Below are 57,671 nucleotides of genomic sequence, written 5' to 3'. Positions count from 1 at the left end.
TCTTTAAAATAACACCAGAATTAAGAGCTGGATTGACTTACGACTCTCCAACTTGGTATGTTATTGAAGAAGAAACTACTCAATCTATTAACTCTAATAATGCGGATACAGACATCGCTTTTATATCAGATATTATAAATATATACCCAGAATATAAGCTACAAACACCTGGGAAAATTACAGGAAGTTTAGCTTATGTATTTGGAAAACAAGGTTTATTAAGCTTTGATTATTCAAGAAAAAATTATGGTAGTATAAAATTCAACCCAGAATCTGATTTTACCGATTTAAATAGAGATATTGATGGCATACTTACCACTGCTTCAACCTATAAAGTAGGTGGAGAATACAAACACAAACAATTTAGTTTTAGAGGTGGTTATCGTTTTGAAGAAAGCCCTTATGTAAACGGTATTACCGTAGGTGATTTAAAGGGTTATTCTTTAGGTATTGGTTATAATTTTGGAAACACAAAATTAGACCTTACTTACGATCAATCTGAGCGTTCGTTTGCTACTCCCCTATACAATATTGGTCTAATAGATACAGTCTCTATAGACAGAACAAATTCTAACGTAACACTATCAATAAGTTTTAATATTTAAAACAGTTCAATTCATAATTTTTAAAGCTTGAACTATAAAGGTTCAAGCTTTTTTATTCATATAGTTTTTTAAATAAATCGAACATAGAATAAGACTTTTTAATACTTAAAACAGGTTAAATGTAATTTATTTAATAAAACGCAGACAAAGCAGTTATAATTATTTGTTAGCTAATACAAAACATAACAAAAGTGTTTTGTTTATCTTTGCAAACTCAAAATAAGATTCCTTTTGAATAATGAAAATTGAAAATAACTTAGAAGAATTTGAATCATTAGGAGATGACCATATTGGAACTTCTTCAAATACACCATTAAGAAGTGATGCTTTTAAACTCTCTAATGAAGAGAAAATTGACATCATAAAAGACGATGTTCGTCACATTTTGGAAACCTTAGGTTTAGATTTAACAGATGATAGTTTAAGTGGTACTCCTAATAGAGTCGCTAAAATGTTTGTTAAAGAAATTTTTGGAGGATTAAATCCAAAAAAGAAACCTAGCGCATCTACTTTCGACAACAAATATAAGTATGGTGAAATGCTAGTTGAAAAGAATATTACGGTATATTCAACTTGCGAACATCACTTACTACCTATCGTTGGTAGAGCACACATTGCATATATTTCTAATGGCACTGTAGTTGGTTTATCTAAAATGAATCGTATTGTTGATTATTTCGCTAAGCGACCACAAGTACAAGAACGATTAACAATTCAAATAGTTAAAGAACTTCAAGAAGTTTTAAATACAGAAGATGTCGCTTGTGTTATTGACGCTAAACATTTATGCGTAAATTCAAGAGGTATTAGAGATATTGAAAGCAGTACAGTGACTTCGGAATTTGGTGGAAAATTTAAAAAAGAAGCTACTCGTAGAGAGTTTTTAGATTATATCAAATTAGATACTACATTTTAAACGCATTTGTTTTAATAAAAAGCTATAAAATATTAGATTTGAAGTTGAATCCATAACTAACAAAATTTAAGAGCCGCAATTATTTTGTAGCCACTTAACACCCATCGCCTACACAATTATGCAACTTTTTAAAGAAAACCAAATAAAAATATATAACTCACTTACTGGTCAAAAAGAAATATTTAAACCTATAAATGATAGTCACGTAGGTATGTATGTTTGTGGACCTACAGTTTATAGTAATGTACACTTAGGGAACGTAAGAACATTTATGTCTTTCGATATGGTATTTCGTTACCTAAAACACTTAGGTTATAAAGTCCGTTATGTGAGAAATATAACTGATGCTGGTCACTTAGAAAACGATGCAGATGCAGGAGAAGATAAAATTACTAAAAAAGCACGTTTAGAGCAAATTGAACCCATGGAAGTTGTTCAACGTTATACTGTTGACTTTCATAACATACTTAATACTTTCAATTTTTTACCTCCAAGTATTGAGCCTACTGCTACTGGACATATCATTGAACAAATAGAGTTAATTAATACTATTATAAATAACGGATTTGCTTACGAAGTTAATGGCTCTGTATATTTCGATGTTCACAAATTTGATGAGACTAACGAGTACGGAAAATTAAGCAAACGTAAATTAGAAGATTTAATTCATAACACACGTGAGTTAGACGGACAAAGTGATAAAAAAAATCCACAGGATTTTGCGCTTTGGAAAAAAGCCGAACCTCAACACATCATGCGTTGGCCATCACCTTGGAGTGACGGTTTTCCTGGTTGGCATTTAGAGTGTACTGCAATGAGTACAAAATATTTAGGCGAACAGTTTGACATACATGGAGGTGGTATGGATTTAAAATTTCCCCACCACGAATGTGAAATAGCTCAAAATGAAGCTGCCAAAGGAAAGTCTCCTGTAAATTATTGGATGCATGCCAATATGCTTGAGTTAAATGGACAACGTATGTCTAAAACAACAGGAAACACAATTAATCCTGGTGAGTTACTTTCTGGAGATAATGATAAAATGAGTAAAGCTTATGCGCCTGGTGTTATTCGTTTCTTTATGGCTCAATCTTCATATAGAAGTGTTTTAGACCTTACTGATGATGGATTACTTGCTAGTGAAAAAGGCTTTAACAGATTAATGGATGCTATTCATGTTTTAGATAGTTTAAAAGCTTCAAAAACATCTTCAATAGATATTAATGCATGGAAACAATCTTGTTACAATGCCATGAATGACGATTTTAATTCACCTATTTTAATTGCTAATTTATTTGAAGGTGTTAAATATATCAACCAAATAAAAGAAGGAACAGAAACTTTAAACACAGAAGACTTGTCTCTTTTAAAACAGACTATAAATGCTTTTGTTTTTGATGTTCTAGGTCTTGAAAATGCTACTAAAACAGAAGCTGGAACCGATAAACTTTCTAGTGCTGTAGATATACTAATTAAACTAAGGCAAGACGCTAGAGCCAATAAAGATTTTGCCCTTTCTGATAAAATTAGAGATGAATTAGCTGAAGCTGGTATTCAGTTAAAGGATGGTAAAGACGGGACGACGTTTAGCCTCTCCTAATAAATCCTCTCCAAAGGAGAGGACTTTAAATATAGATGTTTAAAAAACTACTTATAGCACCGTTTTTGTTTTTGATAAAAGTATATCAAACACTTATATCACCATTAACGCCTGCAAGTTGTAGATTTCAACCTACTTGTTCTCATTATTCTAAAGAAGCTTTAAAAAAGCATGGCCTATTTAAAGGTGGATGGTTAGCTATAAAACGTATTTTTAGCTGTCACCCATGGGGAGGTTCTGGGTATGATCCTGTGCCTTAATATTTACTATGATTATCAATCACGAATATTACACTTAATTTTTAAATAATTATAGATTGCTAGTTTGACTTTATAAAAAAATCAACTAACTTCGTTTAACACAGAATATAAAAACACCTTGTGCTAAATTTATTTTCAGTATTAAACGATTCCATATTCGTTAAAGCTGTGTACAATTAAAACTAACCATTTGAAAAAATCATTTGAAATAGAATTTAAATGGGAACAATACTTTATAGTTTCCGAAAACTTTATTAGACAAAAAGAAAATTCAGAAATTGAGTTTAAAGAAAGTTTCCACAGCCCTAAACATAAAGATAAAAAGCTACATAAATGGATTGCTAGTTTTGCCAATTCAAATGGAGGATTGATTTTATATGGAATTAAAGATAACGGCGAATTAATAGGCTTAAAAAACAATAAACTCAAAGAATTTGATAATAAAGATTTATCTCAAGAATTATTAGATTATTTTGCCCCTGAAATCAAATTTGAATTATTTATAAAAATTATAAATGGTTTAGAAATTGGTTTTCTTTATATCTATAAATCAGAAAACAAACCTGTAATTACCATTAAAACGGCTAATAATAACATCCAAGAAGGTGATATTTTTTATAGATATCCAGGACAAAGTAGAAAAATATCGTACGGAGATTTAAGAGATATTATTGAAGAAAAACAAACCCAACTTAATGAAAAATGGTTAAAACTAATTAATAATGTTGCCACAATTGGAGTTGAAAATATCGGATTGCTTAATATTGAAAATGGTGAACTTATAGGTTCAAAAAATAAATTACTAATACCAGAAGAACTATTGAAAAAACTCACTTTTATTAATGAAGGTAAATTTGTAGAAAAAGATGGTGCTCCAACTTTAAAACTGATTGGAGATGTACAACCTATTGATAGTAATAAAATCATACAACTAATTGAAAACAAATACCATATTATTACTCATTTTGAGCTATTCAATTCTTTTTTTGAGCAACAATTAGACACTAATAGTTCGAAAGAGTTCTTCAGAAGAGTTCTACATGAAAATAGTGTTTATTATCCTATATATTTTTATTTAGTAAATTCGAAGCTTAAAAAATCAGAAATTTCAGAAATCTTAAAAACCGAAAAAGGAAATAAAGTAAAAGACGTTAAAAAAAGATTCATTTTAGAAAAAGATAATCCTTCCAAATTTAAAATTGGAAATATTTCAACAGGAACGGATGCTGCTAAGAAAATTTCAGAAGCGTATGAATCACTTAAAACTAAACAGCATATTGACTTTTCTAAAATATCAGCAACTGAATTAAGATATTATATTCAAGCAATTACTCATTTAAAAGAAAGTGAAATTGACCTATCATACATAGTTCTAATTTTAAAAAATATCTATAACAATTATTTCAATCAATCTTCTACTACAAAATCTTTTATTAGAAAAGCTGTTTGTCATATCGATTTAATTATTTATGGAAAAAAATATTATAATGAAAAATAATAACGACACGAAAATCACAACATATAAACATAAAATGATTCGTCTTATTTTTACCTGAAACGAAACTGCCTTTTTTACAACACCTCGTTTCTTATACCAATCACTAAAGGAAACAAAAAAATTCTTAACCTATTATTTCGCAGGAATCTCCTTTAAAATCTCTAAAACAAATTTCCAATATTTTTGAACAGATGAAATTTGAGCTCGCTCGTCTGGAGAATGCGCTCCTTTTATATTGGGGCCAAAACTAATCATATCCATATCTGGATAATTAGTTCCAAGAATACCACATTCTAATCCAGCATGACATGCGGCAACATGTGGTTTTTCATTATTTAAATCTTCATAAATCTTTTCCATCACTTTTAAAATAGGTGAATCCATATTAGGTGTCCATCCTGGATAATCTCCAGACAGCTCTACATAACATCCTGTTAGCTCAAAAGTTGCTTGTAATGTCTTTGCTAAATCAACTTTAGCACTTTCTACAGAAGAGCGTGTTAAACACCCTATCATTACTTCTCCATCTTTAACTACTACCCTAGCAATATTGTTAGACGTTTCAACTAAGTTTGGGATATCTGCACTCATTCTATACACACCATTACACGCCGCATAAATAGCTCTAGTAAGCCCTTCTTGAACGCCTAAATCCATTATTTTTTCTGGCGAATCAGATTTAGAAATACTAACTTCTAAATCGGGTTCCTTAGTTTTCAATTCTGCTTTAATAATTTGTTCTTGCAATTTCATTTCAGACAAGAAAGCCTCTTCATGAATAGCATCTATAGCTACTATAGCTTTACTTTCACGAGGAATAGCATTACGTAAGCTTCCTCCATCTATTTCAGAAATTCGTAGTCCAAAGTTTTCAAAACCATCAAATAATAAACGATTCATTATTTTATTAGCATTTCCTAAACCTTCATGAATTTGCATTCCAGAATGTCCGCCTTGTAAACCTTTTACCGTAATGGTATAACCTATTTTAAACTCTGGTGTTTCTTCTTCATTATAAACTCTTGTTGCTGTAACATCTATACCTCCCGCGCAACCTACACCAATTTCATCATCTTCCTCGGTATCTAGATTTAAAAGAATGCTTCCAGAAAGCAAGCCGCCTTTTAATCCCATGGCACCTGTCATGCCTGTTTCTTCATCTATAGTAAATAAAGCTTCTATAGCTGGATGAGCAATATCTGTACTTTCCAAAATAGCCATTATAGTGGCAACTCCTAAACCATTGTCTGCCCCTAGTGTCGTTCCTTTTGCTTTTACCCAGTCGCCATCTACAAACATATCAATACCTTGAGTATCAAAATCGAAAACAGTATCGTTATTTTTTTGATGTACCATATCTAAATGCGATTGCATAACGATAGTCGTTCTGTTTTCCATTCCCGGAGTTGCTGGCTTTTTTATAATGACATTACCAACAACATCTTCAATAGTTTCTAAACCTAATTTTTCACCAAAATCTTTCATAAACGTAATAACACGCTCTTCTTTTTTTGATGCTCTAGGCACTGCATTTAAATCGGCAAATTTATTCCAAAGTAATTGTGGTTGTAGCTTTCTTATTTCTGAACTCATAATATGTTTTATAAAGTTTCACAAATGTAGTAAAAATGATCTGACATTGACAGCTACTCCTAATTGAAGTGCGTCCTTTTTTAAGCTAGGAGAAAAAGATATAATGAAAATATTCATATTCATTAACTCCTTGATTAAAGTAGATTCTACAAATAAAACAGGAAGAAACCTTAATAAGTTAACAACTACAATAGGATACAATTTTTTATTACTTTTGAAATATGCTAAAAAATAAAAAAACAATTATAGCACTGTTACTCATTCCGCAGTATTTGCTAGTAAAATTATTATCCAACTTTCCCGAATTTGTTGAGCAATATTACAGTAATGGTTTATATCCTTTTATTTCAAAAACATTTAGATTTATATTGGGTTGGATGCCTTTTTCTTTTGGCGATTTAGTCTACACACTTACCATTATTTATGTTGTTCGCTGGGTTTTAAAAAACAGAAAACGCTTGCGACAAGATACATTGCATTGGTTTATTGATGTGTTTTCTGCTGTTTCTATTTTTTACTGTGTATTTCACTTATTTTGGGGGTTAAATTATTACAGGTTACCATTATACAAAAGTTTGTATCTTGAAAGCGATTACACTTCCGAACAATTGGTACAAGTAACTAAGGAATTGATTAAAAAATCAAACGAATTACATTATTCTATTACAAAAAATGATACTATTAAAGTAGATTTACCTTTTAGTAAAAGTGAAATTCTTAAAATGACACCTGTTGGTTATAAAAATTTAAAACAAGTGTTTTCTCATTTAGAATACAGTCCCATAAGTATAAAAAAATCACTGTATAGCTACCCATTAACCTATATGGGTTTTAGTGGTTATTTAAATCCATTTACAAACGAAGCACAGATAGATGCTTTAATTCCTTCATATAAATTCCCTACCACGTCTTCTCATGAAATTGCACACCAGTTAGGTTATGCAGCAGAAAATGAAGCTAATTTTATTGGCTGTATGGCAGCTATTAATCATGATAATATCTATTTTAAATATACTGGCTATACCTTTGGATTGCGTTTTTGTTTAAACGAAATCTATAGGCGAGACGCATGTTTATACGAAGATATAGTTAGTGAAGTGAATAAAGGGATTTTAAAAAACTACAAGGAGATTCGTGATTTTTGGGATGCTCACCAAAACCCTACTGAACCTGTATTTAAATTATTCTACGGTAATTTTTTAAAAGCAAATAAACAAGATAAAGGCATAGAGAGTTATAGTTACGTAGTTGCTTTATTTGTTAATTATTTTAGGAGGTCATTTTAAATAACCTACAAAACTCATTACCTGAGTCTTGCAGGTTTATATATTGTTAGTTATTCTATAATTCTTGAACCTTCTGGAGCTTCAAAAATTGTAGTGTTTGGTTGTTCTTTTGATAATTTAATATCTGTAAACTTTAAATCATTACGCTTTGTTGTTGGTATATTATTTTCATAATTATACCATGTTAAAGTTTCTGGGAGTATTAACCCATCTACAGTTTGCCAATTACTATATTTTATAAAGTGAAACTCTTTACCTTTCTTTTTAGAGAAATAGGTTACGGTATAACCTAACCATTCCATTTTATTTGTTTCAGCATCATAATATAAAATGTATTCATCTTCTGGAGATTCTCCTACACCAGCATTGTATGAGATTTTAATTCCTGGGTATGATTTACCTTCAAACTCTAATGGTTTAACATCCTCATATACAATTCCATCATCTGACAATATAAAAGGCATAGCATAAAAATAGAACATTAAATTGTAGTAAAACTTAGGTTTACCTTTATATACTGCGGTATCTTTATCTTTTAACCAAACATCTTTACCATTATAACCAATAGTATGATTTGGCATTTGTATTAATGATTTTCTATTTCTTAAATTAGTAGTTGTTACCTCATCTCCTTTAGGTTTTTTCATTGTAAATTCAAGTAACTGTAAACTATTCCAAGCATCTAAACCTCCATGCGCTTTAAATATTTTTGAAATATTTTCTGGATATGTTTTTGAAACTACAATAGTTTTTTCTATTTGTTTAGTTTCTTTTTTCGTTTCGGTAGTTTGTTTACAAGCTACTAATGATACCAAGGCTAAAGCCAAAAGTATTTTTTTCATTTTTATATTTGGGTTTGATTTATAATATATCTTATGTCGATAATAACTTATCAAAATTACATTAAAATAAATTACTTTTGTTCCCGTACTTATGAAAGAAATTACAAGCATTCAAAATAGCTTTATAAAACAGCTAACTCAATTAAAAGACAAGTCTCGTGAACGCAGAAAAACTGGGCTCTTTTTAATTGAAGGTGTTCGTGAAACCACATTAGCTTTAAAGGGTGGGTATGAGATCGAAACACTTTTATTTTACTCTGGTTTAATTTCAGAAAAACAAATTAGTGACTTGATTACTAGCCAAACAAACCTTATTGAAGTTTCTAAAGAGGTTTATGAAAAACTAGCATATCGAGATACTACAGAAGGGCTTCTTGCTATTGTTAAAAATAAGACACATGCTATAAATGATCTAAAATTCAATACAAAAACACCTTTAATTTTAGTTGCCGAAGCTCCTGAAAAACCAGGAAATATTGGTGCTATTTTAAGAACTGCCGATGCTGCAAATGCTGATGCTGTTATTATAGCAAACCCTAAGACAGATTTATATAACCCAAATATTATTCGTTCTAGTGTGGGGTGTTTATTTACCAATCAAATTGCTAGTGGAAGTACTACCGAAATTATAAAATTTTTAAAAGCTAAAAGTATTAATATTTATTGCGCAGCCTTACAAGCATCTGTAGCATATCACACCCAAGACTTCATAAAATCTACAGCTATTATTGTAGGCACGGAGGCCACAGGTTTAAGTCATGAATGGTTAAAAAATTCCAACCAAAACATTATTATACCTATGCAAGGAGAAATAGACTCTATGAATGTATCTGTTGCAGCTGGAATCCTTATTTTTGAAGCTAAAAGACAACGTAATTTTCTTTAAAAATTATGTTGTAATCAAAACACAAATATCAAATTCTAATTGAGTACTTTTGAAATTTAAAAGCTTAAATACCCCCAATTTAAATACTTTATGACCTCGACAACACTTTTTTACATCATCATCGCCATAATTATTATAGACTTTATAGTTGATAAGGTTCTAGATGCTCTAAATGCAAAACATTTTAACGATGTACTTCCTAAAGAACTACAAGATGTTTATGATGACAAGGAATATAAAAAATCACAAACTTATAAAGCCACAAATTACAAGTTTGGTATTATAACTTCTACATTTTCTATTGCATTAACCCTAGGTTTCTTGCTTCTTGATGGTTTTGAATTTATTGACAATGTAGCTAGAACTTATAGTGAAAACCCTATTGTTATTGCGCTTATTTTCTTTGGAATTATTATGATTGGTAGCGATATATTAACAACACCTTTTTCATACTACAGCACCTTTGTTATTGAAGAAAAATTTGGATTTAATAAAACAAGTGTTAAAACATTCTTTTTTGATAAAATTAAAGGTTGGCTCATGATGTCTATCCTTGGTGGTGGTATATTGGCTTTAATTATATGGTTTTATCAAGTTACTGGAGCTTATTTTTGGTTATATGCTTGGGGATTAGTCGCTTTTTTCTCTTTGTTTATGAATATGTTTTACTCTAAGCTTATTGTACCGTTATTTAATAAGCAAACACCTTTGGAGTCTGGAAGTTTACGTGATAAAATATCTGAGTATGCTAATACTGTTGGTTTTAAATTAGACAAGATTTTTGTTATTGATGGTTCTAAGCGTAGCACTAAAGCCAATGCTTATTTTTCTGGATTTGGTAGTGAAAAGCGTGTAACACTTTACGATACACTTATTAATGATTTAGATGAAGACGAAATAGTAGCCGTTTTAGCTCATGAAGTTGGTCATTATAAAAAGAAACATATTATTTTTAATTTGTCTGCTTCTATTCTATTAACAGGCTTAACCCTTTTTATTTTGTCTCTTTTTATATCAAATCCATTACTTTCTAATGCACTAGGTGTTGAGGTACCAAGTTTTCATATTGGATTAATTGCTTTTGGATTACTGTATTCTCCTATTTCTGAAATTACTGGTTTAATTATGAATATATTTTCCAGAAAATTTGAATATCAAGCGGATAATTATGCTAAAAACACATATGAAGCAGAGCCTTTAATCTCTTCTCTTAAAAAATTATCAAAAAATAGTTTGAGTAATTTAACGCCACACAAAACTTATGTGTTTATGCATTACTCACACCCTACATTATTAGAGCGTATTACTAATTTAAGGAAATAGTAGTTACAAAAAAAAGAGGTGCTCTAAAAATAGTATTGAACAGCATTGTGAAACACTTTTTATTTAACCTGAACTGAGCACTGTCAAAATGAAACAACCTATCTCATTATTGTTTCAAACGGACAGATTACTTCAGCCGTACCTCCTTCGCAATGACAGATACGTTTCATGTTTTTACGTCATTGCGAAGCACTCTTTCTAAGTTTTGTAATCTGTTTATTGCCTAATAATAGTGATTTATTTTTAATCTTCAACAATAACTTTTAACCTTTCGAATGCAGATCCCCATCCATTATAGAATCCCATTTCTTCTTGTTGCTTACAATATTCCTCTGTAGCATGAATTACACTAAATGTAAATTTAGTTTGTTCTCCATCTGCTTTAAATAAAGCAATTAATTCAACATTTTCTGTCATGGGTTTAAAATCTGCTGAAGTAATAATCTTTTCTAGTTCAATAATTTCTTTATAAACACCTTCAGAAATAAATTCACCCCATCTGGTATTAGCATTGAATACTTCCATTTTCCTCCAATTGTAAAATCATGTTCGAGCACTTTAACATCCATTCCATTTGGAGCCCACCATTTAACAATATGTTCTGGTTTAGTCCATGTTTCCCATACTAACTTTAAAGGCGCATTAAATGTTTTTTCAATAGTTAATGTTCTGTTTTTTAAATCACTCATCTTTATTGTTTTTTTCTGTTTGCACTTTATTAAGATAATTTTCAAAAGAGTCTATTCTATCTTCCCATAGTTTATTGTATTGTTTTATCCATAGAAAGGCTGGTATTAATTTTTTTGGCTGAATTAAGCATAAGCGCTCTCGACCTACTTTATTAAAATCTATTATTCCACATTCGTTTAATATTTTTAAATGCTTTGAAATTGCTGGTCTACTAATTTCAAATTTTTCAACTACCTTATTAACACTTAATGTTTCAATAGCTAATAATTCTATAATATCCCTCCTTATAGGATCCGCAATAGCTTGAAAAACATCTCTTCTCATATTTATTAAGTAACTGATTGGTTATAAATATAACTATTTGGTTACGTAAATAAATTTTAAAAATTATTGTTTTTATCTCTTTATAAAATAAGACTAATAGTTCTTGAGTATTATATATAATCAACTCCATTCTAAAACAAACTCATCTTTTGTCTACATGAAGTCATATTAAAACCGTATTTTGAGTTTCTTTTAGAGAAAAGATATCTCGAAAAGATTAGTATTAATACATGAAAGCGCAATAAATAGGCTAAACATAAGTATTAATTAAATGTTTAAAAACCTAAAAACAGATAAGTATCTTTAAATTTTAACACCATTTATAAATACGCTTTCTATTTGATTTGTTCCAAAAGAATAAGGTATAACACCATAAGAATTAATTGGTTTTGTAAGCATTAAATTAGCCCGTTTCCCTTTAGATATACTTCCTACTTTATTTTCTAATCCCATAGCGTAAGCCCCATTTATTGTGGCTGCATTTATGGCTTCTTCTGGGGTCATTTTCATTTTTATGCAAGCTGTAGAGACTACAAAATTCATATTACCAGATGGTGTCGAACCTGGATTATAATCTGTTGCTAATGCTAAAGGCAAACCGGCATCAATCATTTTTCTAGCTGGTGCGTATGGAATACTTAAAAAATAGGAACAACTTGGTAATGCTACTGGCATTGTTTTAGTATTTTTTAAAGTATTAATATCTTCATCACTCATTTCTTCTAAATGATCTACAGAAAGTGCATGATGCTTTACTCCTACTTGCACACCTCCAATAGTTGTAAATTGATTGACATGAATTTTTGGGATTAACCCATACTGTTTTCCTGCTTCTAACATTAATTGGGTGTCTTCAACAGAAAAATAGCCTGTTTCACAAAAAATATCGATGTATTCTGCTAGGTTTTCGTTTTTAATTTTTGGTAAGGCTTCATTTATTAATAATTGTAAGTAATCATTTTTTAACTCTTTATATGCTTCTGGAATTGCATGAGCTCCTAGAAAAGTTGCTTTAATCTCAATTGGATAATTTTCTTTTAGACGTTTAATAACTCTGAGCATTTTTAATTCGGCATCTACAGTTAACCCATAACCGGATTTTATTTCAACAGCTCCTGTACCTAGTTGCATGACTTCTTCTAAACGTACTTTACTTTGTTCGTATAGGTTTTCTTCGCTTGTTTCTTGTAACTTTTTAGCTGAATTTAAAATACCTCCTCCTCTATTTGCTATTTCCTCGTAGGTTAACCCTTTAATGCGGTCTATAAATTCACCTTCTCTATTTCCTGCATAAACGATATGTGTATGCGAATCGCACCAAGTCGGTAATATCATTTTTCCTGTAGCATCAATGACTTCTGAAAAATCGTTTTTTGGGCAATCATTCATAGCTCCATAATCTGCAATCAATCCATTTTCTACAACTAAAAAAGCATTTTTAATAGTTGGCAATTGGTTCATATCTTTACCTGAAACAAATGAAATAGACTCCTTGCGAACTTGAATTAATTCTTTAATATTTTTAAATAGTGTAGCCATTAAAATAAATTGTTTAAAATATCATCTTCAACTAAATTTGGTATAGTCACTTTTAAATTAGGTGTTCTTTTCATTTCACGTTTAATAGCAAATATAGCCTCTTTATTTCTTGCCCAACTTCTGCGAGCTATTCCATTATTTACATCATAAAACAGCATGTTTTTTAAACGTTCTCCTGCTTCTTTTGTCCCATCCAAAAGCATTCCAAAACCTCCGTTTATTACTTCTCCCCAACCAACGCCACCGCCATTGTGTATAGAAACCCAAGTGGCTCCTCTAAAACTATCGCCAATAACGTTATGAATAGCCATATCTGCTGTAAATTTACTTCCATCATATATGTTTGATGTTTCTCTGTACGGCGAATCGGTTCCACTTACATCATGATGATCTCTCCCTAAAACAATAGAGCCTATCTTACCAGATGCTATAGCATTATTAAATGCTTCTGCTATTTTAGCACGTCCTTCTGCATCGGCATATAAAATTCGAGCTTGAGAGCCTACAACCATTTTATTTTGCTTGGCTTCTTTAATCCACATGATATTGTCTTGCATTTGCAACTGGATTTCTTCTGGAGCATCTTCCATAATCTCTTGCAAAACAGATGCTGCTATTGTATCGGTAATGTCTAAATCTTCAGGTTTTCCTGATGCACAAACCCAACGGAAAGGTCCAAAACCATAATCAAAACACATAGGGCCTAATATATCTTGTACGTAAGATGGGTATTTAAAATCAATTTCGTTTTTTGCCATAACTTGAGCTCCTGCTCTAGAGGCTTCTAATAAAAAGGCATTTCCATAATCGAAAAAATAGGTGCCTTTTGCTGTATGTTTATTAATAGCTTCTGCATGCCTCCTAAGCGTTTCTTGTACCTTTTCTTTAAATTTTTTTGGTTCTTCTCGTATTAACCTGTTTGATTCTTCATAAGAGACATCAACGGGATAGTAACCACCTGTCCAAGGAATATGTAACGATGTTTGGTCTGATCCTACATGTATAAAGATATTTTCTTCATAAAAACGTTCCCAAACTTCTACAACATTCCCTATATAAGCTATGGCTATTACTTTGTTATTGTCTTGAGCTTCTTTTACAATTACAATTAAAGTTTCTATATTATCAATTAAAATATCTACCCAACCTTGTTCATGCCTTTTGGTTGCTGCTTTGGGATTTACTTCTGCACAAATGGTTATACAGCCAACAATATTTCCTGCTTTTGGTTGTGCGCCGCTCATACCTCCTAGTCCTGAGGTTAAAAATATTTTTCCTTTTGGTGTATCTTCTTTTTGTAAAATCTTTCTAAAAGCATTCATAACGGTTATCGTGGTTCCATGAACGATACCTTGTGGCCCTATGTACATAAACGATCCCGCTGTCATTTGTCCATATTGTGTGACTCCTAAAGCATTAAATTTTTCCCAATCGTCTGGTTTTGAATAGTTGGGTATCATCATACCATTAGAAACAACAACTCTTGGAGCATTTTTTGAAGAAGGAAACAATCCCATAGGGTGACCAGAATAGATGTGCAAAGTTTGTTCGTCTGTCATGGTTGCCAAATACTGCATAACTAATAAATACTGAGCCCAATTTTGAAAAACGGCACCATTCCCACCATAAGTAATTAATTCTTCTGGGTGTTGAGCTACTTCTGGGTTTAAATTATTTTGGATCATCAACATAATTGCTGCTGCTTGCGAGGATTTTGCTGGGTATGCTTCTATATTTCTGGCATAAATAGCATAATTTGGTTTGAATCTATACATATAGATTCTTCCAAACACTTTTAATTCTTGAGCAAACTCTATAGATAATTCTTCGTGCCATGTTTTAGGGAAATACCTTAGCGCATTTTTTATTGCCAATCGCTTTTTATCTTTCGACAAAATATCTTTTCGTTTTGGTGCTCTATTCGCATCTGCTGGATATGCTTTTGTAGCTGGTATTTTATTTGGAATACCTTGTAATATTTGTTCTTGAAATGTCATACCTATCTTAAGCTAAAAACTTGGTTTTTCACTAATTCAATCATATTATTAATATCATCTTTTAAGATTCTATCCTCTTCTAGTTTAGGGACTTTTTCTCTTATTATTTTGAAATTTTTCTCAATAATATCGGAGAATGTATTTGGTCTTCTAAATTCTAATGCTTGAGCGCCGTACATTAACTCAATGGCTAATATTTTTTCGATATTTCCTAAAATTTGATTAAATTTTCGAGATGAAATACTTCCCATAGATACATGATCTTCTTGTCCTAAAGATGTAGGCACACTGTCTGCTGAAGGCGGAAAGCATAACGATTTGTTTTCTGTTACTAATGCTGCTGTTGTGTATTGCGGAATCATGAATCCTGAATTTAAGCCACCTCCTGTGGTTAATAATCTTGGTAACCCAAACTTACCTTCTAAAAGCAAGTAGCATCTTCTATCTGATATATTTCCTAATTCTGATGCTGCCAATGCGCAATAATCTATTGCCATAGCTAAGGGTTGTCCATGAAAGTTTCCTCCAGAAATAGCTTCGGTTTCACTTAACACTATGGGATTGTCTGTAACAGCATTCATTTCTATTTCTGCCAATTCGTTTAAATGATAATAAGCATTACGTGATGCGCCATGTACTTGAGGTATGCATCGCATAGAATATGGGTCTTGAACACGTACGCAGCCTTCATGAGCATCGACATTTTGAGACTTATAAAGTAGCATGAACATACGTTCTGCTACTTTTATACATCCTTTAAAGGGTCGAATTTTATGTAACTCATCTCTAAATGGTGCTGCGCTTCCTTGATAGCCCTCTATACTCATAGCGCCACTAACATCGGCTAAATCAAGTAAATATTCCATTTTTTGCAAACCTATTATGGTATGAGCTAATATAAATTGAGTTCCGTTTATTAAACCTAAGCCTTCTTTTGCTTTTAATTTTAAAGGTTTTAATTTATGTTTTTCTAATATGCTTTTTGCTGATATTATTTTATTGTTTACCCAAAATTCGCCTTCTCCTATAAGCGGTAAGAATAAATGAGATAACGGTGCTAAATCTCCAGATGCTCCTACAGATCCTTGCTCTGGAACTACAGGTAATAAATCATTATTAATAAAATATATAATACGTTCAATCAATTCTAATCTAACACCAGAGAACCCTTGACATAATGCATGTACTTTACATATCATCATAATTTTAGATATCTGCTTATCAATTGCCTCGCCAACGCCTACGGCATGTGTTATTAATAGATTCTCTTGCAACTTATCAGTCTCTTCTGCGGTTATTTGAACATCGCAAAGCGGGCCAAAACCTGTATTGATACCATATACTGCTTTATTACCTCTAGCCATGACTTCTACTTTTAACCTACAATCGTTGACTTTTTGTTTGGCTTCTGGCGTAATTTCGGCTTTAAGACTACCTTTTAAAATATGAAACACCTTGTTTACTGTTAAGTTATCTATTCCGTATTTAAATATCATGATTCAAAAAAGTTAGTTTTCACAAAGTTATCCTTATTTTTGATTCACAATAAGACCATTTTTTACACAAATTGATAACTATGGGTAATCAAATAGAATTAAGGCATATTAAAAATTTTTTAGTTGTTGCTAAGGATTTGCACTTTAGAAAAGCAGCTGAACGCTTGTTTATATCGCAACCTGGTTTAAGTAGACAAATAAAACAGATGGAGGAAGAATTAGGTCTTAAGCTTTTTGTAAGACATAATCGTAAAGTAGTACTTACTCAGGCTGGTATTTATCTTAAAAAAGAACTTGCAAGAAATTTAAAGGATTTGAGAACTATTTTTAATCATGCAAAACTTTTAAATGATGGTGTTGAGGGACTTTTAAAATTTGGATATGTTGGTTCTGCTATGCAAAAAATAATTCCTGACTTACTTATTAAGCTAAACAAGGAAACACCTAACATCCATTTTAGTTTAAAGGAAATGGATAACCAGAAACAAATTGACAGTTTAATTTCTAATAATATTGACTTGGGTTTTGTTAGATTAAATAGAGTACCTAGGTCTTTAAATATTAAACCTGTTTTAAAGGAATCTTTTTGTTTGGTTCTTCCTTACGACCATCCTATAAATGAAAGTAATTTTAAAAGCTTAAAACAGTTTAAGGATGCGTCTTTTATTTTATTTGATCCTAAATATAGTGCGTCTTATTTTGAAAAAGTGATGCAAATATTTGATGATAATCATTTTACTCCTATTGTTTCTCATAATACAATTCATGCGAGTTCTATTTACAAATTAATTGAAAACAAATTGGGTATTTCTATTGTGCCAAAATCGTTGCTTATAACGAGTAATAGCAAAATAAAATTTATTGAGTTAAATAAAATTTCGCAAAAAACAACTTTGTCTTTAATATGGCATAAAGATAACCGCAACCCAATATTAAATAAAGTTGTAAAATTGATTTGATTAAAACATAAGGATAAGATTGATGTTATAATCATTAAAGATGTTTGCGGATAATTGCGTTAACGATTGAAGTGGCATCCTTTTTTGAGGTACGAAAAAAAGATATAACGTAAAGCGTGCTAAAACGCCCAAATAATTAAAAAATAACTCTTTTACTAGGGTAAAAAATAAAAGCTTATCTTTGCCGCTTGAAACTCGTAAAAAATGAGTTTAAATTCCTCAGAGTGAGGATGTGTTACTAGAAGTTTAAGGTTAAGTATGTCGATTCGCTTCTTTATGTAACACTACGTAATATAATCGAATACTTATACAAGAATGAGCACATTCCAAGAATTAGGTCTTAATGATGACCTATTACAAGCAATTACAGATTTAGGATTTATTAAACCAAGTGAGGTACAAGAAAAGGCTATCCCTATTTTATTAGAGTCTGAAACCGATTTAGTTGCTTTAGCACAAACGGGAACTGGTAAAACAGCTGCGTTTGGTTTTCCTATGTTAGAGAAAATTGACATAAACAGTAGAACAACTCAAGGTCTTATTTTATCGCCTACTCGAGAGCTTTGTTTGCAAATTACAAACGAAATGAAACAGTATGGTAAGTATTGTAAAGGTTTAAATGTTGTTGCTATTTATGGTGGGTCTAGTATTTCGGACCAAGCTAGAGACGTAAAGCGTGGGGCACAAATTGTTGTAGCTACACCTGGACGTATGAAAGATATGATTAGCAGACGTATGGTTGATATCTCTAAAATTCAATATGCTGTTTTAGATGAGGCCGATGAGATGCTAAACATGGGGTTTAAAGAGGATATTTCTGATATTTTATCGCATACTCCTGAAGAGAAAAATACTTGGTTATTTTCTGCAACTATGCCTCGTGAGGTTGCTGCAATTGCCAAAAATTATATGCATAACCCACAAGAAATTACTGTGGGACATAAAAATGAAGGTAGTAAAAATGTATCTCATGAGTATTACTTAGTTAACTCTAGAGATCGTTACCAGGCTTTAAAACGTTTGGCTGATGCGAATCCTGATATTTTTTCTGTGATTTTTTGTAGAACAAAACGTGATACACAAAAGGTTGCTGAACAACTTATTGAAGATGGTTATAGCGCTGGTGCTTTGCATGGTGACTTAAGCCAGAATCAACGTGATTTGGTAATGAAATCGTTTAGAAATAAACAAATACAAATGCTTGTTGCTACAGATGTTGCGGCTCGTGGTATTGATGTTGACGATATTACTCATGTTATAAATTACCAATTGCCTGACGAAATTGAAACGTATAACCACCGTTCTGGTAGAACTGGACGTGCTGGTAAAACAGGTGTTTCTATGGTAATTGTTTCTAAAAGTGAGGTGCGAAAAATAAAAAGCATTGAGCGTATTATTAAAAAGCAATTCGAGAAAAAAGAAATTCCTGATGGAATGGAAATTTGTGAAGTGCAATTAATGTCGCTTGCTAATAAAATTCATAATACTGAGGTTAATCATGAAATTGATAAATACCTAACAAGTATTAATGAGTTGTTTGAAGATACTAGTAAGGATGAATTAATTAAAAAATTCTTCTCTGTTGAATTTACACGTTTCTATAACTATTATCAAAAATCTAAGAACTTAAATGTTTATGAAAGTTCTAAAGGTCGAGAAGAGAGTTCCCGTAGTTTTAATAATAATTCTACTCGCTACTTTATTAACGTAGGTAGTAAGGATGGATTTGACTGGATGAAACTTAAAGATTTCTTAAAAGAATCTCTTGAACTTGGTAGAGATGATGTTTTTAAAGTTGAAGTGAAAGATAGTTTTTCATTTTTTAATACTGAAAACGAAACAAAAGAGAAAGTATTAGCTTTCTTTACCGACTTTAAACATGAAGGTCGTTTTGTAAATGTTGAAGTTTCTGAAAACCGTGGAGGTGGTAGAAAACGTAATGATAGACGCGGTGGTGGAGGACGAAGAGATGGTAGACGCAGTAGTGGAAAACGTGATGATAGAAAAGGTGGTTCTGGAAACAGAAGTGAAAGACGTGGCGGCGGAGATTCGTACTCTAAATCAAGACGTTCTGGAAGTGATTCAAATTCGGATAGATCTCAACGATCGGATTCTGGATCTGTAGCTTCAAGACCTCGCCGATCAAGACGCTAAGATTTAAGTCTTTTTGTTAATTTTAAGTCAAAAAGAAAATAGAAGCCCCATTATTTCTATTTTCTTTAGTACTTTTATAACTAAAATTAGTTTTAACTAACATTATAATATGAAGAATTACCTACTACTCTTTACTTTACTTTTTGCTTCTGCTTTTTCTGTGGCTCAAGAGGCTGATAAGGTATCTGGTGTTGTAATTAATTCTTCTGATAATTCTGTTCTTGAAAGTGTAAATATTGTTAACCTAAATCAAGTTATTGGTACAACTACTAATAAAAAAGGAGCGTTTAAAATTTCTGCTAAGGTTAATGATACGCTTCACTTTTCTTATTTAGGTTTTAAATCTATTAAGGTTAGAGTTACTAATGACTGGTTAAAATTCGGTGGTTCTAAAATTGAATTGACTGAATTAGCTTTAGCTCTTGAAGAAGTTGTTGTTAATCAATTAAAACTAACAGGCTTCTTAGAGGTAGATATTAAACAAGTACCAGAGATAAACAATAACTATAGGTATAGTATTTCTGGTTTGCAAGGCACAGGTTACGAAGCGGGTAAGAAATCTGGTTTAACCAAGGTTATAGGTTCCATTTTTAACCCTGCAGACTTTTTACACCGTATGTTTGGTAAAAAACCAAATGAAATGCGTAAGTTAAAACAAATGAAAAAGGATGATGAAATTAGAAACTTATTAGCTTCTCGTTTTGATAGGGAAATGCTTACTGTTTTACTTCAGGTAGATCGTGTAGATTTAGATGAAATTGTTAACCAGTGTAATTACTCTAAAGGATTTATTAAGACGGCAAATGATCTTCAAATACTAGATGCTATTAGTGAGTGTTATGAAGAATATAAGGTACTTAGTAGAGGTAGAAAAAAAAGATTATAGAGGTTTGGTTTAATTGCTAATTACTTCGTTTAATATATTATAAAAAAGAGGAATCAATTGATTCCTCTTTTTTATGTTTTAGAGTTTATGGATATTGGGAGTATTTTATTGTTTGTAGATAACCTTTTGTTCTAAAAAATATAAATGTCTTAAACAAAAGATCGTTTTAACATTTTTTATTTTCTGTTATATATTTTTCATTTTAATTATCTTTTTTTGAAAGAGTTACTTCAATTGATTTGTCGTAGCTAATTTTTTTTAGTTGTATAATGTATTCTTTCCAAATTATAGAATCGTAACGTTCCATTTCAGAAAGTCCATCTTTAGTTCGAGGGATCCCTGAAATTCCGTGTTCAGAAAGCATTATTTCATAATAATTATTATCTTGAAAAAGAGAAAGGTGTGCTGTACCTCTTTCAGCCTGTCCTATTTCGGGTGATGGTTTATGTGAGAATCTTGTTAATAATAACGATAATGAGTCATTAACGTATTCTTTTTTGTTGAGATCTAATTTTAGAACTTTCATTTTCCCTGTTCCTATTTTGCTTGTTGATTTACTTTAAGAATAAGCTAAATCATTTATTAAAAGTAAAATAATAATTAAAATCGACTACCTTTTCTTTGATATATTATCTACTTATTATATGTTCTGTTAAGGTACATCGCTTACATAAGTTAAAGATTAGAGTTTACATTAAATTACTTCCGATTTTTACATAGTAAAATATAAATATTTCACCTTTATCTTACTTTTAAATGCCTAATTTTATATTTAGCAAACGTTTATTTTCAGACCAAGCCATTTCGAGTAATGTCTTGGTTTTTTCTCAAACAAATTCTCTTATCTGCTTATCAAGATTATCACAACAATATTCAAAATTGATATTTTCTCCTTGATATTCCGTTTTAGAAGTCCGCATTAACTATGTTACATAGTCAGTTATTATTTAATTTACAACTTAAAAGCTTACAGGTATTTTAAAACTTATCTTTTTTCCTACCTCTTCTCCATCACCTGAACCAGGATCATTATTGATAATTAACATTCCTTTTGTATTGTTTTTAGAATCAAATATTAATTCAGTAGAAAACATAACAGGTTCTTTTGTCATCCAATTTTCTTTTGTTGTTAAAATACCGCTTGCTAGTTCAGTACCTTTTTCATCAATAAGTTGAACAAAACCCAGTGTTCCTTCACTAGCTAACCATACTCCTTGAGAATTTATCTCAATTTTTGTTGGAGAAATCAATTTGTCATTTTCTTGAATATTTACAGTAGGAAGTTTTAGTTTCTCTATTTCCATTTCAGTAACAACTTTTTCTTTAGTAGGCAGCTTTAAACTGTCCGTTGATTTACTATTTGAATTGTCTTTGCATGATATAAATATAAGCCCTAAACTAAAAACTGTTAGAGTCGTTTTTAAATTAATCTTTTTCATTATTTTATTATTATGGGGTTATTTGTCTACAACGTTAGTATAAGAGGTCTAAGGTAGTTACTATCCTTCGATTTATTACTTAGTTAAATAGTAAATATTCTACTTTTATTTTTTCTTAAACGTTAAATTTTATATTTAGCAGGTTTTGTTAATATGCGTAAATTTTTGGATTTAGCATAAATGTCTTTTTTTCAGTTTGTTATTCATTATCAGGATATTCAATATTAGTCACTTTAAACTCTTCATAATTTGTAAATCATCCCAGTAATTCAGCACTCTTATTTATCTCAAGCTCTTCCTCTTTTTCTTTTTCTTAAATATTCCAAGAAATCTGGAATTACATCCAATTTATTTCTGGCAGAACAATTTAGATGAAATTATTAACCAATGTAACTACTACTCTAAAAGGTTTATTAAGACAGCTTGCAATTTTAATGTTATGAAGAGCACAGAAGTTTAATTAACTTCCTTTAAACATATTATAAAAAGAGTTTAGATATGCCTAATTATTGACATTAGCTTATATGGTACAAGAAAAAATTAACAATCTATTACAATAACGTTTCGTTTATTTCGTTTATATCTGTTTTTTTAATAAAACTAAATCAAGATGGAATTTAATAACGATATAAAAAAGCCCTCTAAAAAAGAGCAGATTGCAGCTATGGAATCTTATAATGCTTTAACTGCAACACTGGAGAAGCTTCATTCGGAAAATCCAGAAATTGAAATAGAGGAAACTGCTGAAAAAATAAAAATACCATTAAAAGCTCTTAAATTATTAGTAAAAATATTAAAAGCAACAAGTCAAGGAACCCCTATTTCTGTAGTTCCCATCGCTACAGAAATGACTACTCAGGCAGCTGCCGAGTTGCTAGGTTGTTCAAGACCACATTTAGTTAAATTACTTGAGGATGGACTTATTCCATTTACTTTAGTAGGTCGACATCGTCGTATTAAATTTGAAGATGTTATGAATTATAAAAAAGAAATAAAATTGAAGCAGGAGCAATTTCTTATTGATATGATGAAATCGGATGAAGAATTAGGGTTATATGATTCATAGTGTACGATTTACTTGTGTTCTTGATACAAACATTATTTATCCAATAGAAATAGAGATTTATTATTTTGGTTTGCTCATTATGATCTTTTTACCCCTAAATGGAGTAGTCATATTTTTTATGAATGGGAAGATGTAATGACAAGAAAAGGTGTAATTAGAGAAGAAATCGAAAAAAGAACTAATTTCGCTAATTTAGCATTTCCAGATGCGCTCGTTATTAATTACGAGCCTTTAATTGAAGGCTTAAACTTACCTGATGAAAAAGACCGACACGTACTTGCGGCTGCAATAAAAACTAATGCTAATGTTATTGTAACAAATAACTTAAAAGATTTTCCAACAGAATATTTGGCTTCATTTGGCTTAGTTGCTAAATCTGCTGATGATTTTATAGCAGATATAATCGACTTAAATCATGAAAAAGCAATAGAAGCGTTTAGAAAATTGGTTTTGAATAGAAGAAATCCCGATTTGGATGAGTTTGAAGTTTTAGATAATTTAAGAAAAAATGGATTGACAAATTCAGCTAATTATATACATTCATTAATTTAAGGAATGTTCGTTAAAGAAACATTATTATCATTCATTTGCACCTTAAGGTATATTATTAGATACAATGCTATTCTTGATCTCTATTTATTTTGTACGTACAATTAAGTTAAAACTTAATACTATACTCACAAATTATCATGAAACCGCTCTATAATCTCATCATAACTTTTTATAGTTTTTTTACACCAATCTAAACGTTTTTCAAGTATTTCATCTGGTGTTAATTGCCAATCAATAGTCGTTTGTTTAAGTTTTGTGGTAACATGTTGTAATATAATAGCAGCAGATACCGAGATATTTAAACTCTCTGTAAAACCAACCATAGGGATTTTTAAAAAACAATCTGCTTCTTTTAAAACAGTTTCAGAAAGTCCTTCGGTTTCTCTTCCAAAGAAAAAACAAGATTTTTTAGTCACATCAAACTCATGTAATTCGCAATCGTTTGTATGTGGCGTTGTGGCTATAACTTGGTAACCTTTTTGCTTAACCGCATTAATGCATTCTTTAATAGTATTATAGCGGTTTAAATCAACCCATTTTTGAGCTCCCATAGCAATTTCTCTATCAATACTTTTAGAATTTTGTTCCTCAACTATATTTACTTCCTGTATACCAAACACATCACAACTTCTCATAACGGCACTGGTATTATGAAGCTGATAAACGTCTTCGGTAGCTACTGTAAAATGTTTTGTACGTTGTGGTAATACCATATCAAAACGCTTTTTGCGATTCTCTGTAAGGTAAGTTTCTAAATGTTCTAATAGTTTTAAATCAATCATAATTCAAAATTAATAAAGTTTACCATATAAAATATTAATAACGATTTCTATATCCAAGAGTTCTTTATGTATAGAGTTTTACGAAAAACATTATAATTAAAATAAAAAGATTATCGCTTTCGCGGAAATGAAAAAAAACTATCTTTATTTCATGAAACATATTGTTGTACTTACTGGAGCAGGCATTAGTGCCGAAAGTGGTATAAAAACCTTTAGAGATGCAGATGGTTTATGGGAAGGACATGATGTTATGGAGGTAGCCACACCTGAAGGTTACACTAAAAATCCAGAACTAGTTTTAAACTTTTATAATCAACGAAGGCGACAACTTATTGAGGTAAAACCAAATCAAGCTCATTATGATTTAGCTGCTCTAGAAAATAATTTTAAAGTTTCTATAATTACCCAAAATGTAGATGATTTACATGAACGTGCAGGAAGTAACAACGTAACACATTTACACGGCGAACTCCTTAAAGTAAGAAGTACAGTATATGAAAATGATATACAAGAATGGAAAACCGATTTAATATTAGGAGATACCTGTAAAAAAGGACATCAATTGCGCCCGCATATTGTGTGGTTTGGTGAAGATGTCCCTATGATTGAAAAAGCAGTTAATATTTGTGAAACAGCCAATATTTTAATGATTATTGGTACATCTATGCAAGTGTATCCTGCTGCTGGTTTAATGAATTATGTTCCACAAAATACACCTACCTATTTTATAGATCCTAATCCAAATATTGACAGCAACAAAAATTTAACAGTTGTTCCTAAAAAAGCTACAATTGGGGTTAAGAAAGTTATTGAATTAATTAAGTTAACTCTTTAAAAATTTAACCGCCTTTACACCATCTATTACCAAAAGATAAATGCCTTTTGGTAAAAACTGAATTGAAATATCTTCTTCCTTATTTCCTGAAGCCATTTGGGTTCCATATATGCCATATATTTTCCAATTAGAAAAAGGGGATTTTATATAAATTTTATCTTCTAAAATTTCAACGTTAACAGCTTTTTTTTTGGCTTCAAAAGAATTATTAATATCTAAAGCTGTTTTACAATTATTAGAAAACTGCTGGTTTGTTTGTATGTCTTCATTTAAATTAATAGAAACATTGGTAAATACTAATTCTTCTCCTAAAACAGAAGTTGCTCTAAGATTCATTGGCGATGCTATTCCACTTGGTTCTATAAAAAAATTAAACAATACCCTATCTATAGTTTTCCAATTTCCACTTGCTTGTTTGTATTCAAGTTTTTTAATGGCGTATTTTATATTTCTAAATTGAATGGCTGTCCAATATTGAGAAGATCCACTCTTAAAATTGATTAGAATAGACTTATCATTATTCTTTAAAGGACAAGGCACAAATTTCCACGAAATAGGAATTCGTCCTTTAATAGGGTCTTCTATTAATTTAAAAGCATCTTGATGTATATCTACATCGCCTTCATCACACTCTGGACAACGATCTACTACTTTTAAAATAACAGATTTATTTATACTGCTTGTTACTTCAATACAAGCACCACATGCTTGGCTACCATCGTAATCAAAAGTATTTAATGCACAATTTAAAAAATCATCTGCAGCAACTGGTAATCCGCAATTACCTCCAGAGCTACCAGAAACTCCTCCATAAAAAGTGCCTTCTCCTAAGTGAATTTCATCATTACATTCCTGAGCATAAAGACCAGAAAATATTACAGAAAATACAAGAATCACATTTACTTTATCTATCATGAATATCGTTTATTAAAAGTTCTTTTCCCTAAATTAAATTCAGGTCATTCTATTTATTAGAACTTCATAACGAAAATCATATAAGTAAATTGTATTTTCCTACATGTAAAATAAATTAAACAGTATGTAGCATTTTAAATCTCTATAAAACTAAGTGATTCTACTTGTTTTATAAAACAAGGTTCTCCCCCCTATTTTAATTAAAAATATTAGCCAACATTTGAAATTATATCCAGAAAGAAAATAATCTACTATATACTATTAGTTTTTTGGATTATAAATAGCGGAATCCGAAAAGCTAATTTCAGATAGAGTAGGAAATGATCCAAATTTAAAAAAATGGAAGACACAATCACTTTAGAACAAACTACTACATTAAATTCAAGCACGCACATACATGATCCTGTTGTAGAGAAATTAAAAGTTATCCTCAATAATAATTCTGAAATGAGCGTTGCACTTTTGGCTTCTTTAAAACTTGCTAATAAATTAGCAAAAGAAAACTTAAATTCAGAACTTTATGATGCTATTAATAATGAATTTCAAGGGAACGGATGGCCTGTAACGATTGAGGCATATTATGATTATTTAGATTTGTATGTTCGCATGATACCTAATGAAAGTAATGATACTAATTACCCTAATGCATGGAAAAGTAATGGTCAACAAAATGGATACAACCAAAAAGTATACGATTTATTATGCCAGTTTTATTGGTTAGTAGATCAAAAAATACCAAGTACTAATCTTAGCATGCAAAGTTTTGATAGTTTTGCTACGTGGCTAGTTGATTTTGCTATAGCTTGGGGCAATTTTTTAGATACTAAACCTTCTTTAACAAAAGAAAGTTTACGATCGTTTAAATACGACCCTATGTATAATTATTACCTTTACTCTGATAATGAGAGTACATGGCACACTTTTAATAATTTCTTTTATAGAGAATTTAATGGTGCCAATCCTGAAACAGGAATAAGTCCTTTACGCCCAATTGCTGAGCCTAATAATAATAAAACAATTGTTTCTCCCGCAGAATGTACTTTTAAAGACATTTATCCAATTGATAAAACTGGAAATGTATTAGATAAGGATGGTGAAAAAACTAAAATTACCTTCAAAAAAACGCATACCATTGGTACTATTGATGAACTTTTGAATGATAGTAATTATGCCAAAGATTTTTATGGAGGAACTTTTGTTCATTATTTTTTAAGTCCTTTTGATTACCATCGATTCCATACTCCTGTTTCTGGAAAAGTTTTAGAAATTGACGCTGTACCTGGAAAAGTATATTTATCTGTTGATCTAACAGAGGATGGACAATGGGATGCTCCAGATAGTGCTACCGACGGTTATGAATTTACACAAGCTCGAGGTGTTGTTATTATGGATGCTGGACCTGTAGTTGGTAAAGTGGCTATAATTCCTATTGGAATGTGTCAAGTATCTGGTGTAGATATGTATACCAAACTTAAAGGAGAAATAGTACCTAAAGGTCAGGAATTTGGTAAGTTTAAATTTGGCGGATCTGATATAATTATGTTATTTGAAAAAGATCCGAGCGATTTATACTTCTTTAAAGAAGACCCAGGTCGTGTTCCTATTCATTTTCAATATGGGCAAACGGCTATATATTGGAATAAATAATACCTATTAAATATAAATAAGCAGGTTTTTAAACCTGCTTATTTTATCTAATTGTATATTATTTTTTTATACCATTTAAAGACTTTTTTTTTACAAAAAATCAGGTAATTACACCTATATAAAAGCCAAGTATTTCTCCCCTATTTTCACTTCAATTAAATTCCTAATTTTATACATATGAATAGTATTCAATTTGAATATTGATGAAAACGAACCTAATAAACCTTTTATGAAATCAACAAAAACGTTATTATTTTTAAGTATATTAATATCATTATATGCTTGCAAAAACGATTCAAAATTACAGGACAAAAATGCCGCAAAAGCTGAAGCTCCAGAGTATTCTAATAATACTGACCCCGAATGTGTGGCACCTGCCAATTGGTTTACTATAATAAATGGAACTCGTAAAACGCCTGCACCTAATGAAGGACCTACAAGTGCATTTGCAAATAACGATAGTGTAAACAATTGTGACTTTCACAAATGGTCTTGGCAAAAATTCCTTTACCTAACAAATGAGGTTAACGATCGTCCATTATTTCTAGATAATCTCATTCAAGTGTCTTCACATGGTAAAAAATTAGAACAAAACAAGGGTATCATTTTAACAGATACAGCGCAAGCAAGTTCTACTATAGATATATTAAAAACACCAAATTATTCATCGGGCAATCCACCATCTACCACTGTTTACTATTCTATACTTGTGGATACTCTTTTCTACGATACTATGATTAAATATGCTCCAATAGCAAAAAAAGATCCTTCTAAAATAAAGGATATAACATTTCCTGTAGGTGCATTAGAAGTTAAAACATCATGGATAAATGCCAATGCTTTAACAGATTCTAGTTCTTATTATATTACTGATGGTGAAATTAATGGTGTAAAAGCTAAAGTGGCACTTTTAGGAATGCATGTTGTTGGAATTGTTGAAAATCATCCTGAGTTTATTTGGGCTACTTTTGAGCACCAAACACTTGCGCCAAAATATGATTGGAGTAAAGCTACACCAACAAGCGATGCTCCTGTTACTAGCACTACAGACTATCCTTTTTTTAATAAAAATACTACTTCAACTGTTAAAAACATCACAACACAAAACGGTATTTATACAAACGTTTTTTCTGTTTATAAATATGGTGTACCGGTAAAGAAAGAAATAGAAGGTTCTTTTAATGTACAAGTTTATATGGAAACGAGTCAAGACGGTTCTCAAAATTTTAATAATATAAGAACAATAAACAAAAGTGTTAAAAGTCAATTAAAAGGAATTTGGAATAATTATTTCTACAACGGTTCTATCTGGATAAACACAGAAGGTTATGAAAGTACTCTAGCTCAGGCTGAACTATTAGACTCCTTAGGTGGTCACCTTTCTAATTCAAAACCTAAACAATTACCAAGGGGATCTGTTGCTGCATCTAACATTACTATGGAAACTTATGTTCAAGTGGGCTTTGCTCCTACCTCTATACATGCAACAACTGTTAACGATCTTGTTAATTGTTTTTCTTGTCACAATGCTTCATCTCATGGAAATCTTTCTCCTCTAAACATTAGTCATGTATTTACAGGTTATTTAGATAGCTTAAATGGCTTAAATAAAAAAGAAATAAAACAAAGACATGTTGATGAAATTATACAACAATTTATAATGCGCCAAAAGGCTAATAATTAAACATGACTAAAACTATAAAAAGCTCTTGAATCTAGATAAGTTCAAGAGTTTTTTTATCCCAATTGCGAGCACATAATAGAATTATTAGCATGATTGAATTAATAATAGACTCTTGTAAATTGAATTTAACTTTGGACGTAAAATTAATATCGTCTTAAATTTATTGCTTAGTAAGCTATATTTATACGCCTATTATCAAGAAATAAAATTATCTAAATTTTCTTCCCAAGAATATGTTTTATATTTAATAGTATAGCCTGATATATCTCTATTCAATTGGTTTTTAAAAATCGTTCTTACTCCCTTATCTCCTCCAAAATCTGCAAGATACCAATTAAATAATGCGGTTGTTTTTACTTCCTTTTTTTCATCATCAAAATTACTTTCTCCTTCTAAAAAAGATTGTGTTGCCATATCCAATTGGTTACTAATATTATCTACCGTGTAAAATGCAATTGGAGGACAGCTTTTGGCTCCGCAGTTTAAAGCAAAATGGATACGATAATCTAAACTTTTTACCATTGTATTTTTAATAATCTTAGTTCCAAATAATTTAGTAATCCAGCCTCTCGAATATTTATACTTATTTCGTCTTAAAATACCATGTTCTACATCATCTAAACTAAATTGTTTTTCTGCTATTTCAAAAAGTTTCTTTTTATAAATTGTAGGTTTTTCAATTTGTTTTTCTTTTCTCAAAATCAAAAAATAAGCATTATAAATATTAATCCAGAATGCTTTTTTATAATCGTCGTTTATTAAATACCTCATTAATACATTAAAATCTATTTTTTTTAATTGTAACCTTAAGGCTGTTGTGTCCTCTCCTTTTTTTACCGCTAGAAGAAGTTGTTCCGAAAGCATATTGAATTGCTGTGAATTCATCTGTATATTTATTTTTATTTAACCTATATATTGGTATTAGACGAAATTATATTTTTTTTTATAAAGACAAGCCTGAAATTCTTTCCATTTAAAACCCTACCTTCGCGCCTTATTTAGAAAAACCCAGCTATGAAACGTATTAATGAATACAAAAAATTATTTGCTATAGAACAAGACATGAGTTTAAAAACTTTAAAGTCTACCTATAGAAATTTAGTAAAAGAATGGCATCCAGATAAGTTTCAAGCGGGTGATGCTATGGCTATTGAAGCTGAAACAAAAAGTCGACAAATTATTGATGCTTATCATTTTTTAGTTAGTATAGCTCCAGAAACCAAGGCTTCTAACTTAGATGAATTCAACCAGACTATTACTACACCTATTATGGATTGGCAACATAAAGGTTTAGTTTTAGAAATAACATTTTTAGATGGTAATACTTATGAATTCTTTGGTGTTAACAAAGCTTTATATATTAAATTTTCTAGTTCTGATAAACTGACTCGTTTTGCTAAACGAAACATCTTTAATACTTATACTTATAGAAAAATTAAAAAGAGTGACGTAAAGGCTTAGTTTGTAGATTTATTATTATTTACTTAATGCCTTTAAAATACGTTCTTCATTAATTACAATATCTCTAAACAAGACATGCGGAAATTTCTTGTATTTTGATGTTTTAAACGCATCTGATATATTTAATAGCGTAGAAGCAGTTATCAAAGATAAATTCATTTCCGTGTCCATTTCACAATCTGTTACAAAATCATCACTAAACTCTGGTGCTACAAGTAAAATTTTCACAATGCGTAAGTCATTTTTAAGAGCTAAATTCTGGTAAGATTTTAATTGCCTCGAAACCGAACTAAATTTATTGTAACCTTTTTCTTTACTCGTTTTACACTCAACAATTATAATCTCGTTATTATCTAAATTTAAAAGAATATCAATCATATCCTTTTTCGTGTTTAATTCTGTTTTTAACACATCATCAACATTAAACTCTAATCCTTTAAAGATAATTTTTGTTAAATCTTCGAATTTTATTCCAAGTTCACTTTCTTTTACTATAATACCATTCTCTTTTAATAAATTCAGATTTCTATAAGCTACATTTTCATAATTTTCTAAGTACAAATTATCAACATCTTTATAATGTTCAAGAATATTTAAAATATCATCTCCTCGTTGTTTAATTTCATTATCCTTTATAAATTTAGTTAAATCATCTTTTATAACTAAATCTAAAATATCTCTTGGTTTAATATTGTAATCAAGTAAAAAATCTGCTTTAAGAACAAATTCATTCTGTAACTCGAATTGATCTTTAATTTGTTTATTTACTTTTGGTAAAGATTGATTTAACTCTAATAAAAGTTTATCAAACCCATCTAAGGAAATTCCTATTTTCTCATCTTTCTCAACATTTTCAAAATATTCAATTAGACTAGTAATTTTATCATCTAGAGTACTCCCTTTAAGATTACCTATACTTAATCCTTTTTCACATAACTCATTTAAAATTTTTTTCCTTTCTGTTAATGTACTTCCTTGCTTATAAATATCTTCTAAAAGCAAATTTTTAAAAGAAACACCTTCTTTAATTATTTCTTCAATTTTTTGAGAATAAGATAATTTTCTATCAATATTATGTTTCTTACTTATTTGATTTATTATTGGTTCTCTTAAAAGTTTTAGAGTTCTTCTATAAAATTTTTCAGCTACTTCCTTTTCTCTAATTCCTCTTAACATTCTTACCATTTCGTCTGCAACGTAAATAGTATTCTCTTTATTAGAATAAAAAATAACTCCTATATTTTTAAGACCTTTTATGACTTCTTGAATATCAATCTTTTTTATAGGTAGAATAGAATAGTTAATTAGCTTCACTTCTTCTTGAGAAAGTTCAAGTTGTTTTGCTAGTGTTAAAATTATTGATAGCTCGTCCGAAGTTATTTTTGTATCTCTATTATTATCAATATCATTATGATATGCTGTATACAAACACGATTTATAAATTTTATAATCTCTTTTCCTAGCAATACTTAATTCTGATTTGTCATTTTCAAAATCAGCTTTAAGTCCATTTATTCTGGTTTTTAAATGTTTAATTTCCTTTTCATAAAGTCTAGAAAACCAATCTTGTTTCATTATACAATTTCCATCTCTAATAATAATATCTATTAAAATATCTAATTGAGATGCAATTTCCTGAAATTCACATTTTATATGTTCTTGAAATTCGTTTGTAGTTAGAGTAAAAATCGTTGATATATTTTGGTTATCAACAGTCTTTAAACCTTTATCAGAGGAGCTTAAAATTTCATCAATTTTCTTATTATTCTTTGAGTTCTTAGATATAATATTATCAATTATTTTAATAAATGAATTCTTTTCTATTGAACCAAGTTTGTCTAATATTTTCTCTAATTTCATAAGTTTTATTTCAATATTATTGTTTCATTTATCTATTATAACTTACAGATAAAACATTATAACAAATTTAAAAGAATAATCCTACAAATCTATTATTAAAAACACTAATATTCAATTACTTTAAAAAAAAAACTACCAATCATTTATTCTTCTCTTCAATCCACTTACTCATAAACTTAGTACTTTGTAAACTGTGATGTTGTAACATTTGTCCTGTAAAATTATTAAGCCTATGTTTTGTAAGTTCTTGTTTAATACGTTCTATTCTGGAAATTAAATTTTGTTGATGCTCTTCTTTATTAAAACGCATATTTATTATTTCATACCCGTTTTGCTGCTTATCACTCCAAATCGATTCATCTGTATATAATTCTACAGCTTTATCTGCAAACGTTTCTGGATTGTCTTCTACAAAACCATTAGAATCTAGAACTCCAAACATGCCTTCTGCTGCAACCTTTGTCATAACACACGGTGTTCCATTTTTCATGGCATCTACCAATTTCCCTTTTAAACCTGCTCCAAACCTAATAGGCGCTAAACATACTTTAGCTTGCTGCATAACAACATGCACATCTTCTGCAAAACCCTTAATTAAAAAACCTTGTTTTTCATTATGCAACTGGTTTATTTTTTGAGAGGCATAGGCGCCATAAATGTGTAATTCGGCTTTTGGTAGTTGTGTTCTTATTAGTGGCCAAATGATTTCTTTTAAATACAATATTGCATTATAATTAGGTTCATGTAAAAAATTACCAATAGTTATAAAATGCTCTCGATTTTCAAACGTTGTTGTGTCTTCAATGTTTTTTTCTAAAAGTTCATCTAACATAAAAGGTACATAATGCCATAAAGCTTTATCTACTTTAAATTGATTTTTTAAAATATCTATTTCAACTTCAGAAATTATTAAACTTAAATCACTTCTGTATATGCTTGCTATTTCTCGTTTTGCAGTATCGTTAAACAAATATGTTGCATCAAAAGCTTTACCATTTTTAAAAGCTTGCTGCCTGCCTTTTCGTAAACTATGTAAATCTTCGGTATCTATAATGCGTATGGCGTTAGGGCAATGTTCGGCAACACGCCAGCCAAATTGTTCTTCCATCATAAAACGATCGAACATCACTACATTTGGATTTAGTGTTTTTACAAAATCATCAAAACTAGAATGGTTTAATTCTATAGCTACTTGAGTGATGCCAATATGTTCTAAATTAAAAGCATTATCGCTTTTAGCACATGGACTGGCAAAGGTTATTTGATAACTTCGAGATTGAAATGACTCAATGAGTTGCATCATTCTACTCCCTGCCGCAGAACTTTTAGGTTCTGGCCATACAAAACCTATTATTAATATTTTTTTTACCACGAATTCGCGAATGTTTTAATACTGAATATTATTATGTAATCCATACTCTATATTAGAAATAACTAACTGCTAAATGCTACTACCTAATACTCTGGTTCTTGTTCCAAACTATATTTTAATCGTACCATTTTTGCCCAATCGATAACGCTTTTAATTTGGGCATCGGTTAGTTTTGCTTCATTATGTGTCCATGTATAAGACTTTAATGGCATTGCTTTATCCTCGACCATTTCAATAAGCTCTTCAAATTTATGGTCTTTTCGCTTAGTAGAGTTTCCTTCCCAATTTGAGACATTAAAATGTTCTTTACCTTCTTTAACATGTCCATTTAACCAATAGTTTACTGGTGTAATGTTATTGTACCAAGGATATCTTGTAACATCACAATGGCAGTCGAAACATGATGCTTTTAAAATGATTTTCACATCTTCAGGTGGTGTCGTTTCGGCTATAAAAGATGCCATAGAAGCTAAATCTCCTTCATTTTTTTCTGGTTCAAAAAACTGAGCGATTATAAATGCGATTAACAATAAAATAAGTCCTTTTTTTATAATATACATTTTAATACTTTTATCGTATAAAAATAAGAAAATCGTTTTGACTACACCTGAACTCTATCAAGAATTAAGCTACGTAAATCACTCTCGTGAAAAACGGTTATATTATTCTAATTTAATGATAGATAACCCGCATTTAGTTCCTAAGTTATTAGATATTCTATTTATGGTTGATGACAAAATATCGCCACGTGCTGCTTGGGTATTTGAATTTATGTGCAGTAATAATATAAATACAATAGTTCCTCACCTCGATATATTCACTAAAAACCTACACAAGGTACACTTAGATTCTGCAGTACGTCCTGTTGCTAAAATTTGCGAACTTATAACTACTGCTTATTTCTCTAAAACAGATCATAAAATACAAAAAGCATTAACTAAAACTCATAAAGAGCGCATAATAGAAACTTGTTTTGATTATCTTATTAATGATGAAAAAGTAGCGCCTAAGGCTTATGGTATGGTTGCTCTTTTTTTATTAGGCACAGAATATGATTGGATTTATCCTGAATTAACACTTATTTTAGAACGCGATTTCCAAATGCAAAGCGCAGCTTTTAAAGCACGTGCCCGTCATATTTTAAAAAAGATTAAAAAAAATACTAGTTACTAGATAATTAAGGGGATTTAAACAAAAATACTTCTGCTTTCTGGCTTCGCACTTTTAACTTTCTTTCCTATCTTTGCAACTTCAAAAAAATCACTCACATATGTCATTATCAGCATTAAATGCCATCTCACCAATAGATGGAAGATATAGAAGTAAAGTAAACGAATTAGCACCTTATTTTTCTGAGGAAGCTTTAATTAAATATCGTGTTTTAGTAGAAATAGAATACTTTATTGCACTTTGTGAAATTCCGTTACCTCAACTTGAAACTATTGATAATGCTATTTTTGATAGCTTAAGAGCTATTTATAAAGATTTTTCTGCTGAAGATGCTTTAGCTATAAAGAAAATTGAAAGTATTACAAACCACGATGTTAAAGCGGTTGAATATTTTATTAAAGAAAAATTTGATGCTTTAAACTTATCTCAATATAAAGAGTTCATTCATTTTGGATTAACTTCTCAAGATATAAACAATACAGCTATCCCTTTAAGTATTAAGGAAGCTATGAATAATGTTTATGTAGGCGAATACCAAATTGTTTTAAACAAACTTAAAGATTTATCTAAAGATTGGGCTGACATCCCAATGTTAGCAAGAACGCATGGTCAACCTGCTTCTCCTACTCGTTTAGGAAAAGAAATTGAAGTTTTTGTTAAACGTTTAGAGGAACAATTTAATTTATTAAATGATATTCCTAGTGCTGCTAAATTTGGTGGAGCTACTGGTAATTTTAATGCACACCATGTAGCATATCCAAATATTGACTGGAAAGCTTTTGGAAGCAAATTTGTACAGGAAAAATTAGGTTTACAACACTCTTTTCCAACTACGCAAATTGAGCATTACGACCATATGGCTGCTTTGTTTGATGGTTTAAAACGTATTAATACTATTATTATTGATTTAGATCGTGATGTTTGGACTTACGTATCTATGGATTATTTTAAACAAAAAATTAAAGCTGGTGAAGTTGGTAGTAGCGCTATGCCACACAAAGTAAACCCTATAGATTTTGAAAATTCTGAAGGTAATTTAGGTATAGCAAATGCTATTTTCGAGCATCTTTCTGCTAAACTGCCAATATCAAGATTACAACGTGATTTAACTGATAGTACTGTATTACGTAATGTTGGTGTACCTTTTGGACATACGCTTATTGGTTTTAAATCTACTTTAAAAGGTTTAGACAAACTATTATTAAACGAAAGTAAGTTTGCCGAAGACTTAGAAAATAATTGGGCAGTAGTTGCAGAAGCTATTCAAACTATTTTACGTCGCGAAGCTTACCCTAATCCATACGAAGCATTAAAAGGGTTAACCAGAACAAATTCTAAAATTAATCAAAAATCTATTTCTAACTTCATTGATACTTTAGAAGTATCGAATACTATTAAAGAAGAACTTAAACAAATAACACCAAGTAATTATACAGGTATTTAAATAATATATTGAAATTCTTATTGAATAAATAAAATAGGCTAACACACATTTAATGTGTTAGCCTATTTTATTTCAAAAAGCATATAGACTTCACTCTACATGTTTCTTTTTTTAGTTAAAATTTTGACAAAAAAACAATATTCATCAGCTTTAACCTTAATTTAAACTATTAAATACGTTGTATATCGTTTTATTGATATTTTTGCTATATAATATACAATAAAAAAAGAATTAAAACGTATTACAGCAAGAACCATACAGGTAGCTAATTCAATATTGCATATGCTAAGTGACAAACAATCTTTAATACTTGCGAGTTTATTAACATGTGGCATTTTTATATTTGGAATACTAGAAATTCTTGACAACTTCATTATTTTAACTATTCTTACTACTCTTTTTTTAGCAATTATTATCAATCTAATTTATTCTAAATTTAAATCAAGAGAAACAAATAAAAACGAAACTATTTAAAGAACTCATCTTGACTTTTTCTATTTCCAAAAAAACAAAAATCAAGATGAGTTCAAAATAAAAAAAGCTACCAAATATCATAACATGAAAGCTTTTATGTTTTATCAGAAATACACTATCACTTAAAAAAGTTCATAATATCTTGTACTTTAGATTCATCAATATTCGATTTTTGTAAAACCTCTATTAGAGTTACCATTTTACTTGGGTTCATATCATCCCCTAATACTCTTACTATTCCAAAACCTAATTCTTTAGAATTCCCAAAAACAATAACCTCGTCTGCTATTTCTTCATCTCCAAGGTATTTAACAATTACCTTATTTCCTTTATCGTTAAATTCCATAAGATCATTATACTTACCATTACTTAAAATAGTTTCAACTTTTGCTAATTCGGTTTTTAATGTCTCATTATCAGTTTTATTTGCTTTATAGCCTAAAAAGTTTATTTTTTTAACCGAATTATAAGCGTCATTCTGTGCTTTTGTAAAATTAGATTTATCTATTTCTATCATTGTAAGCGGAAAATCTTGCGATATAAAATTTTTAGCTTCTTGGTTATCTACGTAATATTTCTGTAGGCTTGCTCCATCTGTACACGATGTAAAACTAACAGCGATAAATAAGATTAATATATATTTGATTGTTCGTTGCATGATTGATGTTCTTTTTTATTTACCTTTTTCTAAATGTTTACCTCCTGGAATATTCATCTTATCTGTAAGTTTAGAGATTTCATTTAAGTTAATATCTCCAGTAAGCGAAACAACTACTGTTTCTATTTTTCGTTGCTTACCATTAATTTCAATATTCTCTTTCATAACCTTATCTATACCGTTTACAAATATTAAAAGTTCTTTAACATGGTCTTCATCTTTTCCTTCTTTAACATAAAACTTAACCTCCGTGCCATCATCTTTAACTTCCATAAGTTCTTCTAAAGCACTTGAGCGCGATTTTACCCATTTTGCTATATCTGTAGATATTATTTTATTATCTGTTACAATAGTTTTAAAGCTGGTAATGCTTTTTACCATATCCATATAAGCTTTTGCTTCAGCATCTTCTATATTAATACCCATTTTTGCTATCATTTGAAACATTTTAGGCTTAATAGAGACATAAGTAACATCTGAATTATCATTATATTTTTCAAATATATTTTTTTGAGCCATTCCTGTTAATGGGACTAACATAATAGCCATTACAAATAGTGCTAATTTATTTTTCATTGCTTCTGTTTTTAATTTATTTATAATATTCATTATTTTTCTTTTTTTACTAGTTTTTAAAAATTATGCTTGTTGCATTTTCTATTTCGTTAAGATATCCTAATGTTGAAGTTCCTTTATTAACCTCATCTAGATACTTTACGGTTGAAACACCTTTATTAAAACGTTTAGAAATCATTTCTAATGACTTCGAAACCTCATTAAAAGCTAACTGAGGATCTTTAATAGTTCCTACATCATCATTAACTGGTTGTCCAAAATATATTCCCAACGTAATAATTGCTACTGCTGCGACAGAAATCCATTTATAATTAAAAATATTCTTAGTTTTTAATGGAACGTCTTTAGTGAATGTCTCTTGTTGGTTTACCAAAAAATACGCAAACATGGGCTTATACATCTCTAAATGTGGCGCTACGTTATTACTTAAAAAATAGCTTTTTAACTGCTGCTCTTCTTTTAGAGTTGTTTCTCCTTTCTCGTATTTTTTTAATAAATTTTCTATATTATTTAATACCATAATTATGTGTATTAGTTAACTTTTCTCTTATTGCTTTTCTTGCTCTAGACAAGTTTACACGTACTGCTGTATTATTCATATCCAACATTTTAGCTATCTCATCTAGATCGTACTCTTCTATATCTCGTAATTGAATTATTAATCGTTGTTGTTCTGGTAGCTCTTCTATAATTTTCGCAACCCAATCTACACTATCATTTAATTCAACCTGCTTTTGTAAAGATGTATTATTATCTTCATAATTACTATGTACAATCTTTAAATTTTGTGCTTGCTTTGACTTTAATTTATCAAAACAAAAATTCTTTGCCATGGTCATAGAAAAAGCCTCTATATTTTTATACTCCTGTATCTTCTTTTTGTTTTTCCATAGCTTTAACAAAACTTCTTGTGTTGCATCTTCGGCTTCCTCTCTAGAAATTAATAATCGTTTTGACAAACGAAATACTTTATCCTTAAAAGGCATGACAATATTTAAAAACTCACTTTGAGTCATTTTGTTTGGTTTGGTTAAAAACAGCTTAGTTATTGCTATTTGATATTACGACGAACAACCTTTTGGTTTGTTACATTAAAATTTAAATTCATTTAAAAATTCTACTAAACATATTGCTTTTACTAACATTACCAGCATATTAAATAATACGAATCTTACATATTAAGTAACTAAAAATAACCGATATCAATTTATTTTTTTTATTATGAAATAATGTAAGTAATTTTAGAGTTTAATAGATTACTTATAATAAACTCCTTATATGAAAACGTTTAAAGCCCTAACATTACTATTCATATTATCCATACTTACAACAAGCTGTTTTGAAGATAATGACGATATTCCTATTTCTTCAAAAGAAATAAACGACTTTGTTTGGAAAGGTATGAATTCTTGGTATAATTGGCAATCTGAAGTTTCTGATTTATCCGACACAAAAGATGATAATTCCACTGAATACGACTCCTATTTAAACCAATTTGAAAAGCCAAAAGACCTTTTTAATAGTCTTATATACCAAGTAGATGTTATTGATAGGTTTTCATGGTTTGTAGAGGATTATATCGTTCAAGAGCAACAGTTTCAAGGTATTTCTAAATCTTTAGGTATGAGATTACAGGCTGTAGAAACAAATAATGCCGATGATGTTATTCTATATGTAAGACACGTTGCAAATAATTCACCTGCTAGTAATGCCAATATTAAAAGAGGAGACATTATAAATGCTATTAATGGTGTTATATTAACATCTAGCACCTATAATAATGCAGCAAGTAATTTATCTAATGAATCTGTGACCTTATCTTTTGTTACTGAAAATGGAGGCATATTAACTCCAAAAGAAGATAAAACCATATCTCCAGTTATTTTATCTGAAAATCCTGTTTATTTAACAAAAGTCTTTACTATTGATGGAAAGAAAGTAGGGTATTTAGTCTACAATGGTTTTAGGTCTTCTTATAATGATGAATTAAATGCAGCCTTTTCTTTTTTTAAAAATGAAAACATAAGTGAGTTAATATTAGATTTAAGACTAAACGGAGGAGGATCTGTTGCCACATCTTCTTATTTAGCAAGTATGATTTATGCTGGAGCTTCAGATGGTAGGTTTGCCGATTTAAAATTTAATTCTAAACATACAGAATCTGATGGTTTTTATAACTTCTCTAATAATTTAAATGTTTTTGACTCTAATGGTGATAAAACTGGAGAAGAGCCTATTAATAGATTAAATACAATATCTCGATTATATGTATTAACATCGGGAAGTACGGCATCTGCTAGCGAAATGGTTATAAATGGGCTTAGACCATATATCCCTGTTAAAACAGTAGGAACTACAACATATGGTAAAAATGTTGGTTCAATTACTTTGTACGATTCACCAGATTCAGATTTTCGAGAGAGAGCTTCTGCTAATTCTGGCCACTTAAATGCTATGCAACCTATAGTATTTCAAATATTTAATAGAGATGGAGAGAGTGATTATGCTCAAGGCTTTAATCCTGATATTGAAGTTAGAGAATTCGAATTTTGGAATAACATACGTCCTTTTGGTGATGAAAATGAAGTTGTTCTTAAAGCGGCCTTGAACGATATAAGAGGCATTACTACAAAAATAGCACCTACAAGAAAAGGAAGACAATCTAAAAAATTAAAAATTAAAGCGTTAAAAAACAGATTTGATAAGGAGATGTATATTGATAACGAATACCATTGAATTAATTATAGAAAATTTATTTCTAAACGGATATAAAAAAAAGGAATCATAATCTAATAAAATTTAGATTATGATTCCTTTTTCTCTTTTAAAAAACAAAAAGGCTTATATTTTTAATTAAAATAAATCTTTGAAGCTCCTAAAGCTACAGATGCCATTTTTATTTTCTCTTTAGTCTGTAAATTATAAACATTCAATTCACTTAAATCTGAAAAATTAGCATCTAATAAATAGATTCTATCATTTTTCACTTCCATGCCATATAAAAATCCTTGAGATTCAACAATTGCAGTCGAAGATAATGCAGTCGCATTTTCATTAATTGCATATACTTTTCCATTTAATTCATAATACAAAACATCATTATCTAATACCATTAAAGTTGGATGTTCTCCTGTAGCAAAAGGTAAAGAAACTGTCTCTAAGTTAGTAGATAGATTAATTTTTACAATCGATGCTATCGTTTCGTCCATTGTCCAAGCTTCATTACCTCCGCACAGAACAACTAATTCATTTTGATTATTAACAAATATTTCATCTGGTTTAAATCCTACAGTAATCGTTTCTACTTTATCATCTACTAAATCAACTACAGATATAATATTATTAGTTGAAAAAGCACCTTTATGAGACACATATAATTTCCCGTTATTTTCAACAATTCGTTCTGGCCCATTACCTACAGGTATGGTTCTTTCAACAGCATAAGTCGATAAATCTACGATTGCTATAAAATCGTCTGTTTCATCTGCTGTAGATCCCCAATTTGTAACATACCCCTTGTTTCCAACTATTGTCATATATCTAGGTGTTAACAAACCTGTAGTTATAGTACTTAAATTTTCAAAAGTATATCTATTTACTACCGAAATACTATTAGCATTATCGACTACAATAAATGCTCTAGAACCATCAAATGCCATAGACTGTAAAAAAGTCCCTAATTCTGAATTATTTACCTTTTTGTAAATTAAATTTTCAACTATAGACAAATCTTGAGATACAAAAGATACAGAAGCAGTACTTCCACTACCTTCTCCACTAATTAAAATTCCATTTTCATAATCTCCTCTAGGCGTACTAGCATCATCATCATTACTACATGACATAAAAAAGACACTTATAAGGAATAATACTGTAAGTAATTTATTAATTTTCATTATTTAGAATTTATAGTTTATATTTAAGTTAAAGTTTCTATTAGGCATTGGTCGTCTTGGTATTACAACATAGTTTTCATTAAACACATTGTTAACCTTTAGTCCTATATTAAATTGAGTTTTGGTGTTCTTAAATAATTTATAGTCTACTCCAACATTAGACACAAAAAAACTAGGAACAACAAAATCCTTAGAATTACTTTCTGTAGTATAGACTTTACCATTAAATAGATGTTGATAAAAAAAACTTAGCTGCCTATAATTATAAGTTACATTACCATTCAATAGATGCTCAGGTACAAATATGGCTTGTTTATTTGTAACTTCATTTTCAGCAATAGTGTAGCTATAATTAAGATTAGCACTAAATATGTGTTTATTAACTTTCTCTTTATATGAAAAAGCTAATTCCAAACCTTTATTATTAGCTCTAGATAGGTTTATCGGCACCCAAACTCCAGCTCTAGCAGAATCACCATTAGGGATCCACACAATCTTATCTTTAACTGCAATATAAAAAGCACCTAAATCTATTTTAAATTGATTATTGTTATAGATCACTCCTAATTCTCCCTGCAAAGATGTTTCTGGTATTAAATCAAGGTTTCCTTGTCCTGGCCAATATAAATCATTGTATGTAGGCACTCTATAATTTCTAGATCCATTAGCTCTAATAGATATACAATTAGAAGTTTTTACTTTTATGCCTAAAGCATAAGTAAATGGTACTTTATAATCTGAATTAAAATCTTTTCTAATTTTTGTTTCAAATGAAATAGCATGTCCTATTTTTTGATTATAAATTATAGATTGCGAAAATTGTGTTCTACGTTTCTCTAAAATCTGGTCTGTTTTTCCAAGAATAGACTCATATTCCGTATATGACGCTAATTCACCTTTCTTATCTAAAAAACTATATCCTAAATTATAATTAGCCAAATAACGTTTTGATTTACCAAAATTGAATGTACTTATAGCTTTATCTTCAAAATACTGATACTCTTCTGCTAAATATCCTAATTTTAATTCATGCTGCAATCTTGATTTTTTTAAGTTATAAACTAATAAATTTCTATGGTTAAAATCTTTATATTTATCGTTAGCAGCCAATGGATTTGGTAATTCTCCAGATAAAAATCGTTCGGCAAAATAATTAGCACTATAAAACTTTAACTTTGAATACCTATTAATAAAAAAAGCTAAACTTATATTAACCCCTAAATTCTCATAAGCACCGTTAGTATTTTTAAAATCTGTATCTAAAAATTTATAATCGTTTTCCGATTGGTTATAAGACAGACCAATCTTAACCGTCTTTTTAGAATCTGATAATCTAAATTTATATAATGAATTATAAGTATTAAAACTACCTACCGATACTACTATTAAATTCTCTGTTTGTCTTTTACTAGTAAATTTTAAGTTATCGTTTAAATGAATTGTACCTCCAATAGCTCCAGAACCATATTCTATACTTCCGCCACCACTTCTAACATCAATAGCATCAAACAAACTAACGGTTAACGAATTAAAACCTGTTTGTCCATTATTTATAGAGTTAACATTTACACCATTCCAAATTACAGCTGTATTAGATGCACTTGTTCCTCTAAAACTTGCAGTACTAGTCCCCCCAGCGCCATATTCTTTAAAATAAATGGGAGAATTATAACGCAATAACAATGTAAACGATTCCGTGTTTTTATGCAAAACAGAATCCTTTAAAGTAGATACTTTATACCCTACAGAATGTTGTCTTAACTTTCTATCAGATCGAATTATAACTTTCTCTAAACGATTTATTAAATCATTTTGAGTAAAGCCATTAAAACAACTAACACAAGTTATTGCTATGAATAATGCTTTTTTCATAAGTTCTTAAAGACTTTTTACCCGAAAGTCATTTTTATATGATGAATATTGGCAGGTCTCCTGGCTTGTTTTATGTTATTTCACCTTCCCAGTAATTTACCAGTGGTTTTGAAGTTAATAACACCTCCTCTATAGAGTACTTACATTAAATATTTACAAATAAATATGTTAAGCATAAACTTACAGTTGCGGGAACAGCTCAAGAATTAAAGAGTTACGATTATTTTTAAATGAAATAAATCGTAAGTCAATGCACTTGATTCCCTTTTAATCCGAACAATTAAAATTGAACGAAACCAAAATTCGCTGCAAATGTACTACCTATTTTTAGAATCGAAACCATTTTACTGTGTTATTCTTTAAAAAAGGATAATCTTTGCGATATTAATATACAATTTCATTTATGATTTATTATATAACTGGTGGTGAACGTTCTGGGAAAAGTAGCTATGCGCAAGACCTAGCATTATCATTATCTAATTCACCTAAATATTTAGCAACATCTCGGGTATGGGATAACGACCATAGAAAACGTATTGATAGACATATAGCAGATAGAGATGAACGTTGGACTTCTATAGAAGAAGAAAAAATATTAGCCTCGGTAGTAAAACCTAAAGATGTCGTAATAATAGACTGCGTAACATTATGGCTTACCAATTTTTATGTAGACACTAAAAATGATACCGATAAAAGTTTAGAATTAGCTAAAATTGAATTCAATAAATTGTTAGATATTGATGCTACTATTATTATAATCTCTAACGAAATTGGTATGGGCGTACATGCTCAAACCGAAATTGGTAGAAAATTTACAGAATTGCAAGGTTGGATGAATCAACACATTGCAAAGCACGCAGACAAAGCTACTATGATGGTTTCTGGAATTCCTTTAACTTTAAAATAATTATGATACACCCTATAAAAAATAAAACACTAGAAAAAGCGCTTCAGCAAAAAATCAATTTAAAAACCAAACCTTTAGGAGCTCTAGGTATGTTAGAAGATTTAGCTCTTAAAATAGGTTGTATTCAAAACAGTGAAACTCCCAAAATAGACAATCCCACTATTGTTGTTTTCGCAGGTGATCATGGCATTGCTACAAAAGAGGAAGTAAACCCTTTTCCTCAAGAAGTAACGTCTCAAATGGTATACAATTTTGTAAACGGTGGAGCAGCCATTAATGTTTTTAGTAAAACAAATGATGTAGCATTAAAAATTGTTGATGCTGGTGTAAACCATAAATTTCCTAAAAGCCTTAATATTATAAATAAGAAAGTAGCCTTTGGCACAAAAAATTACCAAGATGAACCAGCCATGACTTTAGAGCAATATAACGATGCTATAAAAAAAGCAGGAGATATTATTTCTAAAATTCATTCTAAAGGCTGTAATACTATAGGTTTTGGAGAAATGGGAATTAGTAATACCTCTTCGGCATCATTACTTATGGGACATTTTATAAAAACCCCAATTATAGATTGTATAGGTTCTGGCACAGGTTTATATGCAGATGGCATCAATAAAAAAGCGCAAATACTTTCTAAAGTTTTTAATAAATATAATCCAAAAACACCTCAAGAAGCTCTAGCGACCTTTGGAGGGTTTGAAATTGTAATGCTTTGCGGCGCTATTTTAAAAGCAGCAGAATTAAAAATGACTGTGGTAATTGATGGTTTTATAGTAACAGCAGCATTATTAGCAGCAGAAGCTATAAATACAAACGTTTTAGACTATTGTGTATTTGCCCATAACTCTAATGAGCAAGGACACATTAAAATGCTTGAATTCCTTAATGTAAAACCATTATTATCCTTAGGTTTACGATTAGGAGAAGGTACAGGAGCTGCGTTAGCAATACCTTTATTGAGAGCTTCTGTTAATTTTTTAAATGATATGGCTAGCTTTGAAAGCGCTGGAGTTAGTGGTGAAAATGATTAAATATGAAAAAAGAAGCTCAAATATTCTTTACGGCAATCATGTTTTTTACAAGGATTCCTTGTCCAAAATGGGTAGACCATAATCCCGAATACCTAAAGAAAAGCACTAAATACTTTTCTTTAGTAGGCATTATTATTGGAGCTACAGCTGCTCTTGTTTATTATGGCACTTCTTTTGTTTTTTCAACAGAAATAAGTATACTCCTTAGTATGGTATCTACAATTTATATTACTGGAGCTTTTCATGAAGATGGTTTTGCAGATGTTTGCGACGGACTAGGTGGCGGATGGACCAAAGAAAAAATTCTCCTTATCATGAAAGATTCTCGTTTAGGTACCTATGGTGCCGTAGGGTTACTTTTAATTCTTGCCTTAAAATTTTCTGCGCTAAGAGAAATTCCTCTACACCTCATCCCATTAACCCTAATTGCAGGGCATAGCCTAAGTCGCTTTATAGCAACCACTTTAATTTACACACATCCTTATGTAAGAGACACCGATGATAGTAAAGCAAAACCAGCAGCAAAAAGTATTACGCTAAGCAATATCAGTTTTAGTGCTATTTTTGGTATAGCCCCCTTATTCTTTTTTAAAACCCCTTTTATCTTTTTAACTTTAATCCCAACCTATTTAGCAAAAATGTACTTAGGTGCAAAGTTTAAAAAATGGTTAGGCGGTCAAACAGGAGACTGTGCAGGTGCCGTTCAACAATTATGCGAGGTTGTCTTTTATTTAAGTGTTATAGCATTATGGAAATTTATTTAATTAGACACACTACACCTCATATAGAAAAAGGTATTTGCTACGGACAGAGCGATTTAGATTTAGCAAACACTTACACCGAAGAGTTCAAAACTATTAAAACAAAAATTCCAGAGAATAAAAATTATAAAGTCTTTTCAAGCCCTTTAAAACGTTGTGCACTACTCGCTAAACAATTTAGTGATACTGTTAATTATGATAATCGATTAAAAGAATTAGATTTTGGAGATTGGGAACTAAAAGCATGGAATGCTATTTCTGAAGAAGACATGAAACCTTGGATGACAGATTTTGTAAATGAACCTGTACCTAACGGTGAATCTTACACACAATTAGCTTCTAGAGTTCATGCTTTTTTTGAAGACATTCTCGCTTCAGAATCAACAAAAGATTTAATTATTGTAACACATGCTGGTCCAATGAGAGCTTATCTTTCTGCACTTTTAGGTATTCCGTTAAAAGTATCGTTCAATATAAAAATAAATTATGGCGATATATTTCAACTAAAAAAAGAAAATAAAGTACTAAAACTTATAACAGAAATAAATATATAAAAAACACCTTTAAGTAAACCTGCGAGTTATTTTGTTTTAAAAAACATTTTAAACCACCTAACATATACAGTATTACAAAAAAAATAAAGACCTTTGAACTTCAATTTTACTACATGCGTTTTATAATTCTATTCTTTATTAGTTTATTCCTTCTTACTTCTTGTAAAGAAGATAAAGGCATTAGCAGAACCTTACCTCCTAGTAATGCTAAAAAAGTAAATATTAAATATGCCAAAGGTTTTAAAATAACTCACTATAAAACATATAAAGAAATTCTAGTAACATCTCCTTGGCCTAAAAGTGAAGAAACTTACCGTTACATTATAGTAGAAAAAGAACAAGACATCCCTAAGCATAATGATAAAGATGTTATTATAAAAACGCCTATAGAAAAAATTGTAGTTATGTCTACTACAAATATTCCTGCTTTAGAATATTTAGGAATAGAAAATAAATTAGTAGGTTTCCCTAATACCAAATTTATTTCCTCTCCAAAAACAAGAACCCGCATTGATAAAGGAGAAATTAAAGACCTTAATAATGATCTTGAACTTAACATAGAGCTTCTCCTTGATTTACAACCTCAATTAGTTATTGGTTTTTCTATTAATGGAAATAATAAAAAATTAGATCAAGTAGAAAAACTTGGTATTCCTGTTGTCCTTAATGGGTCTTGGACAGAAGAGCATCCACTTGGCCGTTCGGAATGGATAAAATTTATTGCTGCCTTTTTCAATAAAGATAAAGAAGCAGATAGTATTTTTAACACTATAGAATCTAATTACTTAAAAGTAAAAGCAACAGCTTTAAAGGCTAAAGAAAAACCTATAGTATTTTCTGGATCTATGTTTAAAGATGTTTGGAATATTCCTGGAGGACATAGTTATTTTGCCAAATATTTAGAAGATGCCAATACCAATTATCTTTGGAAAGATAATAAAGATAATGGAAGCCTTCATTTAAATTTTGAAAATGTACTTAGCAAAGGACAAAAAGCAGAATTATGGATTGGAGCAGGATCATTTAAAAGCAAAGCACACCTTATAGAACAACATAAAGGATACTCTTATTTTGATGCCTTTAAAAATAATAAAATATACACCTATACCAATAAAGTAGGTCCCAAAGGCGGCTTATTATATTACGAATTAGGGCCAGTGCGTCCAGATATTATTTTAAAAGACATTATAAATATTGCGCACCCTGGATTATTGACAGATTATGAAAGCTTCTTTTTTAAACGTTTAGAATAATTGCAAAAAGCCAATAAACATACCATCTCTTTTATAACACTAAGTGTTTTACTAATCTTATGCTTTTTTTTAAACATAAGTCTAGGCTCTATATCCATTCCAAACAAAGAAATTATTAACGTTTTGTTTGGTTCTGCTAAAAATCTATCTTGGCAGTACATTATAATCGATTATAGGTTACCTAAAGCTTTTACAGCAATTATTGTAGGCTCTGGCTTAGGCATTTCTGGACTTATGATGCAAACCTTATTTAGAAACCCACTTGCAGGACCATTTGTACTAGGTATAACTTCTGGTGCTAGTTTAGGCGTTGCAATAGTCACCATGGGAGCATCCCTTTTGGGTGGTGTTATGGTTGGGGTTTTAGCTTCTAAATGGAGCATTGTTATTGCTGCAACATTAGGTAGTTTTTTAGTATTACTTACTGTTTTAATTGTATCTACAAAAGTTAGAGACTCTATGGCCATCCTTATTATAGGTCTTATGTTTGGTAGTATATCTGCCGCTGTAGTGAATGTACTCTCTTATTTTAGTTCTGCCGAAGAATTACAACAATACTTTTTCTGGGGCTTTGGTAGTTTAGGAAATTTATCGTGGAACGAACTACTTATTCTTTTTGCACTCTATTCACTAGGTATTCTATTAAGCTTAGGCACTATAAAAACCTTAAACACATTATTACTTGGAGAAAACTATGCAAAAAGTTTAGGTCTTAATATAAAACATAGTCGATTACTTATAATAACATCTACAAGTTTATTAGCAGGAACTATAACAGCATTTACAGGGCCTATAGCATTTATAGGCTTAGCAATTCCACATATAACACGTCAAGTTTTCAATACTTCAAACCATAAAACATTATTACCAGCAGTGTTTTTATTTGGTGCAATAGTCATGCTTATTTGCGATAGTATTGCTCAATTACCAACAAGCGACTATACGCTACCTATAAATGCAATTACATCATTAATTGGAGCTCCTGTTGTTATTTGGTTATTAATTAGAAAGCGAAAAATGATGTTTTAAAAGTTAGAAAATGGAAACTCGAAAACAGAAAACGTATCACTTAATAAACATTTTTAATTTTGAAGTTTCCTATTGGAGTTTATGAAAACAAATAAATCACATACCATATTAAAAACCAAAAACTTATCAATTGGTTATACTTCAAAAAAAGAAGAAACCATTATTGCTTCTAATATTAATATTGAATTAAAAAAAGGAGAACTTGTTGGATTAATAGGCGCCAATGGTGTTGGAAAATCTACTCTTTTAAAAACACTTACCAAAGTACAAAAGGCTTTGCAGGGACATGTTTTTATTAATGATAAAGACCTTTTAAAATACAACGCTATAGATTTAGCTAAAGTTTTAAGTTTAGTTTTAACCGAACAAATTTCCTCTAAAAATTTATCGGTTTTAGAATTAGTAGCCTTAGGTAGGCAACCTTATACTAATTGGATTGGTAACTTATCTAAAAATGATACAACCATCGTCAATGAAGCTTTAAACTTAACTAATATTAAAGATTTAAAACATAAAAAGTGTTTTGAATTAAGCGATGGACAGTTACAAAAAGTCATGATATCTCGTGCATTAGCTCAAGACACAGATTTAATTATTCTAGATGAACCCACCACCCATCTAGACATGTATCACAAAGCATACATCTTAAAACTGCTGCAAAAACTAGCTAAAGAAACCAATAAAACCATTCTATTTTCTTCTCATGAAATAGATTTAGCAATACAACTTTGTGATAAACTCATTGTTATGAGTAATGGACATGTTGTTTCAGATACCTCAACCAACCTAATTTCGAAAGGTACCTTCGCAACCTTATTCCCTAAAGATTTAATTATTTTTAATGAAAAAACAGCTAGCTTTAAAGTAAAAAAAGAATAAACACCTTTCTTTTCTTTTCAAAATTCACTATATTCACATAGTTATTAATCAACTGGTTAACTTCTTTACCTCTATATCCCAAACCTCATTTCACCATTTAACCCTTATTATACATTGAAACTTCATAATGAAGTTTGAAAATGCAATACATACTGTTTATTAATTTTAAAATAGAACTACTATAGTGAAATTAAAAAAACATAATGAAACATCTGTATTTGAAATAATTTCAAGATGGAATAGATTTCCAATACATAATGCGGGCTTAACGACTAACCAAATTATTAAAGATGAAATCACCAAAAAAAATCAGCATACTAGCCTGTGCTTTACTCTTAATACTTGCACTAGCTTGTATAAAAAAAACTCAAAAACCTAACCCTGAACTAACTACAATTAACCTTTTAAGAGGGGAGCTATTATTATGTGGAGATGGTCAATTTGGGGAATTAAAATTCTCACTCTCGTGCAATTATGAAACCAGAGCTACTTTCGATTTAGCCATAGCATTATTGCACTCCTTTCAATACAACGAAGCCGAAAAAGCATTTGTAAAGGTTATTGATTCCGACCCTAATTGTCCCATGGCATATTGGGGCGTTGCTATGAGCATTTATCATGCCGCTTGGTTTCCGCCTTCTAAAAAAGATTTAATTAAAGGCTCAAAAGTATTAAGTATAGCTAAAAAACTAGCTATGGATGATAAACAAAAGGACTATATAAATGCTATTGATGTTTTTTATACAGATTGGGAAAATATAGATCATAAAACAAGAGCCAAAAGATTTGAAACAAAAATGGAGGCTATGTATTTAAAATATCCAGATGACATAGAGGCTGCCATTTTTTATGCCTTGGCATTATACTCTACAAGAGATAGAGTTGGAAAAGATTATGTAAACGAAAGAAAAGCTGGAGAAATCCTGGAATATCTCTTTGTTTCTAATCCCAATCATCCTGGAATAGCACATTATATTATACATAATTACGACAACCCAGTATTAGCTCATAAAGCTCTAGAGACTGCAAGGCGCTATGCAAGAATAGCCCCTTCTTCTGCCCATGCGCAGCATATGCCTTCTCATATTTTTACAAGGTTAGGAATCTGGGAAGAATCTATAGACGCTAATTTACTATCAACCGAAAGCGCTAGATGTTATGCAGAAGCCGCCGCTTTAACAGGATCTTATTTTGAAGAATTACATGGTATCGATTATTTAGTATATGCCTATCTGCAAAAAGGAGATAATACCAGTGCAGAACAACAATATAACTTCATTAAAAACCGGAAAGAATTTCATCCTATGACGATTTCGGCATCAATTTATCCCATAGTAGCAGTTCCCTCAAGACTTGCTCTCGAAAACAAAAACTGGAAACGAGCAGCTAGCATGAAATTACAAGAAATTAATTTAAAGTGGGAACAATTTCCTTGGCAAGAAGCCATACATCACTTCGCTGTTGCATTGGGATCTGCAAATACAGAGGATTTTAATACCGCAAAACAAAGTATTGAGGTTTTAAAAAAATTACACAAAAAACTAATAGATCAAAACGATCACACAAAATCCATTCAAATAAAACAAGTTGAAATTCAAATTAAAACCTCTCAAGCTTGGTTGGATTTAAGAAAAAACAATGATACTAAAGCTCTTTCGTTAATGAAAGAAGCCGTAGAAATAGAAAAAACAACAAGTAAACATCCTATTACACCAGGAGACGTTCTTCCTGCTATAGAATTATTAGGTGACATGCTCTTAGAATTAAACAAACCCGAAGAAGCATTAGCCGCTTATGAAGAAAACTTAAAAGTACGTCCTAATAGATTTAATGGCATTTATGGAGCTGCATTAGCAGCACAAAAAACTAACAACTTAGAAAAAACCCTTTTATATTTTAATCAACTTATCGAAATCTCTAAAGATTCAAACAGTGATAGACCAGAAATTAAAGAAGCCAAAGCGTTTCTTAATCAAGTAACCTGATTTTATATTAACCCTTAATTGTTTTGTCATGAAATCAAAAAAAACTCTCATTTTAAGCAGTGTCATACTATTTATTACTGCTTATTTCATATTAAGCCCCTCTTTTGAAAAACCAATAAGATCTACAGCTAAATTAGCGATGAATTTCGTTAAATGTACACCTGCAAATTTTTTATTAAAAAATGTAGATACAACCCAACAAATCTCCCCTTTATTCGAAAACCTAGGTAATCATAGCTACACCATTACAACAGATAACGATAAAGCTCAACAGTTTTTCAATCAAGGGTTAAGATTTACTTATGCCTTTAATCATGCCGAAGCACATCGATCTTATATGGAAGCCTCAAGACTTGACCCTAATGCTGCTATGGCTTTTTGGGGGCAAGCTTATGTACTAGGTCCTAATATAAATGACCCTTTACCAGACGAAGAGCGTAAAAACAAATACAACGAAGCTATAGCAAAAGCATCAGCTTTAATAACAAAAGCTTCTCCAAAAGAACAAGCTTTAATTAAAGCTCTAACGCATAGATACTCAAAAGATTTAGAAACAAATGTTGAAGATTTAAATATAGCATATATGAAGGCTATGACAAATGTTGCAACTATGTATCCAAATGATCCCGATATTCAAACCCTTTATGCAGCATCAGTAATGAATACCGTTCCATGGAATTATTGGGATAAAGCAGGTAATCCATCTCCAAATATTATAGAAGCAAAGGTAGCTCTTGAAAAAGCTATAAAAATAAACCCTAACCATCCAGGAGCACATCATTACTATATTCATATGGTAGAATTACCAAAACCAGACTTAGCAGTTCCTAGTGCCGAAAAACTAGGAAGCTTAATGCCTGCTGCTGGACATATTGTACATATGCCTTCCCATATATACATAAGAGTTGGCAGATATAAAGATGCTGTAATTGCTAACCAAAAAGCAATTCTAGCCGATGAAGATTATATTTCGCAATGCTTCTCGCAAGGTATGTACCCTTTAGGATATTACCCTCATAATATTCATTTTCTTTGGTCTGCCTCTAGCCTTCTAGGTACTAGCGAAGTTGCTATTGACGCCGCAAAAAAAACAGCAGAAAAAGTACCAGTTGGAGAAATGAAAACACTTCATTTTTTACAAAACTTTGCTGCAACTCCATTATTAGCATATACACGATTTGGAAAATGGAATGATATTTTAACCATGCCTACTCCAAACAAGGACATAAAACATTTAAAACTCATATGGCATTATGCTAGAGGTATCGCCTTTATTAGAAAAAATAATTTAAAAGAAGCTAAAGAAGAACTTGAAGCCATTGAAGTACTTATTAGCGACCCAGAATTAGAAACATTAATAGCTACTGGTTTTGATACAGAAACAACCATAGCCAAATTAGCATACGAAGTTGTTGCTGGTGAACTAGCTTCCGCTAAAGGAGATCTTGATTCGGCTATAAATCACTTTGAAAAAGCAGTTATTATAGAAGATGGGTTAATTTATACCGAGCCATCTGCTTGGCATATTCCAACGAGACAAAACTTAGGAGCTGTACTGTTAAAAGCAAAAAAACATGAAGCTGCCGAAAAAATATACAAAGAAGATCTAGAAGTTCTCAGACAAAATGGATGGTCCTTAATAGGCTTATATAAAAGCCTTAAAGCACAAGGCAAAGAGCAAGAAGCAAAAGCTATTAAGAACGAATTTGATATGGCTTGGAAAGATGCAGATATTAAAATAGATAGCTCCATTCTCTAGTCTCTTAATGTAAATAAATCTCTCAAACAGTAATAAACATGTCTATAAAAGAATATAAACAAACGGTTACCTTTATAATCTTTGGTGTAATCTTTATTATTTGCCTCTCCTATTTTTTATCCTTTACCAATGATGAAGCATTACCAATATACAACCCTTCTAGTTTTAACCCCGAATTAGTTGATAAAACCCTTCAAAACAAAACTGAAAATCACATTATTTCAGATTTCACATTAATCAATCAGAATGGTAAAACCATTACCCAAAATGATTATAAAAATAAAATTTATGTTGCCGATTTCTTTTTTACACGGTGCCCTAGTATTTGCCCCATAATGACAAGTAATATGGTTAAAATTCAAACGCATTTTTTAAACAATAACGATGTTATGCTACTATCGCTATCTGTAACACCTGGAATTGATAGCGTTTCTGTACTTCGCGATTATGCTACAAAAAAAGGCGTTATTGATTCGAAATGGCATATTACTACTGGAAATAAGCAACATATATATAATCTAGCTAGAAAAAGTTATTTTGCAGTAACAGAAGATGGAGATGGCGGACTTCAAGACTTTATACATACACCCCACTTTATTTTAGTTGATAAAGAAAAACAAATTAGAGGTATCTACGATGGTACAAAAACCCAAGAAATTGATCGTATAATTAGAGATATAACAAAATTAACAAACTAGTTGGTTTCTTCTTATCGGTCTTTATATTCTTCTGTTAAAAAAAATTATCTTTGATTATAATTTCTTTTTCTGCAATGAACGACAACCTCATTCTTATGCTATCTATATTAGTTTCCGCAGTAATTGGAGGCTATTTAGGCATTCTTTTCACTAAACTTAAAAGTAAAAGTGAAAAAAGTACGCTTGAAGAACGTAATACAAACCTTCAACAGCAATTAAATGACCTTAAATCATCTAATGAAATAGAAAAACAACAATTGAATGAAAACTTCAATGCGCAATTAAATAATTTGAATAAAACTATTTCTAAAATAGAAATAGAACGTGAAGAAATTCGTCGTGAAAAAGATTTTTCAAATACAGAATTAGCTAGGAAAAATTCAGAATATGAAAACCTACAACAGCTAAACTTAAAACGTGATGCCGAATTAGAAGAACGCCAAGAGCAATTACGTAAAGATTTTGAACTTTTAGCGACTAAAATTTTAGAAGAAAAGTCTGAAAAATTCACACTTCAGAATAAAGAAAATATCAAAAACATTTTAAACCCTCTGCAAGAAAAAATACAAGGCTTTGAGAAAAAAGTTGAAGACTCTCAAAAAGAAAGTATTAGTATGCATTGTGCTTTAAAAGAGCAACTTTTAGGTTTAAAGGACTTAAACCAGCAAATGACAAAAGAAGCCACCAATCTTACCAGAGCTTTAAAAGGCGATAGTAAAATGCAAGGAAACTGGGGAGAATTGGTACTAGAACGTGTTTTAGAAAAATCTGGATTAGAGAAAGATAGAGAATATTTTGTGCAACAAAATTTTACAAGAGAAGATGGCTCTCGTGTATTACCAGATGTTGTATTAAATCTTCCTGATGGTAAAAAAATGATTATAGATAGTAAAGTATCTTTAACAGATTACGAACGTTTGGTAAATGCTAATGAGGAAGATAGAGTACCCTTTTTAAAAGCACACGTAAACTCTATTAAAAGACACGTAGATCAATTATCTGATAAGAACTACCAAGATTTATATGATATTGAATCTCCTGATTTTGTGTTAATGTTTATCCCAATTGAACCTGCTTTTGCCATAGTTGTTAATGAAGATAATGCTATATACAATAAGGCATTCGAAAAAAACATTGTTATTGTTACACCGTCTACCCTACTGGCTACACTACGTACTATTGACAGTATGTGGAATAACGAGAAACAACAACAAAATGCTATTGAAATTGCAAGACAAGCAGGCGCGCTATATGATAAATTTGAAGGCTTAGTAACCGATTTAACTGGGGTTGGTAAGAAGATTGATGCTGCAAAAAAAGATTATTCTATGGCTATGAATAAGCTTGTTGATGGTAGAGGAAACCTTATTACAAGTGTTGAAAAACTTAAAAAAATGGGTGCCAAAGCAAAAAAAACTCTTCCTGAATCTATAATAAAACGCGCACAAGAAGAAAACGAATAAATAAAAAAACATATGTTTAAACACGCTAAAGAATCACAAATAACTATAACAGAACTTATGCTACCTTCTCACTCTAATTTTAGTGGCAAAATTCATGGGGGTTATATTCTTAATTTAATGGATCAAATTGCTTTTGCTTGCGCTTCCAAACATTCTAGGAATTACTGTGTAACTGCCTCTGTAAATAAAGTAGATTTTTTAAATCCTATAGATGTGGGTGAATTAGTAACTTTAAAAGCGTCTGTAAACTATACTGGAAGAACTTCCATGGTTATTGGAGTTCGTGTGGAATCGGAAAATATTCAAACAGGTAAAATGAAGCATTGTAATTCATCTTATTTTACTATGGTTGCTAAAGACAAAAACGGAAAAAATGTGCCTGTTCCTGGCATTATATTAGACTCCGAACAAAGTGTTAGGCGTTATGCCAGAAGTATTAAAAGACAAGAGCAAGCAAAAAATAGATCTAACAATTTTAAAGCTTCAGAATTTAAAATTGAAGAGCACCTAGAACTTCTTAAAACTCAAAATGCTAAAATTGAGCTTTAGATAATTGTTCGATAAATAGTATTAAAAAAACAGGGTAAAAATAATGTAAATAACGCCTCACCTAGTGAGTCATTTAAACTAAAACATTATTTATTCATCCTGTTTTTTATTGAAAAATAATTTTGAATATCCGTTTTTACTCATAATCCAGTAATTCCAGCTATTACTAGTCTATCGAATAGTTTTTCCTCAAAATATCTTCGATTGAGTTTGTAAACAAATTCGTTTAGGTAGAGTTGTAGG

The 57,671-nt window shown here is 30.3% G+C and carries 52 protein-coding genes, 2 pseudogenes and 1 riboswitch (1 of these 55 running past the window's edge); of the genes and pseudogenes, 32 read left to right on the top strand and 22 right to left on the bottom strand.

Annotation, left to right across the window (positions count from 1 at the left end; all coding sequences use genetic code 11):
* The 5 genes from A8C32_RS05440 to A8C32_RS05420 all read left to right on the top strand — a co-directional run.
* A protein-coding gene (locus A8C32_RS05440) for an OmpP1/FadL family transporter (protein ID WP_069829430.1) crosses the window boundary here: on the top strand, positions 1 to 605 show its 3' portion. Its footprint begins 919 nt before the window's first position; only the last 605 of its 1,524 coding nucleotides appear in the window; the start codon falls outside the window, past its left edge; its stop codon occupies positions 603 to 605.
* Between the two features lie 238 nt (positions 606 to 843).
* Positions 844 to 1,521, top strand: a complete 678-nt coding sequence (gene folE, locus A8C32_RS05435) for a GTP cyclohydrolase I FolE (RefSeq protein WP_069829429.1) — start codon at positions 844 to 846, stop codon at positions 1,519 to 1,521.
* A gap of 118 nt (positions 1,522 to 1,639) precedes the next feature.
* Positions 1,640 to 3,121, top strand: a complete 1,482-nt coding sequence (cysS, locus tag A8C32_RS05430; RefSeq protein WP_069829428.1) for a cysteine--tRNA ligase — start codon at positions 1,640 to 1,642, stop codon at positions 3,119 to 3,121.
* 35 nt (positions 3,122 to 3,156) lie between these two features.
* Complete coding sequence (gene yidD, locus A8C32_RS05425; RefSeq protein WP_069829427.1) at positions 3,157 to 3,381, top strand: membrane protein insertion efficiency factor YidD; 225 nt, start codon at positions 3,157 to 3,159, stop codon at positions 3,379 to 3,381.
* A 190-nt stretch (positions 3,382 to 3,571) separates the two neighbouring features.
* Positions 3,572 to 4,879 (top strand): AlbA family DNA-binding domain-containing protein, encoded by a 1,308-nt coding sequence (locus tag A8C32_RS05420; RefSeq protein WP_069829426.1) that lies wholly within the window; start codon positions 3,572 to 3,574, stop codon positions 4,877 to 4,879.
* A 132-nt stretch (positions 4,880 to 5,011) separates the two neighbouring features.
* Here A8C32_RS05420 and A8C32_RS05415 read toward each other — a convergent pair whose 3' ends face one another.
* Positions 5,012 to 6,472, bottom strand: a complete 1,461-nt coding sequence (locus A8C32_RS05415) for an aminoacyl-histidine dipeptidase (RefSeq protein WP_069829425.1) — start codon at positions 6,470 to 6,472, stop codon at positions 5,012 to 5,014.
* A 221-nt stretch (positions 6,473 to 6,693) separates the two neighbouring features.
* Here A8C32_RS05415 and A8C32_RS05410 point away from each other — a divergent pair, with 221 nt between their 5' ends.
* Positions 6,694 to 7,758 (top strand): DUF3810 domain-containing protein, encoded by a 1,065-nt coding sequence (locus A8C32_RS05410; protein ID WP_069829424.1) that lies wholly within the window; start codon positions 6,694 to 6,696, stop codon positions 7,756 to 7,758.
* 50 nt (positions 7,759 to 7,808) lie between these two features.
* On the opposite strand, the gene A8C32_RS05405 is transcribed toward A8C32_RS05410, so the two are convergent.
* On the bottom strand, positions 7,809 to 8,600 hold the full coding sequence (locus A8C32_RS05405; protein WP_069829587.1) for a DUF6503 family protein: 792 nt from the start codon (positions 8,598 to 8,600) through the stop codon (positions 7,809 to 7,811).
* A gap of 91 nt (positions 8,601 to 8,691) precedes the next feature.
* Here A8C32_RS05405 and A8C32_RS05400 point away from each other — a divergent pair, with 91 nt between their 5' ends.
* Together A8C32_RS05400 and A8C32_RS05395 are read left to right on the top strand one after the other, a co-directional pair.
* Positions 8,692 to 9,486, top strand: a complete 795-nt coding sequence (locus A8C32_RS05400; protein WP_069829423.1) for a TrmH family RNA methyltransferase — start codon at positions 8,692 to 8,694, stop codon at positions 9,484 to 9,486.
* Between the two features lie 90 nt (positions 9,487 to 9,576).
* Entirely contained in the window at positions 9,577 to 10,809 is a 1,233-nt protein-coding gene (locus A8C32_RS05395; protein WP_069829422.1) for a M48 family metallopeptidase, read from the top strand.
* Positions 10,810 to 11,052: 243 nt separating this feature from the next.
* Here the strand turns inward: A8C32_RS05395 and A8C32_RS21340 are convergent.
* The 5 genes and pseudogenes from A8C32_RS21340 to hutH all read right to left on the bottom strand — a co-directional run bounded on the left by A8C32_RS21340 (position 11,053) and on the right by hutH (position 16,855).
* Positions 11,053 to 11,498, bottom strand: a pseudogene (locus A8C32_RS21340) (SRPBCC domain-containing protein).
* Positions 11,491 to 11,823: an ArsR/SmtB family transcription factor gene (locus A8C32_RS05385; protein WP_069829421.1), complete on the bottom strand. Its 333-nt coding sequence runs from the start codon at positions 11,821 to 11,823 to the stop codon at positions 11,491 to 11,493. The pseudogene A8C32_RS21340 and the gene A8C32_RS05385 overlap by 8 nt, the downstream one beginning before the upstream one ends.
* 303 nt (positions 11,824 to 12,126) lie before the next feature.
* A complete protein-coding gene (gene hutI / locus A8C32_RS05380; RefSeq protein WP_069829420.1) occupies positions 12,127 to 13,362 on the bottom strand; it encodes an imidazolonepropionase in 1,236 nt (411 codons plus the stop codon).
* Complete coding sequence (hutU, locus tag A8C32_RS05375) at positions 13,362 to 15,359, bottom strand: urocanate hydratase (RefSeq protein WP_069829419.1); 1,998 nt, start codon at positions 15,357 to 15,359, stop codon at positions 13,362 to 13,364. The genes hutI and hutU overlap by 1 nt, the downstream gene beginning before the upstream one ends.
* Before the next feature lie 2 nt (positions 15,360 to 15,361).
* Positions 15,362 to 16,855 (bottom strand): histidine ammonia-lyase, encoded by a 1,494-nt coding sequence (gene hutH, locus A8C32_RS05370; protein ID WP_069829418.1) that lies wholly within the window; start codon positions 16,853 to 16,855, stop codon positions 15,362 to 15,364.
* A gap of 80 nt (positions 16,856 to 16,935) precedes the next feature.
* On the opposite strand from hutH, the gene A8C32_RS05365 reads away from it, so the two are divergent.
* From A8C32_RS05365 to A8C32_RS05355, 3 genes are all read left to right on the top strand, one after another.
* On the top strand, positions 16,936 to 17,814 hold the full coding sequence (locus A8C32_RS05365; protein ID WP_069829417.1) for a LysR family transcriptional regulator: 879 nt from the start codon (positions 16,936 to 16,938) through the stop codon (positions 17,812 to 17,814).
* Between the two features lie 315 nt (positions 17,815 to 18,129).
* Positions 18,130 to 19,968 carry a DEAD/DEAH box helicase gene (locus A8C32_RS05360; RefSeq protein WP_069829416.1) on the top strand — a complete coding sequence of 613 codons (1,839 nt, stop codon included), beginning with the start codon at positions 18,130 to 18,132 and terminating at the stop codon, positions 19,966 to 19,968.
* Between the two features lie 109 nt (positions 19,969 to 20,077).
* The gene (locus A8C32_RS05355) at positions 20,078 to 20,854 is read left to right on the top strand and encodes a carboxypeptidase-like regulatory domain-containing protein (RefSeq protein ID WP_069829415.1); all 777 of its coding nucleotides are present in this window, start codon (positions 20,078 to 20,080) and stop codon (positions 20,852 to 20,854) included.
* A 202-nt stretch (positions 20,855 to 21,056) separates the two neighbouring features.
* Here the strand turns inward: A8C32_RS05355 and A8C32_RS05350 are convergent, their stop codons facing one another.
* Positions 21,057 to 21,380 carry a hypothetical protein gene (locus tag A8C32_RS05350; protein WP_069829414.1) on the bottom strand — a complete coding sequence of 108 codons (324 nt, stop codon included), beginning with the start codon at positions 21,378 to 21,380 and terminating at the stop codon, positions 21,057 to 21,059.
* Between the two features lie 433 nt (positions 21,381 to 21,813).
* Complete coding sequence (locus A8C32_RS05345; RefSeq protein WP_069829413.1) at positions 21,814 to 22,293, bottom strand: hypothetical protein; 480 nt, start codon at positions 22,291 to 22,293, stop codon at positions 21,814 to 21,816.
* A gap of 610 nt (positions 22,294 to 22,903) precedes the next feature.
* Here A8C32_RS05345 and A8C32_RS05340 point away from each other — a divergent pair.
* Both A8C32_RS05340 and A8C32_RS05335 read left to right on the top strand, forming a co-directional pair.
* Positions 22,904 to 23,359 (top strand): helix-turn-helix domain-containing protein, encoded by a 456-nt coding sequence (locus tag A8C32_RS05340; RefSeq protein ID WP_069829412.1) that lies wholly within the window; start codon positions 22,904 to 22,906, stop codon positions 23,357 to 23,359.
* Positions 23,360 to 23,494: 135 nt separating this feature from the next.
* The gene (locus tag A8C32_RS05335; protein WP_240491695.1) at positions 23,495 to 23,911 is read left to right on the top strand and encodes a VapC50 family PIN domain-containing toxin; all 417 of its coding nucleotides are present in this window, start codon (positions 23,495 to 23,497) and stop codon (positions 23,909 to 23,911) included.
* A gap of 125 nt (positions 23,912 to 24,036) precedes the next feature.
* Here A8C32_RS05335 and A8C32_RS05330 read toward each other — a convergent pair whose 3' ends face one another.
* Positions 24,037 to 24,693 (bottom strand): TrmH family RNA methyltransferase, encoded by a 657-nt coding sequence (locus tag A8C32_RS05330; RefSeq protein WP_069829411.1) that lies wholly within the window; start codon positions 24,691 to 24,693, stop codon positions 24,037 to 24,039.
* A gap of 151 nt (positions 24,694 to 24,844) precedes the next feature.
* On the opposite strand from A8C32_RS05330, the gene A8C32_RS05325 reads away from it, so the two are divergent.
* Positions 24,845 to 25,528, top strand: coding sequence for an SIR2 family NAD-dependent protein deacylase (locus A8C32_RS05325; protein ID WP_069829410.1), 684 nt, complete (start codon positions 24,845 to 24,847; stop codon positions 25,526 to 25,528).
* Here the strand turns inward: A8C32_RS05325 and A8C32_RS05320 are convergent.
* Positions 25,517 to 26,443, bottom strand: a complete 927-nt coding sequence (locus A8C32_RS05320; protein WP_240491694.1) for an expansin EXLX1 family cellulose-binding protein — start codon at positions 26,441 to 26,443, stop codon at positions 25,517 to 25,519. The two genes, A8C32_RS05325 and A8C32_RS05320, sit on opposite strands and share 12 nt — an antisense overlap.
* 339 nt (positions 26,444 to 26,782) lie before the next feature.
* Between A8C32_RS05320 and A8C32_RS05315 the strand changes: the two genes are divergently transcribed.
* Positions 26,783 to 28,090: a phosphatidylserine decarboxylase gene (locus A8C32_RS05315; protein ID WP_069829408.1), complete on the top strand. Its 1,308-nt coding sequence runs from the start codon at positions 26,783 to 26,785 to the stop codon at positions 28,088 to 28,090.
* Between the two features lie 229 nt (positions 28,091 to 28,319).
* Positions 28,320 to 29,774: a hypothetical protein gene (locus A8C32_RS05310; RefSeq protein ID WP_069829586.1), complete on the top strand. Its 1,455-nt coding sequence runs from the start codon at positions 28,320 to 28,322 to the stop codon at positions 29,772 to 29,774.
* Positions 29,775 to 29,969: 195 nt separating this feature from the next.
* On the opposite strand, the gene A8C32_RS05305 is transcribed toward A8C32_RS05310, so the two are convergent.
* Positions 29,970 to 30,659, bottom strand: coding sequence for a DUF547 domain-containing protein (locus A8C32_RS05305; RefSeq protein WP_083253261.1), 690 nt, complete (start codon positions 30,657 to 30,659; stop codon positions 29,970 to 29,972).
* Between the two features lie 129 nt (positions 30,660 to 30,788).
* On the opposite strand from A8C32_RS05305, the gene A8C32_RS05300 reads away from it, so the two are divergent.
* On the top strand, positions 30,789 to 31,235 hold the full coding sequence (locus A8C32_RS05300; RefSeq protein WP_069829406.1) for a KTSC domain-containing protein: 447 nt from the start codon (positions 30,789 to 30,791) through the stop codon (positions 31,233 to 31,235).
* Between the two features lie 15 nt (positions 31,236 to 31,250).
* Here the strand turns inward: A8C32_RS05300 and A8C32_RS05295 are convergent, their stop codons facing one another.
* From A8C32_RS05295 to A8C32_RS05285, 3 genes are all read right to left on the bottom strand, one after another.
* Positions 31,251 to 33,095, bottom strand: coding sequence for a hypothetical protein (locus A8C32_RS05295; protein ID WP_069829405.1), 1,845 nt, complete (start codon positions 33,093 to 33,095; stop codon positions 31,251 to 31,253).
* A gap of 139 nt (positions 33,096 to 33,234) precedes the next feature.
* The gene (locus tag A8C32_RS05290) at positions 33,235 to 34,467 is read right to left on the bottom strand and encodes a glycosyltransferase (protein ID WP_069829404.1); all 1,233 of its coding nucleotides are present in this window, start codon (positions 34,465 to 34,467) and stop codon (positions 33,235 to 33,237) included.
* A gap of 83 nt (positions 34,468 to 34,550) precedes the next feature.
* Positions 34,551 to 35,027 (bottom strand): heme-binding domain-containing protein, encoded by a 477-nt coding sequence (locus A8C32_RS05285; protein WP_069829403.1) that lies wholly within the window; start codon positions 35,025 to 35,027, stop codon positions 34,551 to 34,553.
* A 37-nt stretch (positions 35,028 to 35,064) separates the two neighbouring features.
* Between A8C32_RS05285 and A8C32_RS05280 the strand changes: the two genes are divergently transcribed.
* Together A8C32_RS05280 and purB are read left to right on the top strand one after the other, a co-directional pair.
* Complete coding sequence (locus A8C32_RS05280; RefSeq protein ID WP_069829402.1) at positions 35,065 to 35,640, top strand: adenylosuccinate lyase; 576 nt, start codon at positions 35,065 to 35,067, stop codon at positions 35,638 to 35,640.
* A gap of 97 nt (positions 35,641 to 35,737) precedes the next feature.
* Positions 35,738 to 37,081, top strand: a complete 1,344-nt coding sequence (purB, locus tag A8C32_RS05275; protein ID WP_069829401.1) for an adenylosuccinate lyase — start codon at positions 35,738 to 35,740, stop codon at positions 37,079 to 37,081.
* Positions 37,082 to 37,673: 592 nt separating this feature from the next.
* Here purB and A8C32_RS05270 read toward each other — a convergent pair.
* Genes A8C32_RS05270 through A8C32_RS05255 form a run of 4 tightly spaced genes read right to left on the bottom strand, consistent with a single transcriptional unit; the run spans position 37,674 to position 39,805 of the window.
* The gene (locus A8C32_RS05270; protein WP_069829400.1) at positions 37,674 to 38,213 is read right to left on the bottom strand and encodes a GFO_1091 family lipoprotein; all 540 of its coding nucleotides are present in this window, start codon (positions 38,211 to 38,213) and stop codon (positions 37,674 to 37,676) included.
* A gap of 15 nt (positions 38,214 to 38,228) precedes the next feature.
* Complete coding sequence (locus A8C32_RS05265; protein WP_069829585.1) at positions 38,229 to 38,789, bottom strand: DUF4252 domain-containing protein; 561 nt, start codon at positions 38,787 to 38,789, stop codon at positions 38,229 to 38,231.
* A gap of 49 nt (positions 38,790 to 38,838) precedes the next feature.
* Entirely contained in the window at positions 38,839 to 39,309 is a 471-nt protein-coding gene (locus A8C32_RS05260; protein WP_069829399.1) for a PG0215 family putative anti-sigma factor, read from the bottom strand.
* Positions 39,296 to 39,805 carry an RNA polymerase sigma factor gene (locus tag A8C32_RS05255; RefSeq protein WP_069829398.1) on the bottom strand — a complete coding sequence of 170 codons (510 nt, stop codon included), beginning with the start codon at positions 39,803 to 39,805 and terminating at the stop codon, positions 39,296 to 39,298. The genes A8C32_RS05260 and A8C32_RS05255 overlap by 14 nt, the downstream gene beginning before the upstream one ends.
* 262 nt (positions 39,806 to 40,067) lie before the next feature.
* Between A8C32_RS05255 and A8C32_RS05250 the strand changes: the two genes are divergently transcribed.
* Positions 40,068 to 41,525 (top strand): GFO_1087 family putative carboxy terminal peptidase, encoded by a 1,458-nt coding sequence (locus A8C32_RS05250; RefSeq protein ID WP_069829397.1) that lies wholly within the window; start codon positions 40,068 to 40,070, stop codon positions 41,523 to 41,525.
* 113 nt (positions 41,526 to 41,638) lie between these two features.
* On the opposite strand, the gene A8C32_RS05245 is transcribed toward A8C32_RS05250, so the two are convergent.
* Positions 41,639 to 42,685: a YncE family protein gene (locus A8C32_RS05245; RefSeq protein ID WP_069829396.1), complete on the bottom strand. Its 1,047-nt coding sequence runs from the start codon at positions 42,683 to 42,685 to the stop codon at positions 41,639 to 41,641.
* Between the two features lie 3 nt (positions 42,686 to 42,688).
* A complete protein-coding gene (locus tag A8C32_RS05240; protein WP_069829395.1) occupies positions 42,689 to 44,557 on the bottom strand; it encodes a TonB-dependent receptor plug domain-containing protein in 1,869 nt (622 codons plus the stop codon).
* A 33-nt stretch (positions 44,558 to 44,590) separates the two neighbouring features.
* Positions 44,591 to 44,873, bottom strand: a riboswitch (cobalamin riboswitch).
* Positions 44,874 to 44,960: 87 nt separating this feature from the next.
* Here A8C32_RS05240 and A8C32_RS05235 point away from each other — a divergent pair.
* From A8C32_RS05235 to A8C32_RS05180, 12 genes are all read left to right on the top strand, one after another.
* Positions 44,961 to 45,464, top strand: a complete 504-nt coding sequence (locus A8C32_RS05235) for a bifunctional adenosylcobinamide kinase/adenosylcobinamide-phosphate guanylyltransferase (protein ID WP_069829394.1) — start codon at positions 44,961 to 44,963, stop codon at positions 45,462 to 45,464.
* 2 nt (positions 45,465 to 45,466) lie between these two features.
* Positions 45,467 to 46,498 carry a nicotinate-nucleotide--dimethylbenzimidazole phosphoribosyltransferase gene (gene cobT / locus A8C32_RS05230; RefSeq protein WP_069829393.1) on the top strand — a complete coding sequence of 344 codons (1,032 nt, stop codon included), beginning with the start codon at positions 45,467 to 45,469 and terminating at the stop codon, positions 46,496 to 46,498.
* Positions 46,499 to 46,500: 2 nt separating this feature from the next.
* Complete coding sequence (locus A8C32_RS05225; RefSeq protein ID WP_069829392.1) at positions 46,501 to 47,262, top strand: adenosylcobinamide-GDP ribazoletransferase; 762 nt, start codon at positions 46,501 to 46,503, stop codon at positions 47,260 to 47,262.
* On the top strand, positions 47,247 to 47,813 hold the full coding sequence (gene cobC, locus A8C32_RS05220) for an alpha-ribazole phosphatase (protein ID WP_069829391.1): 567 nt from the start codon (positions 47,247 to 47,249) through the stop codon (positions 47,811 to 47,813). The genes A8C32_RS05225 and cobC overlap by 16 nt, the downstream gene beginning before the upstream one ends.
* Before the next feature lie 113 nt (positions 47,814 to 47,926).
* Positions 47,927 to 49,066: an ABC transporter substrate-binding protein gene (locus A8C32_RS05215; RefSeq protein WP_069829390.1), complete on the top strand. Its 1,140-nt coding sequence runs from the start codon at positions 47,927 to 47,929 to the stop codon at positions 49,064 to 49,066.
* On the top strand, positions 49,067 to 50,095 hold the full coding sequence (locus tag A8C32_RS05210; protein WP_069829389.1) for a FecCD family ABC transporter permease: 1,029 nt from the start codon (positions 49,067 to 49,069) through the stop codon (positions 50,093 to 50,095).
* An 81-nt stretch (positions 50,096 to 50,176) separates the two neighbouring features.
* Positions 50,177 to 50,974: an ABC transporter ATP-binding protein gene (locus A8C32_RS05205; protein ID WP_069829388.1), complete on the top strand. Its 798-nt coding sequence runs from the start codon at positions 50,177 to 50,179 to the stop codon at positions 50,972 to 50,974.
* A gap of 290 nt (positions 50,975 to 51,264) precedes the next feature.
* Positions 51,265 to 52,959, top strand: coding sequence for a tetratricopeptide repeat protein (locus A8C32_RS05200; protein WP_069829387.1), 1,695 nt, complete (start codon positions 51,265 to 51,267; stop codon positions 52,957 to 52,959).
* Positions 52,960 to 52,987: 28 nt separating this feature from the next.
* Complete coding sequence (locus A8C32_RS05195) at positions 52,988 to 54,718, top strand: tetratricopeptide repeat protein (RefSeq protein ID WP_069829386.1); 1,731 nt, start codon at positions 52,988 to 52,990, stop codon at positions 54,716 to 54,718.
* Positions 54,719 to 54,756: 38 nt separating this feature from the next.
* A complete protein-coding gene (locus tag A8C32_RS05190; RefSeq protein WP_069829385.1) occupies positions 54,757 to 55,416 on the top strand; it encodes an SCO family protein in 660 nt (219 codons plus the stop codon).
* 74 nt (positions 55,417 to 55,490) lie between these two features.
* Entirely contained in the window at positions 55,491 to 56,879 is a 1,389-nt protein-coding gene (locus A8C32_RS05185) for a DNA recombination protein RmuC (protein WP_069829384.1), read from the top strand.
* A gap of 12 nt (positions 56,880 to 56,891) precedes the next feature.
* On the top strand, positions 56,892 to 57,428 hold the full coding sequence (locus tag A8C32_RS05180) for an acyl-CoA thioesterase (RefSeq protein WP_069829383.1): 537 nt from the start codon (positions 56,892 to 56,894) through the stop codon (positions 57,426 to 57,428).
* A gap of 140 nt (positions 57,429 to 57,568) precedes the next feature.
* Here the strand turns inward: A8C32_RS05180 and A8C32_RS20260 are convergent.
* Positions 57,569 to 57,671 (bottom strand): annotated as a pseudogene (locus A8C32_RS20260) (IS1595 family transposase); the annotation flags it as partial.

This window comes from Flavivirga aquatica (assembly GCF_001747085.1).
Classification (GTDB): Bacteria; Bacteroidota; Bacteroidia; order Flavobacteriales; family Flavobacteriaceae; genus Algibacter_C; species Algibacter_C aquatica.
The sequence above is the reverse complement of the archived record's forward strand: the minus strand, read 5'-3'. Positions and strand labels throughout refer to the sequence as shown.

Coding starts and splice junctions, on each gene's coding strand:
- A8C32_RS05200 (WP_069829387.1), top strand. CDS start 51,265: ATGAAATCACCAAAAAAAATCAGCATACTAGCCTGTGCTTTACTCTTA.
- A8C32_RS05365 (WP_069829417.1), top strand. CDS start 16,936: ATGGGTAATCAAATAGAATTAAGGCATATTAAAAATTTTTTAGTTGTT.
- hutH (WP_069829418.1), bottom strand. CDS start 16,855: ATGATATTTAAATACGGAATAGATAACTTAACAGTAAACAAGGTGTTT.
- A8C32_RS05190 (WP_069829385.1), top strand. CDS start 54,757: ATGTCTATAAAAGAATATAAACAAACGGTTACCTTTATAATCTTTGGT.
- A8C32_RS05300 (WP_069829406.1), top strand. CDS start 30,789: ATGAAACGTATTAATGAATACAAAAAATTATTTGCTATAGAACAAGAC.
- A8C32_RS05325 (WP_069829410.1), top strand. CDS start 24,845: ATGAAACATATTGTTGTACTTACTGGAGCAGGCATTAGTGCCGAAAGT.
- A8C32_RS05330 (WP_069829411.1), bottom strand. CDS start 24,693: ATGATTGATTTAAAACTATTAGAACATTTAGAAACTTACCTTACAGAG.
- A8C32_RS05340 (WP_069829412.1), top strand. CDS start 22,904: ATGGAATTTAATAACGATATAAAAAAGCCCTCTAAAAAAGAGCAGATT.
- A8C32_RS05310 (WP_069829586.1), top strand. CDS start 28,320: ATGAAATCAACAAAAACGTTATTATTTTTAAGTATATTAATATCATTA.
- A8C32_RS05385 (WP_069829421.1), bottom strand. CDS start 11,823: ATGAGAAGAGATGTTTTTCAAGCTATTGCGGATCCTATAAGGAGGGAT.
- yidD (WP_069829427.1), top strand. CDS start 3,157: ATGTTTAAAAAACTACTTATAGCACCGTTTTTGTTTTTGATAAAAGTA.
- A8C32_RS05260 (WP_069829399.1), bottom strand. CDS start 39,309: ATGGTATTAAATAATATAGAAAATTTATTAAAAAAATACGAGAAAGGA.
- A8C32_RS05320 (WP_240491694.1), bottom strand. CDS start 26,443: ATGATAGATAAAGTAAATGTGATTCTTGTATTTTCTGTAATATTTTCT.
- A8C32_RS05215 (WP_069829390.1), top strand. CDS start 47,927: ATGCGTTTTATAATTCTATTCTTTATTAGTTTATTCCTTCTTACTTCT.
- A8C32_RS05400 (WP_069829423.1), top strand. CDS start 8,692: ATGAAAGAAATTACAAGCATTCAAAATAGCTTTATAAAACAGCTAACT.
- A8C32_RS05225 (WP_069829392.1), top strand. CDS start 46,501: ATGAAAAAAGAAGCTCAAATATTCTTTACGGCAATCATGTTTTTTACA.
- A8C32_RS05335 (WP_240491695.1), top strand. CDS start 23,495: ATGACAAGAAAAGGTGTAATTAGAGAAGAAATCGAAAAAAGAACTAAT.
- A8C32_RS05180 (WP_069829383.1), top strand. CDS start 56,892: ATGTTTAAACACGCTAAAGAATCACAAATAACTATAACAGAACTTATG.
- A8C32_RS05345 (WP_069829413.1), bottom strand. CDS start 22,293: ATGAAAAAGATTAATTTAAAAACGACTCTAACAGTTTTTAGTTTAGGG.
- A8C32_RS05250 (WP_069829397.1), top strand. CDS start 40,068: ATGAAAACGTTTAAAGCCCTAACATTACTATTCATATTATCCATACTT.
- A8C32_RS05245 (WP_069829396.1), bottom strand. CDS start 42,685: ATGAAAATTAATAAATTACTTACAGTATTATTCCTTATAAGTGTCTTT.
- folE (WP_069829429.1), top strand. CDS start 844: ATGAAAATTGAAAATAACTTAGAAGAATTTGAATCATTAGGAGATGAC.
- A8C32_RS05360 (WP_069829416.1), top strand. CDS start 18,130: ATGAGCACATTCCAAGAATTAGGTCTTAATGATGACCTATTACAAGCA.
- cysS (WP_069829428.1), top strand. CDS start 1,640: ATGCAACTTTTTAAAGAAAACCAAATAAAAATATATAACTCACTTACT.
- A8C32_RS05285 (WP_069829403.1), bottom strand. CDS start 35,027: ATGTATATTATAAAAAAAGGACTTATTTTATTGTTAATCGCATTTATA.
- A8C32_RS05255 (WP_069829398.1), bottom strand. CDS start 39,805: ATGACTCAAAGTGAGTTTTTAAATATTGTCATGCCTTTTAAGGATAAA.
- A8C32_RS05195 (WP_069829386.1), top strand. CDS start 52,988: ATGAAATCAAAAAAAACTCTCATTTTAAGCAGTGTCATACTATTTATT.
- A8C32_RS05305 (WP_083253261.1), bottom strand. CDS start 30,659: ATGAATTCACAGCAATTCAATATGCTTTCGGAACAACTTCTTCTAGCG.
- A8C32_RS05410 (WP_069829424.1), top strand. CDS start 6,694: ATGCTAAAAAATAAAAAAACAATTATAGCACTGTTACTCATTCCGCAG.
- A8C32_RS05235 (WP_069829394.1), top strand. CDS start 44,961: ATGATTTATTATATAACTGGTGGTGAACGTTCTGGGAAAAGTAGCTAT.
- A8C32_RS05270 (WP_069829400.1), bottom strand. CDS start 38,213: ATGCAACGAACAATCAAATATATATTAATCTTATTTATCGCTGTTAGT.
- A8C32_RS05355 (WP_069829415.1), top strand. CDS start 20,078: ATGAAGAATTACCTACTACTCTTTACTTTACTTTTTGCTTCTGCTTTT.
- cobT (WP_069829393.1), top strand. CDS start 45,467: ATGATACACCCTATAAAAAATAAAACACTAGAAAAAGCGCTTCAGCAA.
- A8C32_RS05395 (WP_069829422.1), top strand. CDS start 9,577: ATGACCTCGACAACACTTTTTTACATCATCATCGCCATAATTATTATA.
- A8C32_RS05205 (WP_069829388.1), top strand. CDS start 50,177: ATGAAAACAAATAAATCACATACCATATTAAAAACCAAAAACTTATCA.
- A8C32_RS05185 (WP_069829384.1), top strand. CDS start 55,491: ATGAACGACAACCTCATTCTTATGCTATCTATATTAGTTTCCGCAGTA.
- A8C32_RS05350 (WP_069829414.1), bottom strand. CDS start 21,380: ATGAAAGTTCTAAAATTAGATCTCAACAAAAAAGAATACGTTAATGAC.
- A8C32_RS05240 (WP_069829395.1), bottom strand. CDS start 44,557: ATGAAAAAAGCATTATTCATAGCAATAACTTGTGTTAGTTGTTTTAAT.
- A8C32_RS05295 (WP_069829405.1), bottom strand. CDS start 33,095: ATGAAATTAGAGAAAATATTAGACAAACTTGGTTCAATAGAAAAGAAT.
- A8C32_RS05315 (WP_069829408.1), top strand. CDS start 26,783: ATGGAAGACACAATCACTTTAGAACAAACTACTACATTAAATTCAAGC.
- purB (WP_069829401.1), top strand. CDS start 35,738: ATGTCATTATCAGCATTAAATGCCATCTCACCAATAGATGGAAGATAT.
- hutI (WP_069829420.1), bottom strand. CDS start 13,362: ATGGCTACACTATTTAAAAATATTAAAGAATTAATTCAAGTTCGCAAG.
- cobC (WP_069829391.1), top strand. CDS start 47,247: ATGGAAATTTATTTAATTAGACACACTACACCTCATATAGAAAAAGGT.
- hutU (WP_069829419.1), bottom strand. CDS start 15,359: ATGACATTTCAAGAACAAATATTACAAGGTATTCCAAATAAAATACCA.
- A8C32_RS05405 (WP_069829587.1), bottom strand. CDS start 8,600: ATGAAAAAAATACTTTTGGCTTTAGCCTTGGTATCATTAGTAGCTTGT.
- A8C32_RS05265 (WP_069829585.1), bottom strand. CDS start 38,789: ATGAAAAATAAATTAGCACTATTTGTAATGGCTATTATGTTAGTCCCA.
- A8C32_RS05415 (WP_069829425.1), bottom strand. CDS start 6,472: ATGAGTTCAGAAATAAGAAAGCTACAACCACAATTACTTTGGAATAAA.